Consider the following 57,671-nt stretch of genomic DNA (forward strand, 5'->3'; position numbering starts at 1 on the left):
CAGCGTGCATGGCGGGTGGTCCGGCACACCGACATCGTGCAGAGCGGGATGTCGTCCGCGGCGCCGGACAGCGAGCGCGTGACGCTGCTGGGCCAGGGCTCGGCGAACGCCATCCATGTGATCAGCCACGACGGCGTGTATCTGGGATCCCAGTCCACGCAGCGGATCGACCTCACCGAAAAGAATGCCATCTCGGAGGGCGCGCCGATCACGCAGACGTTCAAGTCGACGGTCGAGCGGCTGCCTAACTCGCGCTAAGCGCGCCGGCGGCCCGGCCGGTTCCAGTTAGGCGGATCCCGTGCCTACCGCGAGCGCGGCTGCAGGCCGGGCGGATCGGACCGGCGCACGGGAAACACCTCCAGCGACGGGTCGAGCCCGTGGCGCGAACCGACGCGCTGCCCCGCGCGCCCCGTCAACCGCCGATACAGCAACAACCCGCCGCCCGCGGCCGCACCCACCACCGCCGCGCCCGCCACGAGCGTCAATCCGAAGGCGAGCAACACGCCGCCCGCCACGAGCGCCGCGACGCCCAACGCTGCCGCCGCGGCGCGACTCCTAACGGTAATGTGTACGATGCGAGGCTGGGGCATGATTCTCCACTCGACGCGGGATGCGAGTCTCGTACGGTCAGCATAGGACGAGCACCACGAGGAGACAAGTGTGGCGCGTTCGATCCTAGAGCGCCGCACCCGGTTGGGCCTCCACCACGACGGCTGTGCCATAACAGAGCACTTCGGTCACTCCGTTCATGACCTCAGTCGCATCGTATCGCACGCCGATCACGGCGTTCGCGCCAACCTCCGATGCGTGCGTCAACATGAGCTGAAAGGCGTCCTCGCGCGTGCGTTCGCACAAGTCCGTGAGCAACGAAATGTTGCCGCCCACCAGTGTCTGCAACGCTGCACCCAGATTGCCGACGATCGATCGCGACCGCACGACAATGCCCCGGATGATTCCGAGATTCTGCACCACGCGGTAGCCATCGAGCGACATGGTGGTGGTCGTCATCTTGTGAAGTAGCGGCACGGGAGCTCCCAGCGGAGGAAGCGGCGGCTGGCGCCGCCTTGGAGAAGCGCTGACGCCTTGGAAAGCGCTGCGCCCCTGAGAATCGATTGGGTATACGCGTGTACGCTGCTGCGAGGATCGCGCAGAGGCAAGTCACCTCCGCTGACCGAGGCGCCGTCAGGCGCCCGTCGTCCGAATCACCACGCGTCCCGATTCCATTCTCAATCAGTTCGTCCCGTTACCGTTCGTGCGAGCGCCGAGCCCGTCGACGAGCTCGCGGAGCCTCATGGCGCCACGGTGCAGCGTCGCGGCGGTCGCGCTCATCTGCTCGCATGCGGCGCTCTGCTCTTCGCTCGACGCCGTCACTTCTTCAGCCGCCGAGGCGTGCGATTCCGCAACGCGCGCGATGGCGGCGATGCCCGTCGCCGCCTGCTCCACCGCGCGCAGATTCTCTTCGGCGGCCAAACCCACGCCGGATGCCGCGGTGCGCGTCCGTTCCGACGCCGATGCAATTCCCGACAACGCGTCGTCCATGCCGCGCGCGGCTCGCTCGATCTCGGCAACATGCGTCACGCCGTCCTGCATCGCTTCCGTCGTGCGGGCCATGCGCTCGGTGATCGACCGCGTCATCTGCACCACCGTCGCCGATGCGGACCGGGCCTGCTCGGCGAGCTTGCGCACTTCGGCGGCAACTACCGCAAAGCCACGACCGGCGTCGCCCGCGCGCGCCGCTTCGATCGCCGCGTTGAGCGCCAGCAGATTCGTTTGGTCGGCGATGCCCCGCACGGTATCCGCGAACGTGGTGATCGTCGCGGTCGTGTCGTTCAGCGACTGCACCTCGGTCGCCGCGGTTTCGACCGTAGTTTTGATTTGGAGGAGCAGGTCGAGGGCGCGCTCGAGCTCCGGTCGTTTCGCCGCCGACGATTCCGCAATCTCGTGTGCCAGTCCAGTCACATCGTGTACGCCGCCGCGCACGGTGTCCGCGCGCTGGCGAATCACCTGCAGCGCGCCGTCGATATCGCGGAGCTGCTGCACCTGGTTCGACGCGCCGGACGTCACATCGGACATGGCCGATGCGACCTGGCTCGCGGCGTCTGAGATCTGCGTCGACGCCTCGGCCAGTTCGGTAGCCGAGCCGGCGACCTGCTGCGCGGTTCCGGACGTGACGGACACCACCTTCGACAGCGAGTCGCCCGCGTGATTCATTGCCTCGGCCAGGCGCTGGAATTCTTCGGGCATGGGGTCGGTGGTACGCGCCGTGAGATCGCCGCCGCTCAACTGGCGCGCGTGTCCGACCAGCGCGCGCAGCGGACGATCGATGGACCGGACGGTGCGGATGGTGATCGTCGCCGCGACGCCTAACGCAACGGCCACGACGGCGAGGAGCAGGAGCGAGCGGCGGTCGGTGTCGTCGCGCAGCTGCGCCGAGGCCACCACCAGCTTGTTCGCCTTGAACCTGCCTAGCCGATCGATCTGGCTCAGCAGCGTGTCGACCACCGGGCGCGCGGCGGCGGCCTGGAGCTGCGCGGCCGGCCCGCGGCCCAGATCGAGCAGGCGGTGCGCGAGGTTGTAGCGCACTTCGACGTCGCTCAACCGCGTGTCGATGTCCGCGATCAGCGCGATCTCATCGGCCGATTGACGCGGCAGCGCGTTCATCTGACGCTGGACGTCGTGCGCGTCCCAGCTGAACCGCCGGAACGCTTCTCCGGTCGCCGAGTCGCGCGTCGCGAGGTAGGCGTTCGCCGCGCCTAACCCGCGGGCAATGTCGGCGGTGAATTCCGCGGCGAGCCGGTTCTCGCGCTGAATGTCTTCCAGCACGTGATCCACGGTGTTGGCCGTGGCGCTCATCGACAGACGTGCCAGCACCCCGGCGGTGATCAGGAGCAGAACGAGCGCGCCGAAGCCGAGGAGGAGACGCGCGCGAATCGTCGTCGTTCGCCGGAGCGGCGTGAAGGTCGCCTCGCTCATCGGCTGCTCCCGGCGCCGGGCGTCACGAGCTCGAACGCGCCATGGCGCACGCGGGTCACACGATACGATGACATGACCGGATCGCCGCCCGGGCCGAAGCGCAACACGCCGGTGATACCATGGTACGCGGTTTCGTCGGTGAGCGACGCCAGATATGCGCGGATCGCCGCGCGGTCGGGACCGGCCTCCTGCACCGCTCGCGCCATCATCCGTGCCGCGTCGTAGCCTAACGCAGCGTACGCGTCGGGGACTTCATGGTAGCGCGCGCGGAAATCGGATACGAAGCGCTGCACCTCGGGGCGAGGATCCTCGACGGTGAACGCGGTGCCGACGTACGTCCCCTCGGCCATCGCCGTGTCGGCGACGATGCCGGTCCAGCCGTCGCCCCCCAGAAAATCGCTCGAAAACTTCTCGCGTTTCGCTTCGCGCAGCACCACGAGCCCCGAGTTCTGCGTGCCGACCACGAACACCACGTCGGGGGATCGCGTCTTGTAGTACGCGATGTACGGTTCGGCGTTCGTGATGTCGGCGGAAATCGGATCGATGCTCACGATGTCCCCGTTGAAGGCGCGCCGGAAACTCGAGGCGAGCCCGCGTCCATACGCATCGTTCTCGTACAGCACCGCCGCTCGCTTGCGACCCAGCGCCTCGGCGAAGTGCGCGATCGTGATGCCGTTGCTCGAGTCGCTGGAGATCACGCGGAACACCCACGGCGACATTCCGGTCAACTCCGGTGTGGTCGCCGACGTTGCAATCGCCGGGAGCCGCCCGCCGTCGTAGACTTTCGCGGCGGCGACCATCGCGCCCGACGTGACGTGCCCGATAACGCCGACGACGGCCTGGTTTGCGACGAAGTCCTGCGCGATGCCGGCCGCCTTCGCGCCGTCAGCGCCGTCGTCGCGTTCCTCGAGCTCGAGATGCTTCCCGCGGACGCCACCCGAGTCGTTGACCTCGGCGATGGCCATCTCGATGCCTTTCTTGGTCATGTCGCCGAACGGCTGGGCGAAAGGACCGGCGACGCCAAGCTGAATGGTTGGTGAACCGCCGGAGCAAGCGCCGGCGATGACGCAGAGCAGCGAAGCAATGAGAGGACGCGTGCTCACGGCGAGTATGGGAGGCGGTGTGGGTCTAGCGGTGCGCCAAAGCGCTCACGCGCCGTTGGCAGCGCCCACTGAATGAGATGACTTCCACGGAGATGGCTTCGGTGGCGCAGAGCGTACTCTCGGGACGAAGCGCTGACCGACGTGTAACAGAGCGCTCCAATGATCGGGCGCCTGACCGAAGATCTTTGTCGTCCGCGACTTCGCTCCGTGGGCAGCGGCGCGCTTGGGCACCGGCTATGTCAGGCTTGGGGTGCGGCCGAACCGCCCTGTCGGCCTATTCGTGCAGGATCAGCACGTATGGCCGTACGCATCACGGTCGCAAGACCGTTTTGGCACCGTCCTCAATGCCATGCGCGCTGCGTTATTGGCAGGATCTCAGGGACAGCAGATGCTGTCAGGAGTGGCCCACCTTGGCGGCGCTCCTCTCGACCGAGTCCCGGCCGGCGTGTGCGATCGCCGACGGTTGAAGCGCTGTGCTCCGCAATCGCGACGCGGCTCGCTGCGCCAGCCCGACCATGTCCGGCGCGGAAACGGTGAAGAGCCGGATGACTCTCCCCGATGACGCTTCACGGACGCTGATGTCGAGCATGTACAGCGTATCGCCGTGCACCAAACCGCCATCCACGATCCAGGTAGCGCCCAGGCGCTCTCCCAAATCGTGAATCGCTTCGTCGGATACAGTCCCTGCGCTGTTTTCGGCGTTCAGGACGCGCTCCGGCGGCACTACCGTGAGCGAGCTGGAGTCGGCCAGGTCGGCGGCGAGGAGCTGCGCGATGCCGTCGCCGATCCACGCGCTCGATGCGCTCGCATCCAAGACCCGCACCGGCGCGATGGCGACGACGGGTGCCATGGCCAGCTTGGTGACCGCCGGGCGACTGCTCGGCGCCGCAAGTAGCACTGTGATCGCGATGCTTCCGGCTACCGTGAGCCAACGCGATGCGCGGCGGATGCGTCTGGCCGACGCTTGGTGATCAGGTACGTCCTCCGCGGGCGCGGCGCTCGCCGGGGCATCGGCCGGCATCGCTGGTGTCGGCGGCGTCGCCCGGAGGGAAGCCGCGATGTCTGTGGCCAGCGCCGAGACTCGCGGATCCGGCGCCAGGTCATACTCGTCGCGCAACCGGCGGACGAGCCGATCGTACGCAACGAGCGCTCGGGCGAGCGCATCGCGCGTCATCGGCGCCTTGAGCGCATTGAGACGATAGAGCGCCGCGTCCACGGACAGCGGCGCCATGGCGAGCCACCGGGAGGCGAGCGTCGCGCACTCGTCCCAGTCGCGGGCCCGTGCAAGCGCGAAGCACCGAGCGTCGCACGCCGCGAGGAACACTCGCTCGAGGCGCTCACGCTCGCGCGTGGCCCACTGCTCGAACGTGCACGAGCAGGGCACGCATACGCCGTCCATGAATGGGCCCCCATACAGTTGCACGACGCGCGCAGCATCGCGCGCCGTCGACGCAGCGGTGAGCTCGAGCGCGTCGACGCTCAGTCGGCAATCGGGAGCGATCCACACGTCGGTCTGCCGGGACGCGATCGCGTCGCGGCCCAGCACCCGGCGCAGGTGGGACAGGGCGTCGCTCAGCGAGTGCCGGGCGCGCTCTTCGTGCTGGTCGCCCCAGAACGTTTCGGCGAGGACGGAGCGCGACAGCGGGCGGCCCGCAGTCGCGAGGACGGCGAGCAGCGCGAGCTTTCGCCGGCGCGTGGCAAGCGACGCATCCTCGGACCCGTCGGAAGCGATCAGTGCCAGTTGGCCCAGCGTGATGAGTCGAAAGGTTTGGTCGCTCAACGTGTTGAGGCTGTTGAAGTCGGCGTGCCGGGCTGATTACCTATGGCGTCGAGGGACAGAGCCGGAGCCGGTACAGGCGTCGGCGCATCGTTCGCCATGCGGATGAAACGTCTGGTTGGGCGTGATTTTCTCGCTCGGCCGGCGGCGTGCGTCTCGGATGCCGGCCGCGCCCAGTTGGCGGACTGGGCAGTTGCGAGCGGGCGGGGTAGCGGGCGCGCCGTGGCAGATCGCGGGGTGCGTGCCAGTTGTTCCCTGGCGTAGTATCTTCGTCCGCACGGGTCGTGTGGGGTGATGCGGAGCGGTGTCGATGGCGGTTAGGCGGAACCTTCGGTGGAGTCGAGACTCATGCGTCACGTGACGGCAGTGCTCGGACTGGCGTGTGCGGCGTTCGTCGGCGCGGGCGCGCCGGCGGCGGGCCAGAGCATCTTCAGCAAGTTAGGCAGCAAGGCAAAGCAGGTCGCCAACGACAAGGCCAATCAGGCCATGGACAGCGCGGTCAACAAGGCGGCGCAGGCGGTCGTCTGTGCGGTGACCGACATCGCCTGCATCTCCAAGGCAAAGGCGAGCGGAAAGCCCATCAAGGTGACCGACGCCGGCGGAAAGCCGGTGTCGAGCGCCGACTCCGCGGCGGCGATCAGCGCCGCGGTGTCGCAGGCCGCGGCGGCCGCGCAGCCGGTGCTCGACAGCGCGAGCGCGACGGGCGCCGATGCGACGGCGGCCGCTCCAATGTCTAACACAGTGTTAGTCAACTACGATTTCGTGCCGGGCGACCGCGTGCTCTTCGCCGAGGATTTCGCCGGAGACAACATCGGCGACTTCCCGAAGCGGCTCGATCTCGTGTCGGGCAATTTCGAAGTCGCCGAGTCGAATGGCGCCCGCTTCCTCCGGGCGACCGGGCTGGGCCAGGTCAAGATTCCTCTTCCCGAGATGCTGCCGCAGCGCTTCACCGTCGAGTTCGACTTCGACGGCGATCGCACCCAGGGATGGGTCAATGCAATCCAGTTCGCCGATCCGGCGGTCGCGACGGCGGGAATGTCCAAGATCGAGTTTCGACCGGACTATGGGGGAGTCGCCGGCCCGGTGACCGCCGAGGTGCACCTCGACGCCAATGCGATTCAACACCCGACGCACGTCGCGGTCATGGCCGATGGCGCCTACGTGAAGGCGTACCTGAACGGCGTACGCGTCGCGAACGTCCCCAAGGCCCAACTCGGGCGCACGAAGGGAATCTGGATTTTGGTGAACGGGAACCAGGCGGACCCGGCATCCATCAGCAATATCCGAGTCGCCGAAGGCGGCAAGCCATTGTACGACGCGCTGGCGGCGAAGGGTCGGGTGGCCACCCACGGCATACTGTTCGACGTGGGCTCCAACCAGATCCGCGCCGAAAGCACCCCGACGCTCAAAAGCATCAGCGACATGTTGACGGCACACCCCGACCTCAAGCTGATGATCGAAGGGCACACGGACAACGTGGGCAGCGCCGAGAGCAATCAGTCGTTGTCGGAGCGGCGCGCGGCGGCGGTGAAGCAGTATCTGGTGACGACGGCGCACATTGATGCGGCACGTCTGTCGACGAAGGGCTACGGTTCGAGCAAGCCGATCGCGTCGAACACGACGGCCGAGGGACGCCAGGAGAATCGTCGGGTCGAGTTGGTGAAGATGTAGCGCACTAAAGTTTTGGAGGTTGGGGCAGGTGCCGGCAGGGTGCCGGCGTGCTCGTGGACGGCAAGGCTCGGCGCGGCCCGGTGTCGCGCTAAGCCTTTGGCCGGGCGCCCATTGGGGGTGCTGAGCCGGCCGGGTAGAGTGCGCGCGCTGTTCACCGGAATCTGCAGGAACTGCACAATCGTGGCGCCGCGTGGCAAGCTTTGGCTGGAAATTGGCCGGTCTGCGGTGTAGTTTGTGCAGGTAGAGCAAAATTCATGGTGCACTGGCACCTCTTGAATCTCTTGCTCCAGGCCACATCGCCACCCGCCAACCAGGTCGACCGATGCCATCAACCATCACTCGCAAGGCGATCCTCAGGGACATCACGGACCGTCCCGTGCACGACGGCGCCCGCACGAACGGCAGCACGCCGCCGGCACATCCCCCGACATCCGAATATTTCGGCGTCAACACGTTTGGCGTTAGGCAGATGCGCGCCAAGTTGCCGCGCGACGTGTACGCCAAGCTCCTGTCCTCGATCCGCCACGGAAAGAAGCTGGACCAGGACATCGCGCCGACCGTCGCCCAGGTGATCAAGGAATGGGCGATCTCGCGCGGCGTCACGCATTTCACGCACTGGTTCCAGCCGCAAACCGGCCTAACGGCAGAGAAGCACGACGCCTTCCTGTCGTTCGACGATGACCGCCAGCCCATGGAATCGTTCACCGGCGAGCAGCTCATCCAGAGCGAGCCGGATGCGTCGAGCTTCCCGTCGGGCGGCCTCCGCGCGACCTGGGAAGCGCGCGGCTATACGGCGTGGAACCCGGCCAGTCCCATCTTCATCGTCGAATCCGGCAACACGCGCACGCTGTGCATTCCGTCCGTGTTCATCGGCTACAACGGCGAAGCGCTGGACGAGATGACGCCGCTGCTGCGCAGCTCGGACGTGTTGTCGCAGAAAGCCATCGGCCTGCTCGAACTGTTAGGCGACCGCGGCGTGTACCGCGTGTACACCACGCTCGGACCGGAACAGGAATACTTCCTCATCGACCGCGCACATTTCGCGATGCGGCCCGATCTCGTGATGGCCGGCCGCACGCTGTTGGGCGCGGCGCCGCCGCGCGGCCAGCAGCTCGAAGACCATTACTTCGGCGGCATTCCCGAGCGCGTGCAGGCGTGCATCGCCGAGGTCGAGCACGAGCTGTACAAGTTAGGCGTACCGATCGTCACCCGGCACAACGAAGTGGCGCCGAGCCAGTTCGAGATGGCGCCGATGTTCGAGGAGACGGATGTCGCGGTCGACCACAACCAGCTGGTGATGGCGACGCTGCGCAAGGTCGCGCTGCGCCACGGACTGCAGGCCGTGCTGCACGAGAAGCCGTTCGCCGGCATCAACGGGTCGGGCAAGCACTGCAACTGGTCGATGGCGATCGCGTCGGACAACGAGCTCGACGGCGTGAACCTGCTCAAGCCCGGCAAGACGCCGCACCAGAACCTCCGCTTCCTCATCTTCCTCGCCGCCGTCCTCAAGGCGGTGCACAAGCACGCGGCCGTGCTGCGCGCCGGTGTCGCGACATCGGGCAACGAGCACCGGTTAGGCGCCAACGAAGCGCCGCCGGCCATCATCTCGGTGTTCATGGGCGACATGCTGACGCGCGTCATCGACGACATCGCCAACGCCAAGACCTCGCCGAGCAACGCCGAGCAGGCGATGATCAAGTTGGGCGTGGCGAAGCTGCCGGAGATCCAGAAGGACAACACCGACCGGAACCGCACGTCGCCGTTCGCCTTCACCGGCGCCAAGTTCGAATTCCGCGCCGTGGGCGGCTCGCAGACCATCGCATTCCCCGTGATGGTGCTCAACGCGACGGTCGCCGAAGCGATCGGCGAATTGACCGAGCAGCTCAAGGCCGCGCTCCAGAGCACGAAATCGGTGGACGACGCCGTGCTCAAGGTGGTGCGTAAGGCGTTCAAGGAGACCGCCGATGTCCGCTTCGAGGGCAACAACTACTCGGACGACTGGGTCAAGGAAGCGGCGAAGCGGCGGCTGCCTAACTTGCGCCGGACGCCGGAGGCGCTCGAGGAGCTGATCACCAAGCCCGCCCGCGCGCTGTTCGACCGGCTGGGCATCCTGACGCGCGAGGAGCTCGAGTCGCGGTTCCACGTGCACATGGAGCGCTACACCAAGGACATGCTCATCGAGCTGCACACGGTGCGGCAGATAGTGGACACGATGGTGCTGCCGGCGGCCTTCGCCTACCACGGCGCGCTGATCGACACCGCCGCCAAAGCCAAGGACCTTGGCCTAACGGTCATTCCGGAGCTCGAGACGGCGAAGGAGGTCGGCACCGTGGCGCAGCAGATCCAGAAGCGCCGGACGGCGCTGGCCAAGGTGATCGATCAGGCCGATCACCTCCACGCCGACCCCCTCACGCAGGCCAAGCTGCTCACCTCCGAAGGCGCCGATCGCATGGCCGAGCTGCGCGCGAGCTGCGACGCCATGGAGTTGCTCGTGCCCGATGACCAGTGGCCGCTGCCCAAGTATCGCGAGATGCTGTTCCCGGTCTAACGCGACACGCGCAGTGGACGGGCACGCGGGGGCGGCGCACGATGCGTCGCCCCCGCGGTGCATCGGCGCGCACCCGTGCACCGACGCCGAGCACGCAAAGTATCGGCGCCCAATGTGTTGACATCGTTGATGCCGAAACGACAGAGAGACCATAGCTTGGCGCACCCACCAGTCGCCGGATCACACCATGTGGAGGAGCGCCATGCGTGCACCGACAGCATCTCTGAGATCCTGGGCGCGACGCGCGCTCCTGGTCGTGACGACAGCAGCGTTCGCGGCATGGATGCCCGCCACCGCGCACGCGCAGTTCGGCAAACTCGTGAAGAAGGCCGTCGACAAGGCCTCGCCGGGTTCGGCCAAGGCGGCAGGTCCGGCCCCCGTGTACGACGAAACCACCATAGAGCTCGGCGGCGCGCAGGTGGATCAGATGATCGCCGGCCTAACGGCGGAGCGCAGCATTCTCGTCGGCTCCGGGCAGAACGGCCTGCAAGCGATGATCAAACGGCGTCAGGCCGCGTCCGACCAGCGCTCCAAGATCGCCGACGCGCACGACAAGGATGAACAGGCGTACGAGAGCAGCTCGTCCAAGATCGATGGGTGCCGCAGCCAGACCCTCGACGCGCTGCAGCAGACGCACACCAAGGAAGCCCAGGCGAAAGCGATGAGCGATCCGGCTTTCCAGCAGCGATACATGCAAGCGGCACAGGCCATGGCACAGGCGAACGCCCGCGGCGATACGGCAGGCGTGCGCAAAATACAGATGCAGCTCATGCAGGCGGCGTATCCGAATGCCAAGGAAGACACGGCCGCGGCGGACGCGAAGTGCGGGAAGCCGGTGCCGGAGCCGGCGTGGCGCGTCCAGCGCAATGCGCTCTCGAAACTGGAAGACGCGCTCAGCGACTCGATTCGCGCCACCCAGGACACGGCCGAAGTAACCGGCGCGAGGAAGAGCGGCCTGACGGCTCCGCAGTTCGGCACCGCGCGCGAACGCATCCTGACGTTCCTCGCGAATCAGAATCGGAGCGGGGGCATTCCGGGCTACAGCCAAAAGGAAGTCGATGCGTTAGGCGCGAAGGCTGCCCAGCTGCACCAGTTGATCGAGGACATCGAAAAGGCGAGCCAGACCTGATGGTCGGACGACGCCTGGCGGGCGCAGCGGCCTTCGCGCTCTGTGCGTCGGTCGCTGCGCCCGCAACGCCGCCGCACCGCGTGTCCGGGCTGCCCTCGAGCGCGCTCGCAGTCGAGGGCAGCCACGGGATGCGCACGTGGTGGCGCTCGGACCGTGCGCCCGCGCGGTGGACGGCGCCGCTACCGGAGATCGCGCACGCGTTGGCATGGCAGCCGGTGGCGGCAGGAATCGAATGGGCATCGATGCGCCTGGGCGGGCGCGGTGAAGCGTGGCGCATTCGTGTGATGGTCGTGCGCATCGACCCGCGCCTCACGACCCTCCGGCTGGACACCGCATTCGCCGGCAACGGCGTGGCCGCCGCCTGGAGCATCGCGCGCGCGCCTAACGATGCACGAGTCGCGCTCAACGCCGGGCAGTTCGTCGGTTCCATGCCGTGGGGATGGGTCGTGTTGCACGGGCGGCAGTTTTTATCGCCGGGACACGGGCCGCTGTCCACAGCGGTCGTCATCGACACGGCCGGCCGCGTGCATTGGATATCGGGCGACAGCATCGCACGCTCGGTTTCCGGCGTCGAGGCGGCGTTCCAGTCCTACCCCACGCTGCTCGAGGGAGATGGCGACGTACCGGCCGCCCTGCAAGCGCCAGCCTCGGGTGCGGCCGCCATCGACCTCGCGCACCGCGATGCGCGGCTCGCGTTAGGCGAGTTGCGCGACCGCCGGCTCGTGGTGGTGCTGACGCGATTCGATGCGCTCGACGGCGCGATGGATTTTGTCCCGTTCGGTCTCACGACGCCCGAAATGGCCGCGCTCATGGGCGCCATCGGCTGCCGGCACGCGGTCGCCCTCGACGGCGGCATCTCGAGTCAGTTGCTGATTCGCGACGCACGCGGACACACGTTCGCGTGGCGTGCCTTGCGCAAAGTCCCGCTGGGGCTGGTCGTCGTGCCGCAAGCGACCGCGGAACACTGACCGACCTTCCGCGAAAAGGGGCGGTTCTCACGGTCGCAGCCGGGAACAATCGCTCGGTCGCCAAACCTTGTCGATGAGTGGTACTTTCCGACACGGTGATCCACGCGACCGCCCAACCTGCGAGCGCCTTTATGAATTCTGCAGTGACGACACTCCGCATCCTCGTGCGGCTCTCCGGCCTCATCCTCATCATCCTCGGGATCATTTTCTGGACCGGACATGCGCTCGGCCTCATTCCGGTGCACATGGTCGTTGGTCTCCTGCTCGCGGTGTGTCTGTGGCTGCTCGCCATCTTTGGCGTAAAGGCGCACGTGAGCGGCGGCTTTGTCGCGCTCGTTGCGGTGTGGGCGCTCGTCATGGTGATCTTTGGTGCTGTGCAGACCCGATTGATGGTCGGCAGCGCGCACTGGGTCATCCAGGTGTTGCACCTGCTCGTCGGCCTCGCAGCGCTCGGGCTGGGCGACCAGTTGGGCATGCGATTGTCACGCGCGGCGTACCAGGCGCGATAGCACGCGTTGCGCGCCACGGCGAGAGCGGAGCAGGGAACTTCGGCGGCGACTCGTCCTAACATAAGAGAGAGGATCTTCGACTCACTGCCCGCCACCACGCGTCAGTCGTGACTCACGCCCGCATTTCGTCCGGCATCGCCTTCGTGGTCGCGCTGGCGAGTTGCTCGCATCAGGGCGCGTCAGTTGCGCCGTCGCCTGCTCCCGTGCCCGCGTCGCTTGACGTTGCCGTGACGGACGCAACGGATTCGATAGCCGGGTGGCTGAGCGGTGCGTACCAACTGTCGGCTCGGTCGGGTGACACGGTGCGCCTGGAGCCGCTGGGTACCAACGCGGGACCGGCGCTGATTGTGCATCGGGTGGCGGCGCGCGATGCGCGCGATGCGATCGACGCCGGCGTGGATGCGCTGCTCACCGATGATCCCGACGCCATCGCGTATGCGGCAACGCGCGCGGACCTCACCTCGGTGCCATCAGGCTGGAATCGCGCCTACGGGCTTCTCGTGCGCGCGGGAGACCAGTCGACCGATGGCGAACCAGCGTCGGCCCTCGACATCTTGCGGACAGAGCTCGCAATAGGCGCCGTCCGCGTCGAGGCACGTCCGGCACGCATGGCGAGCGACGGCGCTTGCACCGATTCGGGCGGCGCGACGACGGCGACAACCGCCGGCGCTGCAGCCGGCCCGCGCATCGTGTATTCGCGCACCGACGATGTCGCGCGCGCGCTCGCCGCCCGCCTGGTTGCGTTAGGCGCATCGCGGCGCGAGCTCCTGGCCGCGCTTTCCCCGTCCCTCGTGCGCGCCGGTAGTTCGTTGCGGGCGGAAGGCGTCGATGCGGGTGAGGCCGCCCGCCGGGTAGCGCGCGGGAGCGCTCTCGCCGCGGTGGTTGCCGTCCCGCGTGTGCCGGACTGCAGCGCCGGCGCCGTGCCGGGAATGGATCCGGGGCTGACGCGCCTGATTCCGTTGATCGAGACGCGCGAGCGGCTCATCGCCAAGCGCCGCCTAACGGGCGGTGCGCTCGCCGCACTGGCTCGTGCGATCGGCGATTCCGCGCAGGCAGCGCCGTGACGTTTCGCACGCGCCTCATGATCGCCTTCGGCGTGGTCGCGCTGGCGCCGCTCGTGGTGATCGCCGTCGGCGTGCGCCGACAGATGGATCGGCGTCTCACGGCGCAGGACGAACGGCGCGCCGCGGCGCTCGCCGCCGTCGCATCGGCAGACCTGGCGCAGCGCGGCGTGTCGATCGGCGACCGGCTGTCGTCGCTCGCCGCCGCGCTGGACGACGACAACCGCTTCCGCCTCGCCGTTCTTCAGGGCGATGCCGCCGGCCGCGCGTACGTGCTCGATCTCGCCGGCCGGGAGATGCGCCTCACCGGGCTCTCGATGCTGCAGATCCAGGATTCGTCCGGGCGGATTCTGAGCTCGGGCCACTTTCGCAACGAATACGACCGCCTCGAGCCGGATCTGCCGATGCTGCTCGCGTCCGTGCGCCGCGCCGCGCTCGTGCACGCGCGGACGCCGGACGGACCGATGCTGGTGCTGGCTCGAGTCGATTCCGTTAGGCTCGCGGGCCGCCGCTTCGCCGTCGTGGGCGGAGTGCAGGTCGACTCGGCGTTTCTCGGGCGTCTCGCGCCCGGCGTGGATTTCTCGACGGCGCTGTCGCTGGCCGGCGGCGACAGCATCCGGTCGGGCGACGTGCAAGGCGCATCGCACGCGACGGTCGTATCGCGCATCGAGATTCCGTACATCACGGCCGGCGCCGGCGGCGCGCGCGGCGTAGCGACCGCGTCGCTCGCGCTCTCGCGTTCCACGGCGGCGCTCGACGCGCTGGAGCACAGTGTAGACCTCTGGTTTTTTGCGGCCATGGCGGTGACGGCTGCCGGTGCGCTCCTCGCGTCCACGTGGCTCGCCGCCCGCGTGAGCCGTCCACTTCGCGAGCTGGCCGAACAAACGTCGCGCGTCGACCTGGACCGGCTGGATGTCGACTTCAGCGCCGGGCGCGACGACGAGATCGGCGCGTTGTCGCGCCTGTTAGGCGCGATGACACGCCGGCTGCGCGCGAGCGCCGCCCGCGAGCGCGACGCGGAGCGTCGCGCGGCGGTCGGCGATCTCGCGCGCCAGGTCAACCACGATGTCAAGAATGGATTGGCGCCCATCCGACACGTCCTGCGTCACCTCGCGCAGGTCGAGCGCGACGAGCCGAACCGCCTCGCAACCGTCTTCGCCGAACGCCGGCCGACGCTCGATGCGAGCGTCGACTATCTGGACACGCTGGCGCGCAATTACGCGCGCCTGTCGCCCCGCCTGGACGTCGCGCCGTGCGATGCCAACGAGATTGCGCGCGCGGTCGCCGCGGGCGCGTCGGCGCCGCGATCCGCGACCATCGCACTTGCGCTGGCCGACGGCCTACCGAAGGTTCGTGCGGACGCGCTCGTGCTGCGCCGGATCCTCGAGAATCTCGTGACCAACGCGTGCGATGCACTCAACGGCCGCGGCGGCACCGTCACCATCGGAACGGCGGCAGCGGCCGGCGGCGTCGAACTCTCCGTGACCGATACGGGCAGCGGCATGACTCGCGAGCAATTGAACCGCGCGTTCCATGACTTCTATACGACCAAGCCCGCGGGCACCGGACTCGGCCTGTCGATCGTGAGACGGCTCGTGGCCGATCTGGGAGGCGCGCTGCGCGTCGACACCGAGCCCGGATCGGGCACTCGTGTGCTGGTCACGCTGCCGCCAAACGACATCCGAGGCGAGCCGGCGGGCCCGGTCTCACACCCATGACGACGATCCTGTTGTGCGACGACAATGCGCCGCTCGCGGAGCAGTACGCCTACGACCTGCGGCGCCTGGGCGGGTACGACGTGCTGACGGCGTCGTCGGGAGCGCAAGCGCTCGAGGTCCTGAACACCGAGGCGATCGATTGCCTCGTTCTCGACCTCGAGATGCCGGTGATGGACGGATTTGGCGTCCTGCGCGCGCTGCGCGACCGCGCCGTGGACACGCCGGTCATCGTCTATACCGGCACCGGCAACTTCGATCGATGCGTCCAGGCGGTCAAAGCCGGCGCCTACGCGTTCATCGACAAGGCGGAGCCGGTGGAACGCGTAGTTCGCGAGATCGAGAACGCGATCGAACGCCGGCGTATTCTCGATGAAGTGACAGTGCTCCGTCGCTACGCCGACGACGAGAGCGCGCTGTTAGGCGGCAGCCCGGCGATGGGCGCGCTCAAGGACGCGATCGCGCGCGTGGCACCGGTGCCGAGCGCGGTGCTCATCATCGGCGAGAGCGGATCCGGCAAGGAGCTGGTCGCACGCGACGTGCATCGGCTGGGCGCCGGCGCGCGCGAGCCGTTCGTGGCGGTGAACTGCGCGGCGCTGCCCGAGCAGCTGGTGGAGAGCGAGTTGTTCGGGCACGAGCGCGGCGCGTTCACCGGCGCGGTGTCCTCGCGGAAAGGGGCGTTCGAGTCTGCAGGACGCGGGACGCTGTTCCTGGACGAGATCGGCGAGCTTCCCGCTCCGGCGCAGGCGAAGCTCCTGCGCGTGCTCGAGGAGCGCGCGGTGACTCGGTTAGGCAGCAACCGGCCGGTGCCGGTCCCGGCGCGCGTCATCGCGGCGACGAATCGCGATCTGGAGCAGGAGGTGCGCGACGGCCGGTTCCGACGCGACCTCTTGTTCCGCATCAACGTGCACTTGCTGCGCGTGCCGCCGCTGCGCGAGCGGCTATCGGATGTGCCCGACCTCTTGGCGCATCTCGTGGCGCGCACGTGCGAGCGCTTCGGGCTCCGCGCCAAGCGCGTGTCTCCAGACGCGCTCGAAATCTTGATGGCTTACGACTGGCGGCTCAACAACGTTCGCGAGCTGCGAAACGCGGTCGAGCGCATGATCATCGCCGCCGACGGCGCTGTGATCGGCGCCGAGCACGTCCCGGCGGACGTACGGGACGACGCCCAGCCGCATCCGCCTAATGCAGGCGATGCGCGCGGTTTCGTGCAGCTCAAGGCCGAAGCCGAGCGGCAGATCATCGTGTCGGCGCTCGAGCGCCACGACTGGCACATCACCCGCACCGCCCGCGACCTCGGCCTCGCGGATCACGCGAGTCTGCTCAAGATCATGCGCCGGCACCGCATCTCGCGTGACTAACGCCTGAGCATCGGCCGGTCCCGCGGCTTCGGCGCCGCCGCGGATGCCGCCACCGATTCGCCCACCTGTCCGGTCAGGCGTTCCATCAGGCTCTTGAGTTTCTCTCGGTGCTTGGCCGCAGATCGCACGAGAAACGTGCGCGCGACGCCGAAGACCCCGGCAAACGTGGTGAGCCCGGCTGCCACAGCCACTACAGGATGATGCGGAAATATCGCCATCAGCACTCCGGCCCCGGAGTAGATGCTGATGAGTGTCAGCGCGATGCGCCGCCGCCGGATCGATGCCCCGAAGTTTTCCACCGCGCGCACCGTCGTCTTCCCGTGGCGCGATTGCACCGACACGTGCACGATGCGAGCCGCATCCATCGACGCCCACGAGAGCGAGCGCTCCGTCGCGTTCACAGCGCCGGCATGTTCCATCAATCGCCGAATCGTGTCAACCAGCATGTCGAAATCGCTCTCGAGCATCTCGCCGGGCACGACCGCTTCGAACTCCAGCCCCGGCGGCGTGCCAAATGCGATCGACGACTTCTGGGTCAGATCGATGATCTGCACCGTGACTGGAGCCTCGTGGCCTAACGACCGTACGAGTCCGTGCTCGGCCATTGCGTGTTCGACGTACTGCTCCGGGATGCCCGCCTCCATCGCGGCCTCGCGCACGGATTTGACATCGTAGCCCGATGTGCGACTCGCATCCGCCGTCGTGTCGCGTGCCATGGGCACGGGCACCGGACGCGATTCGAGGCCCGTCTTCGCTTGCAGCTCGGCGGCGCGAGTCCATATCGCGTGCGCTTCGTCTTCCGAGATTCGCGATGGGGCCTCGGGTACCGCCGCCGCTCTGACCGCATCGCGCGCCACCTCACGCTCGACTTGATCGAGCGCGTCGGCCAGCTCTCCGCCAGACTGAAATCGTGCCGCCGGATCCTTTGCCAGGCATCGATCGATGATCTCGGCCAGTGCGCGGGGCGCCGCGGGGTCAACGGTGAGCACCGGAGGCGCGAGCTTCGTCACCTGTGCGACGATCACCGCCGACGCCAGCTCCGCCTCGAACGGAAAGCGTCCGGTGAGTGCGAAATAGCCCACCACGCCAAGTGAATACAGATCCGTGCGTCCATCGAGACGCTCGCCCGTTACCTGCTCGGGGCTCATGTAGTAGACGGTGCCGAGCACCTGGCCCGTCGCGGTCAAAGGCGCGGCTTCGGCGAGCCGCGCGATACCGAAGTCGGTGACCATCGCGCTTCCCGAGCCGCGAGCGACGAGAATGTTTTCGGCTTTGACGTCGCGATGGATAACGCCGTGCGCGTGGGCATAGTCGAGCGCTCGCGCGACGTCGCGCAGCTCGCGCAGCACTACCCGAGGATCGAGCCGTTGCGCAGTTCGTACCTGCTCCGCCAGCGATTCGCCATCCACGTAGCCCATGGCAAAGAACACGTGCCCATCGATCTCGTCGGCGCGATAAATGGGCACGATGTTCGGGTGCGACAGCGCCGCCGCGGTTCGCGCCTCGCGCAGAAATCGCTCCCGAATGCTCGAGTCGTTCGACAGGTGCGGAGGCAGCGTCTTGATCGCAACCGCGCGGTCGAGCTTGAGGTCGCGGGCGAGGTACACCACGCCCATGCCGCCCTGGCCGATTTCGCGTTCCAGGGCATACTGACCGTCCAACACGCGGGCAAACGTCTCGAAGTCGGCTGTCGGCATCCTCGATGGCAGCGGCGGACGGGTCCGCGCGTCGGGGCGGCGCGCAAACGAATTTCGCCCGGAAAGATGTCTCGCGAAGCGACGGGCCGCGAGGGGAACTGGCCGTGTGTCCCTCGGGACACGAGCGGGTCTTCGATTCCGTGTCCGGCCGGACACGATGGGCCGGGCCGGCGGACGCCCCCCTGGCGCCTAACTGAATACGCCGCGCCGACTTCGCTGCTCGTTGGGCACGGCTCGTGGAGCGGGCCGCGCGCTTGCCATTCCATGGGGCCGGAGACGTCAACCCGGTCCGGCGCCACGCGCCGATTCACTCATGGAGGTTTGCCATGCTTCGCCCGCGGATCCACCCCATCCTTGCCGCTGCAGCCGCTCTAGCCCTCGCCGCCTGCGGCGGGTCAAAGGAGCACGCTCCCGTCCAGCAGCAGCCGGTGGCCAGCGCCGCTCCCACTCCTGTCACGCCCGTGCCCGACACGACGACGGCCAACTCGGTTCCGCCTAACGTATCGTACGCGACCGCCGACTCGGCGTTCCGCGCGCGGCAGTACGCAGCGGCCACCGACATGTTCGACGCCTACACGAAGCGGCGTCCCAGGAACGCCTGGGGCTTCTACATGCTCGGGCTGTCGGCGTGGAAGAGCGGCCAGCTCGACCGCGCTGATTCCGCTTTCCAATCCGCGATCGCGCTCGATGGCAAGAACGTGAAGAGCTACATCAACTCGAGCCGCGTCCTGCTCGACCAGCACCGCCTCGGCGACGCGCGCGGCCAGATCGGGCGCGCGCTGGCTCTCGATTCCGGCAGCGCGGAGGCCTGGCGCGTCCTCGGCCGCGTCGAAACCGCCGCCGGCCGCGCGGATGATGCGTTAGGCGCGTACCACACCGCGCTGGCCATCGATCCCCAGGATGCGTGGTCGATGAACAACATGGGCGTGCTGCTGATCGGCGCCGGCCGCTACGGCGAAGCGCTCGGTCCGCTGGCGCGCGCCGTGCAGATCGATGACAGCGTGCCGTCGTTCGAGAACAACCTCGGATTGGCGCTCGAGCGCACGGGCCACATCACGCTCGCCGGACAGGCGTACAACGCGGCGCTGGCGATCGACTCGACGTACGAGAAAGCGAAGGTGAGCCTGGCGCGTCTGCAGGGGCACAGCGACCAGCCGGGTCTCGACTCGGTGAGCGTCGCGTCGCTTGGCGATGCGTTCGCCGGCGAGATAGACGGCTGGCGCGCGACGCGGAAAGTGGCGGTGACCGAGCCGGCGCCCGATTCCACAAAGCGTCCGTGATCGTTAGGCGCCGACAGCGGCCGGGCCGTCCCCGTCGGGGCGGCCCGGCCTGCATCGCGGTGCGCTCAGTATTTCTCGAGGTAGTTCTCGAGCTCCCACGCGCTCACCTGCGTGATGTAGTCGCGCCATTCCTGGCGCTTGGCGTCGAGAAAGTGCTCGGTAATGTGGCTGCCTAACGCTTCGCCGATCACTTTGTCCTTCTCGAGCTCGTCGCAGGCCTCGTTGAGGTCGTGCGGTAGGTCGTCGATGCGCAGCCGGCGCTTTTCGCGGAACGACATCTCCCAGATGTTGACGTCCACCGGCTCCCGATAATCGGCCGCCGTCTCGACGCCATCGAGGCCGGCGGCCAGCATCACCGTCAACGCAAGATACGGATTCGCCGACGGATCGGGCATGCGCAGCTCCACCCGCGTGCCCGCACCGCGCCGGTCCGGAATGCGGATGAGCGGCGACCGGTTGCGCATCGACCACGCCACGTTCACCGGCGCCTCGTAACCCGGCACCAGCCGCTTGTACGAATTGACTAACGGATTGGTGATCGCGCTGAACCCGCGCGCGTGCCTGAGCAGTCCGCCGATGTAGTGCAGCGCGATCGGACTCAGCTCCCACTGCGCCTTCTTGTCCCAGAAGGCGTTTTCGCTGCCCTTGAACAGCGATTGGTGCGTGTGCATTCCGCTGCCGTTCTGGCCGAAGATCGGCTTCGGCATGAACGACGCGACCAGACCCACCTGATGCGCCACGTACTTCACGACGAAACGGAACGTCGCGATGTTGTCCGCCGTCGTGAGCGCATCCGCATATCGAAAATCGATCTCGTGCTGGCCGTGCGCCACCTCGTGGTGCGCCGCCTCTACCTCGAAGCCCATCTTCTCGAGCAGATCGACGATCATTCGCCGCGCATCTTCGCCCAAGTCCACCGGCGCGAGATCGAAGTAGCCGCCCACGTCGTGCGTTTCCGTCGTCGGTCCACCGGCCGATGGTTGCTTGAACATGAAGAACTCCGCTTCCATCCCGGCGTTCATCGTGTACCCCAACGCGCGTGCGCGCTCGATCTGGTGCTTGAGCACGGCGCGCGGGTCGCCGGCGAACGGTGTTCCGTCAGGCAGCGTGATGTCGCAGATGAGACGCGCCACCCGATTGTGCTCGTCGCCCCACGGGAACACGCGAAACGTGCTCAGGTCAGGTGCGAGCAGCATGTCAGATTCCTCGATCCGCACAAACCCTTCGATCGATGAGCCGTCGAACATGATGTTGGCATCGAGCGCTTTCTCGAATTGGGACGCCGGCACCTCGACGTTCTTGTTCACGCCGAGGATGTCGGTGAACTGCAGACGGAGAAATCGCACCTCGTGCGTTCGCGTCAGCTCGAGGATGTCCTTTTTGGTGGCCCCTGCCGTGTCGGGAACGATCGATCGATTCTTCGTCGGCACGTCACGTCCTCATGTCGTGGAATGGGCGCTGCGCAGATCTCGTCTCGCGGCGCAGCCATGAATGTCGGCGCAGCCGCATGGGCGGTGCAAGGCTCGGCGCCTCGACGCTGGGAATTGCGAGCGCAGTGCCGTCGTGCCACGGCTGCGGCTACATTCCCATCGAACCATTGATTCAGACGCAGCGATGCCCGCCACTTCTACAACCACACCTGGTACCTGTCCGAGCTGTGCCGCTCCGGCCAGCGGGCGATTTTGCGCCAATTGTGGCGCGCCGCTCGCCGGTGCGACGTGCGGCTCCTGCCGCGCGCCGCTCACGCCGGGCGCCAAGTTCTGTCACCGCTGCGGAGCGGAGGCTGGTGCCGCACCGACGAACACGCCTCCCACGAGCGAGCACGGCGGGTTCAATGCGGCGCTTCCCTGGGCCGTTGCCGGTATCGCGCTGCTTGCGCTCATCGCTCTGGTCGCGGGCCAGCGGTTCGGCCGGCGCCCGGCACCCGCGGCCGCCTCACAGGAGGTCGCACAGGCTCCGCCCGACGATGGCGCCGGCCCGACCCCGGTGCGGGGCCCTGACATCTCGTCGATGTCGCCGCGCGAGCGCGCCGATCGATTGTACGATCGCATCATGCGGCTGGACTCCGAGGGCAAGAAAGACAGCGCGGCCTTCTTCGCGCAAATGGGGATCTCGGCGTACATGATGTTGCCGCGGCAGGACGCCGACTCGCGATACGACATGGGCCGCATCGCCGAAGTCGCCGGTGCGGCGCCCGTCGCGCAAGCGCAGGCGGATACGATTCTGGCCCAGGACTCCACTCATCTTCTGGGACTCATCCTGGCCATTTCCACCGCGCGCGACGCGGGCGACACCGCCACCGCCCAACGGATGCAGGAGCGGCTCGTCGCAGCGCAAGCGTCCGAGTTGGCGACGAACAAGCCTGAATATCAGCGGCACCAAACCGAGATCGCGGCGGCTATCGACCAGGCAAAGAAGGCCGTCCGGTAAGGCCAAACCGCGCGCCGACCACTACAGACTCGCATCCAATCATGCCTGTCCGAACCATTCGCGTTGCCCACAGCCCCGATTCCGACGACGCGTTCATGTTCTACGCGCTGGCCGCCGGTAAAATCGACACCGGCGACCTTCGCTATGTGCACGAGCTGCAGGACATCGAGACGCTCAACCAACGTGCGCTGCGCGCCGAGCTCGAGGTGACTGCCGTTTCGATTCACGCCTATGCACACATTGCCGACCGCTACGCGCTCCTTCCCCACGGCGCGTCCATGGGCGACCGCTACGGCCCACGCTTGGTGGCGCGCGCGCCGATCACGCGCTCGGGTGTGCGCGGTCTGCGCATCGCGATTCCCGGCCCGCTCACGAGCGCATACCTCGCGCTCCGACTCTACGAGAAAGAGTTCGAGGCCGTCTTCACACGATTCGATGAGATCGAGGACGCCGTCGTCGACGGCACGGTCGACGCCGGTCTGCTCATCCACGAAGGGCAGCTCACGTTCGGCGACCGCGGCCTGCACCTCATCGTGGACCTCGGCGAATGGTGGTACGGTGAGACCGGCCTGCCGCTCCCGTTAGGCGGCAACGTCGTGCGCAAGGATCTCGGTCCGGCGCTCACCAAGCGCATCTCGCACGATCTGCGCGCCAGCATCTCCTATGGTCTCGAGCACCGCACGGGCGCGCTCGATCACGCCATGCAGTTTGCACGCGGCCTCGACCGCTCGCGTGCCGACACCTTCGTCGGCATGTACGTGAACGACTGGACGCTCGACTACGGTGACGCGGGTCGCAGGGCGGTGCGCGAGCTGTTGTCGCGCGGCGCGCGCGCCGGAGTGATCGATCACGATGTCGCGGTGGAGTTCGTGGCCGAGTGAGAGATCACTAATTCGGAAGGGTTGCTCGCCTTCCTGGCGATCGTCTCCCACCGAGCATCCCCGTTGTTATCGTTCGAGTCGTGTCCTCCGATGCCTCGTTCGGGCCCGCCTGCTCCGACTCACGCGTCCACCCGCCGCCGATGCCTAACTCGAGTGCGAATCCGGCGACCGTCGCGCGCTTCCGCCAGTGGTGGCTGAAGTGATGCGTCTCGCGTCGCCGTATCCCCCGCTCGACAACGGCATCGAGGCCGCGCCGAACGTCGGCGATGCGCCCGATCTCGCGAAGCGTCTGCTCGTCGTCGACGACGAGGACTCGATTCGCAACGCGCTCACGCGCTTCCTGAGCACGCGCGGGTTCGAGGTCGAGAACGCGTCGTCGGGGGCCGCTGCGCTCCGCATCCTCGGACGCGAGCGGTTCACGCTCATGCTGTGCGACGTCCGCATGCCGGGCATGACGGGTCTCGACGTCCTGCACAAGGCGCTCGAGGATGATCCCGATCTGGCCGTCGTCATGCTCACGGCAGTGAACGACGCGGTTACTGCCACCGAAGCGCTCTCGGGCGGTGCCTTCGACTATCTCGTCAAGCCCGTGGAACTCGATAAGCTCGAGGGCGCGCTGGACCGCGCACTCCACAAGCGCACGCTCGTCGTCGAGCAGCGACGCGTCGAGCAGTTGATCCGTGACGAAGTCGCGAGCCGCACCAAGGAGCTCGAGCACGAGCAAGCTGCGCTGCGCTCGCTGACGGTGAGCGTCGCCGAAACGCTCATCAACGCGATGGAAGCCAAGAGCATCTACCTGCGCGGACACTCGCAGCGCGTGGCCGAGCTCGCGGCGTCGATCGCCGATGGCTTGTCGCTCGACGCCGACACGATCGAAGCCATCCGCATGGCCGGTCACCTGCACGACGTCGGCAAAATCGGCATTCGCGAGGAGATCCTGAACAAGCCTGGCAAGCTGACGGCCGAGGAGTTCGCGCACGTGAAGGACCATGTGCGAATCGGGATGGAAATTCTCGCTCCGCTCCAGCACCTCGGCGTCGTTCTAGACTATATCCACGATCATCACGAGCACGTGGATGGCAGCGGCTACCCGCGCGGTTTGTCGGGCGATGCGATTTCGCTTGGCGGTCGGATTTTGTGCGCCGCCGACACGTTCGATGCGCTCACCTCGCGCCGTGCGTACCGTGACCCCATGACACCGCGCGCCACCGTCGAGTATCTCGCCGATAGCGTCGGCCAGCTCCTCGATGCGAACGTGTACGACGTGCTGCGGCGCGTCGTCCTCCGCCGCAAGACGCTCGTCTTCATCGACGATACGCCCGCCTAAGGCGGGACGCCACAGCGACCTCAGCATTGACTCCGGCTCCCGGTTGCTACCAACACGGGAGTGCCGCTGTACGTAGTTTGTGTTGTGAATCCTTCGATATTCGTCGCCCGGCAGCGCGCGCGTGCCTGCGCCGCCGCTGTCGGCGCGTGTTTCGTGGTCGCCGCATGCGTGCATACGCCGTCCGTCGATGGCGTTGCAGGCGCTGCGCCATCGCCCGCGCAGAACTGGACGCCGCCCGCGCACATGAAACGCGACACGACCAGTTCGCACGGCAATGTCGAGATCCCGGCCGACATCGAGCAGCGTTTGCAAACGCTGACGCTCGCCGACATCGTCGATCTCGCACTGCGCAACAACCCGGCCACCCAGATTTCGTGGGCTAACGCGCGCGCCGCCGCGGCGGCGTACGGATCGAAACGCGGCGACTATCTGCCGACCATCGACGGCGACGTCACGGGCACCACGCTCAAGACGGTTGCCACGCAGGGTCGCGCTGCGGTCCAGCAGAAAACGCTCGAGCCAAGCGTCTCGATCTCATACCTCGTGTTCGATTTCGGCGGACGATCGGGCGGCATTGAAGCGGCCAAGCAAGCGCTCTTCGCGGCGGATTGGACGCATAACCTCACCATCCAGAACACGGTGCTCCAAGTCGAGACCGCGTACTTCAATTACATGGCTGCGAAGGCGTTGGTGACGGCGCAGGAAAGCACGCTCAAGGATGCGCAGGCGAATCTCCAGGCGGCGCAGGAGCGGCACAAGGTGGGACTCGCCACCGTTGCCGACGAGCTGCAGGCCAGGACGGCCGTGTCCCAGGCGGAGCTCGATCTGGAAACGACGCAGGGGCAGCTGGCCACGACCCGCGGCACGCTCGCGCTTGCGTTAGGCTTGCCGGCCAACACCCCGTACGATCTCCAGCCGCCTAGCGTACCGGCCACCGTGCCGGTCATCGCCGACAGCGTCGACACGCTCATCGCGATGGCCTTGCGCGACCGGCCCGACCTCGCGGCGGCCGAAGCGGACTACGAGCAGGCGAAAGCGAACATCAGCGTCGTCCGCGCGACCCGCCTGCCGTCGCTCACGCTCAACGGCACCGGCGCGCGAACGTACTCGAAGGCGCTCTCGAATGGCGCCGACAGCTACACGCTCTCGCTCGGCCTCAGCATTCCCATCTTTGCCGGCTTCAGCCGTGCGTACAACCAACTCGCTGCTGAAGCGGAGCGCGACGCGGCTGGCGCGCGGCTCGACCAGACGCGGCAGCAAGTCGTCTTCGACGTGTTCAGCTCGTACCAAACGCTGCAGACATCGACGAAGCGCGTCTCCTCCGCCGATGACCTGCTCGCCAGCGCCCAGGAGTCGGAAGACGTGGCGCTCGGCCGATACAAGCAAGGCGTCGGAAGCGTCCTGGACTTGCTCACCGCACAAGCGGCGCTCGCGAGCGCACGGGCGCAGCAAGTTCAGGCGCGTTGGACGTGGGAAACATCGTTGGTGCAGTTGGCGCACGACGCGGGTATCCTCGACGTGCATGGCGGCAACCCGATCCACCTCACGCCGGATACCACACAATCGAAGCCCCCACAATGATCGATATTGCAGTCCCGCGGAACGCCTGGCAGTGGGTGACGAAGCGGCGAAATCTCATCGCCGCCGCAGGCGCCGTGCTGTTGCTGGTTGCGTGCAAGGACCCGAAGAAACCGAAGTCGGCAGCGGTGCCCGTGGCAGTCGCGCACGTCGAAAAACGCGATGTGCCTTATGAGATCGACGCCACCGGCACGATCGAGCCGATGCAGACCGTTTCCGTCTCGGCGCAAGTCGGCGGCATCCTCACGCACATCGACTTCAAGGAAGGCGATGACGTAAAGCAGGGGCAGGTACTTTTCCAGATCGATCCGCGACCGTTCGAAGCAGCGTTGCAGCAAGTCCGCGCCGGGCTCGCCAAGGACAGCGCCCAGCTCACGACCGCTCTGCAGGACGAACAGCGCTTCGCCCAACTGGTGCAGAAGGATTACGTCACGCAGCAGCAGTACGACCAGGCGAAAGCCAATGCGTTGTCGAGCAAAGCCACGGTCAACGCGGACGAGGCGCTCGTCGAGACCGCGAAGCTCAATCTCGAGTACGCCACGATTCGTTCGCCGATCGCCGGACGCGCCGGCGCCATCCTGCTCAAGGAAGGCAACCTCGTGCACGCGGGCGGCACCCCGCTCGTGGTGATCAATCAGATTCGCCCGATCATGGCGCGCTTTGCGGTGTCGGCCATACACCTTCCGCGCATCCGGAAGTACCAGAGCGATACGTTGAGTGTTGTCGCCCAACCGGCGAGCGGCCTAGGCGCACCCAGCCGGGGTACGCTGTCGTTCCTCGATAACGCGGTGGACACGACGACAGGAACGATCATGATGAAAGCCAGATTCCCCAATACGGATGCGGTGCTCTGGCCCGGCGAGTTCGTGAACGTGGCGCTCGAGCTCTACGTCGAGAAGGGCGCTGTCGTGGTTCCGACGACTGCGGTCGTGCAGGGCCAGTCCGGAACAGCGGTGTTCACGGTGAACGACAGCGGCGTCGCCGAACAACGGGCCGTACAGGTGGAACGCACGGCAGGGGACATGTCGATCATCGAGAAAGGGCTCACTCCGGGCCAGACGGTGGTGACGGATGGACAACTCCGCATTACCGATGGCACGAAGGTGCAGATCCAAGGCGCGACTAACGGCGATCAGCCGAGGCCCTGATGAATATCGCGGGAATATGGATTCGACGGCCCGTCATGACGACGCTCGTCATGATGGGCATTCTGATCTTCGGGATCGTGGCGTACCGCCAACTCGCCGTCAGCGACCTGCCGACGGTGGACTACCCGACGATCAACGTCAGCGCATCCCTCCCCGGCGCGAGCCCGGAAACGATGGCATCCGCGGTCGCAACGCCGCTCGAGAAACAGTTCTCGACCATCGCCGGCATCGACGTGATGACGTCGAGCAGCAGTCAGGGCTCGACGAACATCGTGTTGCAGTTCACGCTGGACCGGAACATCGACGCCGCCGCGCAGGATGTGCAGGCCGCAATCTCGAAGACGCTGCGTCAGCTGCCGCAGAACATCATCCCGCCCTCGTACCAGAAGGTCGACCCATCGGCGTCAGCCATTCTGTATTTGGCGCTCACCTCGAAGACGCTGGAGCTCTCGCAGCTCGACGAATACGCCGAGACGTATCTCGCCCAACGATTGTCCACGGTGTCGGGCGTGGCGCAGGTGCAAGTGTACGGCTCGATGAAATACGCGGTGCGCGTGCAGCTGGATCCACAGGCGATGGCCATCCGCAAGATCGGCATCGACGAAGTGGTCAACGCGATCGATAACGCGAATGTGAATCTGCCGACGGGCGTGCTGTGGGGCGCGAACAAAGCGTACACCGTGCAGGCGGACGGACAGCTGCAGGACGCGAAAGCATTCCGGCCGATGATCGTCGCCTACCGCAACGGCGCGCCCGTGCGACTGCAGGACATCGGCAACATCGTGGACGGCGTGCAGGACTCCCATCAGGCGAGTTGGTACAACGGCGCGCGGGCCATCGTGCTCGCCATTCAACGCCAGCCGGGCACCAACACAGTGCAGGTGGCGACCGGCGTCAGGCAGGCGCTCAAGCAGATGGAGGAAGAGTTCCCGCCCTCTGTCCGCGTCGACGTGCTGCACGACCACTCCGAGTCCATCGCGGCGTCCGTGAAAGATGTGAAGTTCACGCTCTTCATCACGCTGTGCCTGGTCGTGCTCGTGATCTTCCTGTTCCTCAGGAACGTCTCGGCAACCGTGATTCCGAGCCTTGCGCTGCCGATGTCATTAGTCGGCACGTTCGCCGTGATGTATCTGCTGCACTACAGTCTCGACAACCTGTCCCTGATGGCGCTCACGCTTTCAGTCGGCTTCGTCGTCGATGACGCCATCGTCATGCTCGAGAACATCGTTAGGCACATCGAGATGGGCGAACCGGTGTTCCAGGCCGCTCTCGATGGGTCGCGTGAGATCGGCTTCACCATCTTGTCGATGACGATGTCGCTCGTGGCGGTATTCATCCCGATTCTGTTCATGGGCGGTCTCATCGGCCGCCTGTTCCACGAATTCGCGGTAACGATCGGCGTCGCCATCCTGGTGTCGGGCTTCGTCTCGCTCACCCTCACGCCGATGCTGTGCAGCCGGTTCCTCAAGTCGCATCACGGCGAGGAACACGGCCGGTTCTTCAATGCCACCGAGCGGATCTACGATCGGGTGCTCGCGGCGTACGAGCGCACCCTGCGCACCGCGATGGATCACCGCCGCAAGGTGCTCGTGTTTGCAGGCCTGATTTTGCTCGGCACGGGATTGCTCGCAGTCGTAACGCCCAAAGGATTCCTGCCCAGCGAGGACCAGAGCTTCCTGTTCGGAACGACTGAGGCGGCGGAAGGCACCTCGTTCGACGCCATGGTCGCGCATTCGGAGCAGGTCTCGAAGATCATCCAAGCAGATCCGAACGTCTCCGACTACATGGTCTCGGTAGGCACCGGCGGGCCGAACAACACGATCAACGACGGTCGGGTTCTGCTTCACCTCAAGCCCCTCGACCAGCGAAAGCTGTCGGCAGATCAGATCCTGCAGGAGGAGGAGCAGAAATTCGCATCGCTCACCGGCATGCGGGTCTATCTGCAGAATCCTCCGGCGATCAACATCGGCGGACACTCCACCAAGAGCCAGTACCAGTTCACGCTCCAGAGCGCCGACATTCAAGCGATGTACTCGGCGTCCAACAAATTGCTGGCGCGCATGGAGAACATTCCCGGTCTGCAGGATGTCACCACCGACTTGCAGATCAAGAATCCGCAGGTGAACGTCGCGATCGATCGTGACCGTGCGTCGTCGTTGGGCGTGACCGCATCGCAGATCGAGAATGCCCTGTACGACGCGTACGGTCAGGCACAAGTGTCGACGATCTACACGTCGAACAACCAGTACTGGGTGGTGATGGAGCTCGAGGACCAGTACCAACGCGACCTGTCGGCATTGAACCTCCTGTACGTGAAGTCGAGCTCCGGAGATCTCGTGCCGCTGTCGGCGGTAGCGCACCTGTCGCCCGACATCGGTCCTCTCACGGTGAATCACTCGGGACAACTGCCGTCGGTGACGTTGTCGTTCAACCTCGCGCCGGGCGTGTCCTTGGGCGACGCAGTTTCACGCGTGCAGCAGGCAGCCAGCGAGATCCTTCCATCGAGCGTCTCGACAGCATTCTCGGGAACAGCGCAGGCTTTCCAGCAGGCGCAGGCCGGATTGTTGGGCCTACTCGTCCTCGCGGTCGTCGTCATCTACATCGTGCTGGGCATCCTGTACGAGAGCTTCGTCCATCCGCTCACAATCTTGTCCGGGTTGCCGTTCGCCGGATTCGGCGCGCTGCTGTCGTTGTTCATCTTTCACACCGATCTGAGCATCTACGCGTTCGTCGGCATCATCATGTTGATCGGATTGGTCAAAAAGAACGCGATCATGATGATCGACTTCGCCATCGAAGCCGAGCGCGGCCAGGGCAAGTCGGCGCACGATGCCATCCTCGAGGCCTGCTCCGTTCGCTTCCGTCCAATCATGATGACCACGATGGCGGCGTTGATGGGCACGCTGCCCATCGCGCTGGGCACGGGCGCCGGCGCCGAGTCGCGCCGTCCGCTCGGCATCGCGGTGTGCGGCGGCCTCGCGTTCTCGCAGCTCGTGACGTTGTACGTAACGCCCGTGATCTACACATATCTCGATTCGTTGCAGCGGCGCTTGCACGCGTTCGAGCCCCAGGCCGAGGGCGCCGCGCTGCCCGCAACCGGAGATTGACCAACGGACTCGAGACGCGCACCTTGCGCGCTTCCCGGGTCACGCGGGTGATGCCCGAAGCCGCACGTGGCGCTCCGCGTTGGCCCTCGTCTTGACGGATTGAAGGATGTGTTGTATTGGGAGCTTCGGGCGGGAGGCTGCATGAGGGTACGCCACGAGCTCCACCTATGACACGTTCAACGAGCACATACCCGCAGCACCACGTGCTACGCGACAACACGACAGGAGGCAATCATGCCGCGCGGTGACGAGTACAACGAGAAGCTCCACCTCTCCGAGCACGATGACGACGAGGATGATCTCGGATACGGTGGCGGCGGCTCGTCGTATGACGATGAGGAGGAGGAAGAGACGAGCGGCTGGGGCATGAAAACCCATAGCGACGATCTGTGGGATAGCACAGACGAGGACGAGGAAGACGAAGAAGGCGCGACCGAAGACGACGGTGGTGAAATCGAGGAAGAAATAACCATCGTCAGCACGCCGGCCACGCCATCCGCGGGTGGGATGGGCTCTGTTTCTCGTCCTCCTGCAAGGAAAGGCGCGGCTCCGGCCAAAGCGCCCCCGCCGAGGTCAGCACCGGCGGCAAAGAAGGCTGCTTCCAAACCTGCAGCCAAGAAAGCCGGCAAGAAAAAGGCGGCGAAGAAAGCCCCCCGCCATGCGGCGGCCAAGAAAAAGTCGGCCGGGAAAAAGGCCGCGCGCAAGAAGACGTCGGCAAAGCACTCGAGCGGTAAGGCCGGCGCACGTAAGAGAAAGTAAGATCTCGTCCCAGGCAGTAATCGGCGGCGAGGCGCCCTGCGCCTCGCCGCTCGTCGTTTCCACATCTGCCGAGGGCGCTCCTGTCGCGTAACTGGCGCGTCCGTTATTCTTTGCCCCATGGTTGATTCACCGGTCCCGCTACTCCGAGCGCACGGTCGCCACGCGCCGTGGAACGCTCGCGGACTGGCTGGTCATGCGACGTCGCTAGTCAATGCCGCAGCAATGCGACCCACCAACGCCGCGGCTCGCGCCGAGCCGAGTGCGCGCGCCGTGCGCTACTACGTAGCAAGTGGTCTGCTCGACCGGCCCGAAGGAACGGGCACATCCGCAACGTACGGATATCGCCACCTGCTGCAGCTGCTGTTCGTGAAAATCCGCCAGCGGGAAGGCCAGCCGCTCGAGAAAATTCGCGACGAGATGCGCGAGCTCACGGGCGATGCGCTCGAGCGGCGCGTTGCGGCATCGCTCGCACCAGCGCTCACTATGGGTACGGATACCGTCGTCGCCCAGGAGACGGCCACGGAAGGCGTGTGGCATCGCATCACGGTCGCCAACGGCATCGAGCTGCACGTGCGCGATGACTCGCCCGCGTCGCGCGACGATGCGGTGCTCGCGATGCGCGACGCCGTGCGCGCGACCCTCGGCCGCGACGACATCCGCTGACCCACCGCGTTAGGCGGCGCTCGCCCGTCGCTCAGCGCGCCAGCGGCTCGAACTCGAACCCGCGTGGAACGCGGCGGTAGCCCGCCGCAGTGAACGCGCCCGCCCAACGGCTGACCCCCGCGGCCGCACCGTCGATCCGTTCCACCGTGCACCGGCGCCGCGTTAAGCCAAGGGACGACCGCCGGCGGTCCACGTACTCGGCCAGCACGCGCGCCGCGGCCGTCACGTCGTCCTCCTCGGCATCCGGACGCACAACCACGCGCCGGCCCGCCGATTCCGCCGAGAGAATCACCACCCCGCCGCGCACCACGAGCACCGCGCCGCGACCGCGCGGATGCTCCAATGGATTCGTCGCCCGAGACGGGAGCCGCACGTTCAAGATGTTGGCCGGGTCCGACGCAGCAATCGCAACCATCGGCGCTGCCCGCCCCGTTGTTTCCTCGCGAACTCCGCGGAGCAGCTCGACCGCGGCCGGCAACGCGAACTGCGCTCCTGCCATACCCTCGACGAAGTATCCACGACGCACTTCGCCGCGCTCCTCCAAACGCTTGAGCTCGCGATAGATCGATCGCCACGGGACGGGCGGCCGCTCTCTCCGCCACCAGTCGCTCGTGACCACGCCGTATCGGTCGAGCCAGCGTCGCGCCACTATTTCGGCGTGCTCGTCTTCCGGCGGGCGGTCGGCATCGTCGATCCTGATCAGCGACCAGCGACCTAACCAGCCGCTCCGCGGACCGGGCACATCCGGCCGACGCCACTTGGGCAAGCGATACGCAGACACCCGGCGCTGCACGATTGGCGACCGACCGGTGATCTCGCTCGGCCACCGCGACACTTCCGCCGGCGATTCGCGGTTCGGCAGCGCTCGCATACGAACGATCTCCCGCATCGCCTCGATCGTGTCGTTCGTCGCCGCGCCCGCGGCGACCAGCTCGCGCAACCCGTCGCGAAGCGCAGCCGGTCCCAGGCCGGTCGCGGAAACCAGATCGGCGAAGAACGAGGCGCCGCGTTGGGCGAGCGCGTCGCGCACGCGTTGGGCATCAGCCGAGAGCGCCTGCGACGGCGTCGAAAGCCAGATGACTTCCTCGCCGCGCGGGAAAAAACGAATGGCCGCCAGGGTTGCAGCGCCGGCGTCGGACCGGTGTGCGCTGCCGGCCCATTCGAGCTCGCCCGACGTCGCGAGCTGCGACAGCCACGCGGAGTCGTATCGATCGAGGCGCGAGGGCAGGGTATCGCGTTCCCATCGATCTGCCGGCTGGGGCAATCCCGACAGCTGATGCACGGCGGCCTCGAGGCCCGTCGAGCCCGTTAGGCGGTCGCGAGAATCGACGTGCTGCCACCGTCGCAGAAACGCGCCGAACGTGCCGAGGTCAACGGCCCGGATCTGGCGGCGCAGCTGAGCCAGTGCGCGTCGTCGTGCGCGATCGACGACTCCCGTGGTGCACCATTCGGCATCATGCACCCCACGCCGGAAGCGACCGCGCACGAGCCGTCCCGCGCGATCCCAATCTGTCAACGCCGCCGCCACCCATTCCTCGGGCCAGCCGTATCGCTTCGTGATGTCCGCAACCGTCACGGGACCGGCGAGCGAGACGAACTTGGCGAGAATCTCTCGACGCGCCGCGCGCGGCTCGAGCGACGGATGCCGAAACGCGCGGGGCACAACGACGTCGGCGGCTGTGTCGGCGAGGAGCGGTCCCGCGCGAAGCCGCGCGAGCGCGTCTTCGCCGAACGCCGCGGCGTATCGCGGGAACGTTTCCACGAGGATGGCGCGCCAGCGAAGCGCCTCATCGCCGGCCGGAAACGGGATCAGGACCACGCGACCGCTCTCGAGGAGCGCTTCGACCGGATCCCGTTGGGCCGTCCACGCGTCGCGCGCCGCGGTGCGGGCGCGCAGCTCGTCGATCGTGAGATCGCCGGCACGGTCGAGCAGGTACGCGAGCTCGTCGGCCGAGCGTGCCCGGCGCCGTTCGGATGTGCCGCGCCGATCGGCCACCACGTCGTCGAGCGCCCGTCGCGCGTCCTCGTCGGCGTCGGCGCCTAACAGACCATCCGTGAGCACGTCGCCCAACAAGGCCCGGTCCACGGACAGAAGCGCCGCCTGTCGCTCGGCGCGGGGTGAATCATCGGCGTACAGCCAGTCCATCACGAATCCGAGCTGCAGCCCGGCCGCGAACGGCGAGGGCCCGTCGGTATCGACCAGGCGGACGGTGATGCGGCCGGCGCCGATCGCCTCCAGGACGGTGCGAAGCGACGGCAGATCGAACGCATCGTCGAGCACTTCGCGATACGTCTCGACGAGGAGCGGGAAGGTGGGCCTGCCGCGCACGGCGTCGAGCAGATCGAGTGCGCGCATGCGTTGGAGCCAGAGCGGCATGCGGCGCCCCGGCGCGCCGCGCGCCAGCACCAGCGCCCGCGCGGCGTTCATGCGGAATCGGGCGCCGAACAGCGAGGTATTGCCGATTTCGTCGACGAGCCGTTGCTCGGCATCGCCCGGGCTCAGGCGGAGCATGGCGGCGAGGTCGAGCGCGGCGCCGGTTTCGGGGACGCGGAGCATGATGCCGTCGTCGCTCGTCTGCACGTGGCACTCGCCGCTGCCTAACGCATCGCGGACGCGTTGGGCGAGCGCCATGCCCCACGGCGCGTTGACGCGGCCGCCGAACACGGAATGGATCACGATGCGGACCGCGCCCATCTCGTCGTGGAATCGCTCCACGACCACGGTGCGCTCGTCGGGGATCGTGCCCGTGGCCGCGCGCTGCTCGGCTACGTAGTCCCGCAGCTCGCGCGTCGATGCCTCGTCGGCGCCTAACCGAGCCGCGAGCGCCGCCGCCGCGGCCTCGTCGTCCGCCGGGAGCGCCGCCAGCTCGCGGCGCAGCGCGCCCACGCGGCGGCCGATGGAGGCGGCGCGCGACGCGTACTCCCCGTGCCAGAACGGCATCCGCGCCGGCGCCCCGGGCGCCGGCGTCACGATCACCCGATCGTGCTCGATTGCCCCGATCCGCCAGGTGGCCGAGCCTAACTGAAAGACGTCGCCCACCCGCGACTCGTGCACGAACTCCTCGTCCAACTCGCCTAACCGCGTCCGGTCCGGCAGCACCGCCGTGTACAGACCGCGGTCGGGGATCGTGCCGCCGGACACCACCGCCACCAGCCGGCTCGATCGCGTCCCGCGGATCTGGTCGGCGACGCGATCCCACACGAGCCGCGGCTGCATGTCGGCCGTCACCTCCGCCGGGTACGCCCCCGACAGCATCGACAGCACGGCGTCGAACGCCGCCCGCCCGAGCTTGTGATACGGGTACGCCCGCCGCACCAGCGCGAACGCATCACCCGTCGACCAGTCGTCCACCGACGCCATCGCCACCAGAATCTGCGCCAGCACATCGAGCGCATTCTGCGGCACCCGCGTCGGCTCCACGTCGCCCTCACGCATCGCCTCGACGATGGCCGCCATCTCGACCAGATCGTCGCGAAACGTCGGCACGAACACGCCCCGACTCGACTCGCCTAACGAATGGCCGGCGCGTCCCACCCGCTGCAACCCGGCCGACACCCGCTTGGGACTCTGTAGCTGCAGCACCAGATCCACCGAGCCGATGTCGATGCCCAGCTCCAACGAGCTCGTCGTCACCAGCGCGCGCAGCTCGCCCGCCTTGAGCGACCGCTCCAACCCCAGGCGCCGCTCCCGCGACAACGAGCCGTGATACGGACGCGCCAGCTCCTCGCCCGCGAGTGTGTTGATCCGCGCCGCCATCCGCTCCGCCTGCCCGCGGTTGTTGACGAACACCAGCGTCGTCCGCGCCCCGCGAATGCGCGCCACCGCCAGCTCGGCGACCCGCGGCCACACACCGCCCGGCGCCATCGCCCCCTCCGGCGCCGGCGACGCGATCTCGAGCGCCATCCGCTTCACCAACCCGCAATCGATGACCGTCACCGGCCGGAACGCCGGCGCATCGCCCTCGCCGCGCGGTCCGCAGCCGCCGAGATACCGCGCGATTTCGTCTAACGGACGCTGCGTGGCCGACAGACCGATCCGCTGCGGCGGCGACTCGCACAACGCATCGAGACGCTCGAGCGACAACGCCAGATGCGCCCCCCGCTTCGTCCCCGCCACCGCGTGGATCTCGTCGACGATCACCGCGCGCACCATCGAGAACATCCCGCGACCCTTCACCGTCGTCAGCATGATGTGCAGCGATTCGGGCGTCGTGATCAGGATGTGCGGCGCGCGACGCAGCATGCGGGCACGCGCACCGGCGCTCGTGTCGCCCGTCCGCACCGCGACGCGAATCTCGGGGAACGGCAGCCCCGCCTCCTCAAATCGCAGCCGCAGCTCCGTGAGCGGCACCTCGAGGTTGCGATGGATGTCGTTGCTCAGCGCCTTGAGCGGCGAGATGTAGAGGATCTGTACTGCGTTAGGCAGCGGCGCGTCGAGGCCGCGCTCGATGAGGCGGTTGATCTCCCACAGAAATGCCGACAGCGTCTTGCCCGTCCCGGTCGGCGCCAGAATCAGCGTGTGCGCCGCGCTCGCAATCGCCGGCCACCCCAACCGCTGTGGATCGCTCGCCCGTCCGAAGGCGTCGCGAAACCACTCCCGCACGATCCGGTGGAACGGGCGCATGAGCCCAGCATCGCCGCGAGAGGCCATCCCCAAACCTACGCGTCACGATGGAATGCTGGGAGGAACAGCCTTGCCACATCGCGGCAACTGCCCCATGCTCTCGCAATGCGCAACCGTATCGCGGTGGTGACCGGCATCGGCCGCAAAGGACAAACCGGCGAAATCATCGCACGGACCCTCGCCGAAGCCGGCATGCAAATCATCGCCGTCGCACGCCACGCCGACGAAGCCCAGGCGCGCGTCGATGACCTGCGCAGCGCCGGTCACGATGCACAGCCGTTCGCGTGCGATCTCTCCGATGAAGCACAGGTCGCCACGCTGGCGCGCGATGTCGCGACTGCAGCCGGATCGCCGCGAGTCGATGTCCTCGTCAACATCGCCGGCGGATTCGCCATGAGCGGATCAGTCGCCGAAAGCACGCTCGCCACCTGGAAGAGCCAGGTGTCGATCAACCTCCTCACCGCGTATCTCGCCACTCGAGCATTTCTTCCGCTGCTGCGCGCGGCACGCGGGTCCATCGTCTACTTCGCGTCGGCGGCGGCGCTTCCCGGCGCCGGCGTCGCCAACATGTGGGCCTACGCCGCATCCAAGAGCAGCGTCGTCGCGCTCATGCGCGCTGTCGCCGCCGAAGAGCGTGCGAATGGCGTTCGGGCCAACGCACTCGCGCCGACCGCCATTCGCACAGACGCCAATCTCGAGAGCATGGGCGACAAGACCCGATACGTCGAACGCGAAGACGTAGCCGCCGCCGTTGCCTGGCTCTGTTCGGACGCCTCGCGCGCCGTGAGCGGGCAAGTCATTCGACTCGGATGACAGGCGACTCGTCGGACTCATCTGGCCCGCGATGCCAGCTTACCCGTACCTTAGAGCATGAGCCTCGCGGCGCGACGACGAATCACGACCCGCATCATCGCGCTCGACCGTTCGCTCGAAGCGTTGCCGCTATTCCGACTCAGCGACTCGGCCGACGATACTGCTTTAGCCTATGCACCGCCGTCGGGCGGTCGGTGGCGCGTCCTCCCGCGTCCCGGCGACAGACTGCCGGGCACGTTCGATCAGGACGTATACATCGAGCTCTGGCATCGCTATCACGACCTGGGCGCGCCGGCCGATGGAGTCGTGCGCTTCACTCTGCACGCGTTTCTCCGATCGATCGGACGTCGCGTAGATGGTCGAACGTACGAGCAGCTGCGCTCCGCGCTCGCGCGGCTCAATCACACCACGCTCGAGTCACAGGGCGCGTACTACGACGCGACGACGCGGTCGCCGGTCGAAAGCCGCTTCAATGTGCTGAGCGCGGTATTCATCGAGCGCCGACGAGTATTGGACAGGGACCAGTTGACGCTCTTCCCTTCCATCGCTGCGGCAGAGCCCGGCGAAGCCGTGGTTACGTTAGCCGCGAGCCTTCGCGCCAACATTGCTGCGGGACACGTCGTATCGCTCTCGGCGCCGCACTATCAGTCGCTGTCATCGCCTGTTGCTCGCCGCCTGTACCGATTGATGGAGGTGGCGCGTGAGGAGGGCAATTTGACCTGGCGTGTGGGTCTTGCAGAGCTTGCCGAGCGGATTCCGCTCGCCCAACGGTACCCATCGCACCTGCAGCGAGTGCTCCAACCGGCCCACGAGATGCTGTTGGCTGCGGGTCTGGTCCGCGATGTCGCGGTACGCCAGCACCGACGCGAATGGTTTGTCGATTATGTTTTGTCGGCGCGGGCGACCTGATGCACGGCCGTGAAGGACGTCACCACTCGTTTCCATCCTGACTTCCACGGAGAGCAACACATGGCGACCAAGCTGGAGAAAACGCTCAAGCGTGAGATCGAGATCGAGGGACAAGCGTACATGGTCGCGATCTCCCCCGAAGGCGTGAAAATCACCCAGAAGGGCTTTCGCAAAGGACCGGAGCTCACGTGGAAGCAGTTGCTCACCACCGGGAACGAAGCCGGCGGAAACGGAGGGGGAGGGGGAGGGGGAGGGGGAGCGCCGTTCGGCGCGGCATGACCGGTGCGGAACGGAGGGAGGGGCGCGAGGAACACTTCGCGCCCCTGAGTCGTATCCTTTAGAGCAGATGCGTCGGATGTCCGACGTGTCTTTCCCTCCACCGGGATGGTCCAATGACTCGTCGACTCCGGGCGACCGTCGTCGCCGGCGCCCTGCTCCTCCCCGTCGCCATTGGCGGGTTCTCCATTCGGGAGCGCGCGGCGCATGACGGCGCACGCGTGTTCGACCAAGTCATGTCGCTCGTCTCGGATCGATTCGTCGACACGGTCGACGCATCCGCGCTCTACGAGAAAGCAGCACGTGGCTTGGTGACGCAGCTCCACGATCCGTACTCCGAGCTTTTCTCACCCACCGAGCTGAAACGATTCTCGACGCAGTCCACCGGCCGCTACGGCGGCATCGGAATGCAGATCGAGAATCAAGACGGGCAAATCGTCGTCGTTCACGTGTTCTCGCACAGTCCCGCACAGTCAGCCGGTGTTCAGGACGGCGATCACATCATCGGCATTGACACCGCGTCCACGCGCGGATGGTCGTCGCAGCAAGTGTCCGACGTGTTGATCGGCACCGTGGGCACGCAAGTCAAAGTGCGCTTCTCGCGGCCCGGCGTGAGCGAGCCAATCGACTATACGTTCACGCGCGCCGAGATTCACGTCCCCGCTGTGCCTTACGCGCTGATGCTCGACGACAAGATCGCGTACATCCCGCTGCAGACGTTCAACGAAGACGCGGCCGACGAGCTCCAGAGCGCGGTCAATAATCTCGTCAAGCAAGGCGCGAAGTCGATTGTGCTCGACCTCCGCAACAACCCGGGCGGCATCCTCGATCAAGGTTTGCAGGTCGCCGATCTCTTCCTCAAGAGCGGACAACAGATCGCAAGCGTTCGCATGCGCCAGGGTCCGCCGCAGGTTTACACCGCGCACGACGACGAGCACATTCAAAACGTACCCCTCGTAGTCATGGTAGACGGTTACTCTGCGTCGGCTGCTGAGATTGTGACCGGAGCGCTCCAGGACCATGACCGCGCGCTGGTGGTCGGCACGACGTCATTCGGCAAAGGGCTTGTCCAGACTGTCTTCCCGATCGACGGCGGCTGGGCGCTCAAGCTCACCACCGGCAAGTGGTATACGCCGAGCGGCCGCTCGATCCAGAAGAACCGGAAGCCCGCAAACCCGGATGATCTCCAAGCAAACGCGAGCGAGGCTCCGCCAGACTCGCTCGAGAAGGAGTCGGTGAAGCAGAATCGCCCCGCATACCGCAGCGACGCAGGTCGCATTGTGTACGGCGGCGGCGGCATCACACCGGACGTCATCGTGGCGGACGACACGATCACGACGCCTGAGCAGACGTTCTTCAAGGCGATCGCGCCCAAGTATCCGGCGGTGCGCGGCGTCTTGTACAGCTATGCGCTGCAGCTCAAAGGGCAGGTTTCGCCGAAGTTCACGGTGAAGCCCGAATGGCGTGATGAGTTCTACCGCCGGCTTCAGGCGGCCAAGATCACGGTCGATCGCGCGCAATACGATTCTGCGGCACCGTTGATCAATCGGTGGATCGGCAATCAGGTCGCCGAGCTCGCGTTTGGCGATTCGACTGAGTTCCGCCGCGAGATTCCGGACGACAAGCAGTTGCAGCGCGCGATGGAGCTCCTGCGCAAGGGCAGCACGCAGAAGGACCTGTTCTCTCTGGCCCAGGGAGCGAGCCCGCCAGTAAAGCAGTAAGTTTGGGGGCATGAGAGCCCCGTACAGCATCGCCGCGGCCACGCTCGTGGCCGCGGTTGCATGTGGGCACCCCGCGCCCAACGCCAACGTGGCGCCGTCAGCGCCGGTCGCGAACGAGCTGCGATTGACGGACATCCGCCAGCTCACGCATGGCGGCGCGAACGCAGAAGCGTATTTCAGCCACGACGGAAAGCAGCTGATCTTCCAGTCCACACGCGACGGGCGGAGCTGCGACCAGCAGTACATCATGAACGTCGACGGCTCCGACGTGCACCGCGTGTCGAATGGCACCGGCAAAACAACGTGCGGGTATTTCTTCGCCTACGACAAGCGCATTTTCTTCGCGTCGACGCACGCGGCCGACACCGCCTGCCCGCCCAAGCCGGATCCGTCCAAAGGCTACGTGTGGGGCCTCGATCCGTTCGACATCTACACCGCCAACGCCGACGGCTCCAATCTCCAGCGCCTAACGAACTACGGCGTCTACACCGCCGAAGGCACGTTGTCGCCCGACGGCCGGACCATCGTGTTCACGTCGCTCAAGGATGGCGACCTGGATCTCTATGCGATGGACGTCGACGGCACGCACGTGCGGCGTCTCACCGACACGCCGGGCTATGACGGCGGCGCGTTCTTCTCGCCCGACGGAACGAAAATCGTCTATCGCGCCAACCACCCGACCGATTCGACCGAGCTGGCCGAATATCGGGCGCTGCTCGCCCAACGCATCGTCAGACCGAACAAGATGGAGCTCTGGGTGATGAACGCCGATGGCTCAGATCAGCATCAAATCACCCACTTGGGCGGCGCCAATTTCGCGCCATATTTCACACCCGACGGGCGGCGGATCATCTTCTCGTCCAACTACAAGAATCCGCACAGCGGCAATTTCGACTTGTATCTCGTCAACATCGACGGGTCGGGGCTGGAGCAAATCACCACCGATCCGGGTTTTGATGGTTTCCCGCAGTTCAGCCCGGATGGACGCTTTCTGGTGTGGGCGTCGAGCCGCAACGCGCCGGACCCGCACGAAACGAACATCTTCATCGCACGCTGGGCTGACGCGAACGCCGCCCGCTGAGCATTCTCGCTCGCCATTTCTCGACCGGAGTCTTCGATGACTGCCATCGTGATCGCCCTTATCGTCGTGATCGCGCTCTACGCCGCCACCCGCATCTTCCGCGTGGTGGGGCAGGCGGAGGTGATGGTGATCGAGCGGTTAGGCCGCTTCAATCGCATCGCGCGCTCCGGCCTCAACATCCTGCTGCCGTTCGTCGAGCGCCCGCGCGCGATCGACGTGCGCTACGCCATGAGCGACCCGAGCGGCGCCAAGCGACTCATTTCGGGATCCACCACCCGCATCGATCTGCGCGAGCAAGTGCTCAATTTCCCGAGCCAACCGGTGATCACGAAGGACAACGTGACCATCGACATCGATGCCGTCCTGTACTACCGGATCGCCGATCCGCAGAAAGCCACGTACGCGGTCCAGAATCTGCCGTTTGCGCTCGAGACGCTGACGCGGACGACGCTGCGCAACATCGTCGGTGAGATGGAGCTCGACAGCACCCTCGCCAGCCGCGACCAGATCAACAAGCGCATGCGCGAGATCATCGAGGAAGCATCGATCGGCTGGGGCGTCGACGTCACGCGCGTCGAGCTCCAGGCCATCGAGCCGCCGCGCGATATTCAGCAGTCCATGGAGCTGCAGATGCGCGCCGAGCGCGAGCGGCGCGCGGCAGTCACTAACGCTGAAGCATCGAAGCGCGCCGCGATCCTCGAAGCCGAAGGCGTGCAACAGTCGCAGGTGAGCCGCGCCCAAGGCGAAATGGAAGCAGCAGTACTCCGCGCGAAAGGTCAGGCGCAAGCACGGCTAGCCATGGCCGACGCGGAAGCGCAGGCCATCCAGCGCATCAGCGCGGCGATGCCCGCCGCGGACGTCGCGCTTTACCTGCTCGGGCTCAAGTATCTCGATGCGCTGCCCGCCCTCACGCAAGGCAAAGGGTCGACCATCTTCTTGCCCGCCGAAGCCGCGGGCGTCATGGGCGCGTTGGGCGGACTGCGGGAGCTCATGGCGCGCACCGGTGTCGGCGAACGCGGATCGTCGGCGCCCGACTCGACACCGGCCGCGCCTACGCCGTCGCGCCCGGCAATCGCGCCGACCGTCGCTCCTCCGCAATCGCCGCCGCCACCGAAGGAGTAGCGCTTGGCAAAAATCTCACGCGATCGCGCCGAGCGAATCGCCAGAGCGCACGCCTGTGAGAATTGCGGCGAGTACAGCTACAAGAAGCTCACGGTCAAACCGGCCCCTGCCGCCATGCGCGACGAGCTCGGCGAAGCCTGGCACGCGGTGAAAATCTGCGGCGTCTGCGGTATGCAGCAAGAGCTCGGCATTGATGATGAGGGCGAGATCGTCTACGTGAGCTGAGAGATCGAGCGGCGTGGTACGGTTCAGTTTGGAGCGCCGTTCCCTCATGGCTTGCATCTACGTTCATGAAGATGCACGCAGGACACAACGGACAAAGCACTGACAAAAGATCACCGGTTGGTGTTGCTCGTGTCGTGTCCGTCGTGTCCTGCTTTGTCCGCGTCTTCATGAGCGTAGTACTCTGCCCCTCCGGCCTGCAACGAGTCTCATCGGGGTACCGGACCAAACTGTAGCTCTACTAGCGGCGTGTAACCGGCTAATTTGTCGAGAGCCGGATATGTTTACAGGGTCGAGTCGGCGCGTCGGAACTTCTCGGCTTCGACACGGTAGGATCGATAGGCTGCGCGCATTGGCGATTCCCAATGGCGCGCGCCCAGGTTGCCCCTCCTGCAGTCCGGTGGCGCGACAACGTTCTCGCGCCGAAGAGCGTTTCTACTAAGTGAGACGAGGAGGTGAACGGGTTGCCCCGCAACCCGTGCTCGATCGGCGTCCGCCTTGGCCGACGGACACCGCTGTGTGTCACTCTGGAGGACTCAATGCGCAAGCCACGACCGGCCACGTACAACCCCGCCCAGGCTCTTCAGCTCATCTCGCACGATCGAAACGGAATGCCGCTCAGTTGCCCCTCTTGCTCTGGGGACATCGTGCGTGACCCGGATTCCACTCCTCCTCCGCCGCGCTCCCACGTGACGCTGCGATGTGCCAACTGCGGTCGAATCGCGCGATACATCGCCGGCGCCGCCTAAGCTCGCTCGCACGATTCGTTCGGCATTATTCGCTGCGTCGCTACCGTCGGGGACGCAGAGACTTCTCGACCTATCTCGCGCTGCATCGCCGTCACGAGTGGCCCGATTCATGAAGTATTGGGCCCTAGCCGCCGTGGCATCCGAAAAACCGGATGTTTAAATTGCGGCTCGTCCTACGATCACGTTGGGCAGGCGCTTGGAATCATTCGCTGATTCCAGTCTCTCGAGCGGGATCTCGCATCACAGTTTCACCCCTTGAGGGGGAGAGGTAAGGTACCATGTCTCGCATTACGGGCACCGTGAAGTGGTTCAACGACGCAAAAGGGTACGGCTTCATCTCACGTGAAGGCGGCCCCGATGTGTTCGTCCATTTCAGCGCGATCCAGGGCAACGGCTTCAAGTCGCTGGCTGAAGGCGACCAGGTCGAGTTCGAAATCGTGCAAGGCCAGAAGGGCCCCCAGGCAGCTGAGGTGCAGAAGCTCTGATCCCGCTCTCACGCACCCCATTCGAAAAAGCTCCGGCTGCGCTGCCGGAGCTTTTTTGTGTGCAGCGTTAGCACATCTTGTGCATTGCAACGCGTGATGCTACGCATGGCCGTGCACACCGCTTCACTGCCGGAGTCCGCATGCCTGCTCGCCGTTCCCGCACGGTTCGAACGCGCGTCCCGACGCGTCGACTGCCTCGACGATCGGCGCCCAACGCGGACATCATCTCCGCGCTCGAGCGCATAGAAAAAGCCGGCGGCGCCGCGGTAGTGGAAGCAGCCGCACACAAGTCCATCGAGGTTTCGCACCTCGACAAAGTGTTCTTCCCGGATGCGGGGGTGACCAAGGGCGACGTGATGCGGTACTACGTTCGCGTCGCCAAGTACATCCTGCCCGCGATTGCCGACCGTCCACTCGTCCTCAAACGAACACCCGATGGCGTGAACGGCGAATTGTTCTTCCAGCAGAACGCGCCGGACGATGCGCCGGAGGCCGTTCGGGTCGACAACGTCGCGGCTCAAGGCGAACCGCAATGCCGCTTTGTCGGCGGCGATCTGCCGACGCTCCTGCACCTCGTGCAGCTCGGCTGCATCTCGCTCGACCCCTGGATGTCGCGCATTGGCAGCCTGGATCACCCCGACTACGCGATCATCGATCTCGACCCGGGACCGGGGGCTTCGTTCAAGGTGGTCGTACGCGTCGCGCTGTGGGTTCGCGAGGTGCTCGATGAGCTTGGTCTCCGCGCCGTCCCGAAGACCTCGGGATCGCGCGGCATCCATATCGCGATCCCGCTGCCGCGTTCGACGTCGTACCAGGATTCGATCGCGACCGCGAAAGCAGCAGCTGCGCGCGTCGTGGATCTGCACCCGCGTCAGGCAACCGTGGAGCGGGCTCTCGAGAACCGGCCGCACGGTACGGTGTATGTGGACTGTTTACAGAACTCACGCGGGAAGAGCGTGGCGGCGGCGTACTCGGTGCGCGCGAAACCGGATGCCACGGTGTCGGCGCCGCTTACCTGGGACGAAGTCGTGGAATCGCTCGACCCGCACGAGTTCACCTCGCGCACGATGCCGGCGCGTGTCGAGCAGCACGGCGATCTCTGGCGCGAGGGACTCAAGCATGGGAACTCTGCGAGCGTCGTTCGCGCTATTGCGACACCGGGCGGCAAGCCGCGCGCCCCGGCCGGGAAAAAGTAAAGCGTTAGGCAGTCGCGCTGCCGGCGCAGAACGAGCCCTTCGATGATCGAATGCCGTGTTTCTCTATTTGCGTGAGCTGCCGGGCGGCGGCGTGGTGACGATCGAGGCCACGAGCGGCGATGGGTCGTCCGTCTCGTGCCGCCTCGCCGTGGAACGGCGCAGCGACTCGCGCCGCCGCGAGGGACATGCGCCCCCCGTCATCGCGGAAATCAGCGCCCCGACCCAGTCGGCGGCGTTTCGAACCTTGTACGAAATCGCGGCAGACAACGTCGCCGTCGCGCGCGGACTCCTCGTGTGGCAGGCGCGGCGAGCCAAACGCGGTGCCGCACCGGACACGGCCCATTGATGCGACGCGTGGCGGCCCCGAGCCCTGGACCGCCACTCTCCGGCTGGACGGGCAGAGTGCTACGCTCACGAAGACGCGGACAAAGCAGGACACAACAGACAAAGCACCGACAAAAAATCAAAGCCCTGGTTTTGCTCGTGTCGTGTCCGCTGTGTCCGTGCTGTGTCCGCGTCTTCATAAACGTAGATACAAGACGTGAGCGACCGGATTCCCAGCCACTCGGCGGGCGGCAACCACGCGCCCGTCGCTTTGTCACGTCATCGTTCGGTCACGAGCACTTCAACCGCCGAGCGACCCGCTCACACCTTCGAACCGCACCCCGCGCCGGCTCCCGCGCCGCCTGCGAGGCGCATATCGGAAAAGTTGCGCCGGACGCCCGCGACCCTCGCTGCGCCACTCGTCGGTTGGCTCGACCAACCACGACGTGTGGAGCGCTCGCCGGAAGCTCGCCTTGTGCAACCGGCGGCCCAACAGCAGCTCGTAAATCTCCTGCAGTTGGCTCAACGTGAACGTCGACGGAAGCAGTCGGAAGGCGATCGGAGACTGATCGAGACGCGCGCGAATCGCCTGCATTGCGGCTTCCACAATCGAACGCTGCCTCGGCGCGATCGCCGGCATCTCATCCACCGGGTACCAAGCCGCCTGGTCTCCAGCCGGCCCGCCGCTCCCGCTCGCGACCAGCGCGACATACCCGATCGAGACAAGCGCGTTCGACGGATGCCGCCGCCGATCCCCGAACGCAGCGATCTGCTCGAGCAGTCCGGGCTGCGCGCCGAGCGCCGCGCGCTCGATCCGCACCGCAGCCTCGTCGATGGTCTCGTCGCGCCGTGGCGCATCGTGCGGCAGCGACCACCGTTCCTTCTCCCGCGGATCGTCGGCGCGCACGAGCAGCGCGGTCAGACGCCGCCCATGCGGCGTCAACGACACGATGTCTACGGACAGAGCCGGCCGGCGCGTCGAGGCCCGGCCAGACGAAGCGGCACGTTCAGGCATGACGCAACGAATTAGTCACAAGTTGCGACTAATGTCAAGCCCGTTATTTTTCGCTAGAAAGAACTAATTCGCGAGTACGCGAGACGAACCGCTTGTCGAACTTACGGCGCAGTCGCCGATGTCGTTGCAGTAACAATCCCTCGGGCCAAACCGGCGCCGACGGATGCGAGTGGCGGAATGCTGATCGGAAGTCGACCGCTGATCGGCGCCGCTCCTATCAATGCCCGCGCGGCAGCCCGCTGCGACACTGGCGCGCCACTCCACGCGATGAGATACGCCGGTACCTCGCTCACTTGCTGCAACAAATACGGGTTGCCAAGCGCTACCACTACAGGATGCGCACCGCGCTGCACCAGCTCGTTCACGAACTGCACGAATCCCTGCGGCGCCGAAAGGTCCGACACCGTGGACCCCGCCGCCAGATACGAGCTCACGACCACCACATCCGCCGAATCCGCCACCGACAGCAGATGCCAGTAATCCGGGGACGCCTCGTCCGCATTCACGTACTCGGTCCGCAGCGACGGAAATGTCCTCCGCAGCTCCGCGTCGAACGTGACGCCGGCGCCCAGATCGCTGCGATGCGCGTACGTGATCGACAACACGCGGGCGCCGCGCGAGAGCCTGCCTAACGGCACCTGGCCAAGGGAATCCTTCACCAGCGTGATCGACCGCTCGGCGATCTGCGCCGCCAGCGCCTGGTGGGCCGAGTCGCCGACGACCGCGCGGGCGCTGTCCAGATTCACCAGTCGAGCGCGCTCGAGCCCGAGGCGCCACTTGAGCGCCAGAATCCGCCGTGCCGATTCCGTAATCCGCGCCGCCGTGTATCGGCCGCTCTCCACGCCCTGCACGACCGCATCGATCGCATGCGGCACGTCAGCCGGCATGAGCAGCACGTCGGCGCCCGCCGCCACCGCACGCTGCATCGCCTCCGGCGCTCCGAACAAGTCCAGCACACCGCGCATGTCCATCGCGTCGGTCACGATCAGTCCCTTGAAGTGGAGCTGGTCGCGAAGCAACCCAGTGAGCACGAGCGGCGACAGCGTCCCAGGTACGCCGCTGGCGTCGAGCGACGGCATCGCGCCGTGGAACGTCATGATCGCGCCCACACCGGCGTCGATCGCCGCGCGAAACGGCACCAACTCGACCGTGTCGAGCCGCGCGCGCGACGCGTTCACGACCGGCAGCGCAAGATGTGAGTTGACCCCGGTGTCGCCGTGTCCGGGAAAGTGCTTGCCGGTCGGAATCATCCCGCCGGCCTCGATGCCGTGCATGTACGCGACGCCCATCGCCGCCACGGATTCCGGCACTTCGCCGAACGAGCGTGTGTTGATGACCGGGTTCGCCGGATTGTTGTTCACGTCGAGCACCGGCGAGAAATCGATTGTGATGCCGATCGCGCGCCCTTCCGTGGCGGTCGCGCGGCCTTGCTCGCGCGCCAGCGTCGTGTCGCCGGTCGCGCCCAACGCCATCTCCGGAGGAAACCAGACCGCGCCGCCCAGATCGATTGCGTTAGGCAGGAAATAGCCGCCCCGCGCCCGGAAGCCGGCGCCAGCCTCGAGGTCCGCGCTCACCAGCAGCGGCAGATCGCTCATCGATTGCAGGGCATTGAGCTTGGCGGCAATCTCGAGCGGCGAGCCGATCGACATGATCAGGCCGCCCACGTGCTGCTCGCGCACCAAGCTGCTCAGCCGTCGCCAGGCAGGCGCGTCGCCCGCCACGTAGTCGCCATACAACTGCGGCCACACCATCTGCGCGACCTGGTCGCGCAGCGTCATGTGCGCGAGCGCGCAGGTCACCCACGCGTCTGATGTGTGTTGGGAGCTGCACGCCCGGGCGACCGATTGGCGCGGCGCGAGCGTGCCCGGCGCGGGCTTGGCCGTAGCGCAAGCGGCGCACGCGAAAGCGATCACCGCCCACGCCGCCCGCCCGCGCCGCGCGATCACCAAGCGATCGTTCCTTGCTTGCTCGTGTCCACGGACTGCTGCGCGCCGCTTTTGAACAGAAAACCTTCCATGTTGCGCGTCAGGAAGGTGCGAGCCTGCGGATCCATGAGATTCAATCCGTAGTGGTTGATCAGCATGGTCTGCTGCTTCAGCCATTGCGCCCAACATTCGGTGCAGATCTCAGCCTGAATGCGCGTGCCGATGGCGCCCGGGAACGGCGGACGCTCGAAACCGCCCCCCGCGCGCGTGCTGCCACAGCGGGTGCACGTGATGTCCATTGATCAGTGCCTCGAGAGAGTCTTGGGAAAGATAGCCGATTCTTGTCGGCGACGTGCCCTCTCGAGGAACGCTCGCTCCAGCGACGTGCCGTCCGGGACCGCTAGGTGCGCGCGTACGTGACTTTCGCCAGCCGCAGCGCCTGGAGCACGCGAATATATGCCCAGCCCACGTCGAACTCGTACCACCGCGCCTTGAACTTCGCCGAATGCGGATCCGCGTGGTGGTTGTTGTGCAGCTCTTCGCCGCCCAACCAGATGGCGATCGGCGAGATGTTTCGGCTCTCGTCCTTCACGTTGAAGTTGCGATAGCCCAACGCGTGACCGACGCCATTGATGATGCCTGCCGCCCAGAACGGAATCCACAGCATCTGGACGCCCCACACCAACGGTCCAATGAAGAATCCGAACAGATAGATATCGATGCCGAGCATCAACACGATGCCCAACCACGGGAGCCGCGCGAGCACGTGCCGCTCGAGCCAGTCGTTGGTCGTGCCCTTGCCGTACTTCTCGAGCATCCCGGGCTGTTTGACGGCCGTCCGATAGTAAAAGGCGCCCTTGATGATGATATTGCGCAGTCCTTCGAGCAGCGGACTGTGGGGATCGCCTTCGCGATCGGCGAATGCGTGGTGCTTGCGATGGCAAGCGACCCACTCCTTCGTCACGATCGACGTCGAAAGCCACAGCCAGATTCGCATGGGCACTTCAGCGACCTTGCTGAACGTCACGCCGCGATGCGTCTGCGAACGGTGCAGAAAGAGAGTCACACACACGTTCGTGATGTGACCCGCGAGGATGATAAAGAGAACGGGCTTCCACCAATGGGAAGCCAAAGCCGCGAACCCTGGCATGCTTCTCGGCACTCCGGCTGAGGAGTTGTGACGATGTCGCTTCGTGCGACAGACGGGACGGCGTCGATCCGGCCCGCGTGGAAACCGGCGGAGGCCGGAACTCCTTGGGGAATGTAAGCGCTGCGGCGCTGACTGCCAATATTCGAACCAGCTGACTCCGGCCGCCATCACTCGACTCGTGAGCGCACCTCCCGTAACGCCTCCGGCCTTCTTGCCGCCATGCCCGACACAGCGTAGCGTCGAACTGTGACCAAAAGCCCGCGCCGACCGGCGCCTTCGCGCCCGCCGGGCGCTGCCATCGCGGGGCGCGCGACCGCAGCCGGCACGTCGCGATTCGCCGAACGTCACACAGCGCGGTTCGCGGCCGACTACTTCCGCCCGTTCACCGCCGCCCAACTCCGCGTCTCCTCCATCGGGCTCGGCACCTACCTCGGCGACTGCACCGCAGACGACGATCGCGACTACGCCGAATCGGCGCACGTCGCCATCGCGTCCGGCGTGTCGCTCATCGACACGGCCATCAACTACCGCTGCCAGCGATCCGAGCGCGCCGTGAGTCGCGCGCTTTCGCGTGCTGTTCGGGAAGACACTACTGCGCGCGACGAAATCGTCGTGTGCACCAAGGGCGGCTACATTCCGCTGGACGACGTGCCCCCGCCCAGCCGCGAGGAATATCAGGCGTACGTCGAGCGCGAGTACTTCGCCACCGGCCTGGCGCGCCCCGAAGATGTCGTCGGCGGCGCCCACTGCATCGCGCCGACGTTTCTCGCCGCACAGATCGAGCGCAGCCGCACGAACCTCGGCGTCGACACGATCGATCTGTACTACGTGCACAATCCGGAACAGCAGCTCGACGCAATCACCGCCGCCGAACTGGCGACGCGTCTTCGTGCGGCGTTCGAGATGCTTGAACAGCAGTGCGACGCGGGCGCGATCGGCGCCTATGGCTGCGCCACCTGGAACGGCCTGCGTGCGGCGCCCGGTTCGCGCGGACACCTCAATCTCGCCGACCTCGTGTCCATCGCCCGCGACATCTGCGGCGACCGCCACCACTTCGCCGCCGTCCAGCTTCCGCTCAACCTCGCGCTCACCGAAGCGGTGCGGCTGCCGACGCAACAGTTAGGCGCGCATACCGTGCCGGTATTGGAGGCGGCCGCGGAGTTGGGCGTGGCCGTCATCGCCAGCGCGTCGCTCCTGCAGGGCAAGCTCGCGCACCATTTGCCGGCTACGGTGCACGAGGCGCTGCCCGGATTTTCGACCGACGCCCAGCGAGCCATCGGGTTCGTGCGCTCGCTGCCCATGGTCACGGCAGCGCTCGTCGGGACGAAGTCGGTTCGTCACCTGCACGAGAATCTCGCTGCCGCACGACGTGGCTGACGCGTCGCCCGGACGCGTGCCGTCGGACCCATCGCCGCACGTTGCGCCCGACGGCCGCTTCAGAAATCCGTGGGCTAACGCAGAGCCGCCCACCTTCCGCGACGTGCTGCGGTGGCGGCGCACGCGCGGCACGGGACCGCGGCCGGCGCCGGTGCTGCCGAGCCGGGTGCCGCCGGCCATCGACGCGCCGCGCGGCGCGCCGGACACGCTCGCCGCGACCTGGATCGGCCATTCCACCGTACTGCTCCAGGTCGGGACCCTCAACGTGCTCACCGACCCGATGTGGAGCCGGCGCGCGTCGCCGGTGCGCTGGGCCGGCCCGGCGCGCCTAACAGAACCGGGACTGCCGCTCGACGCGCTGCCGCCGATCGACATCGTCCTCGTCTCGCACAACCACTACGACCACCTCGACGCCGCCTCGGTGCGCGCCCTCGTGCGCCGCCACCCCGCCGCCCGCTGGTTCGTGCCCCTCGGCGTCGCGCGATACGTTAGGCGCTGGGGGGCGCGCGCGGTCGCCGAGCTGGACTGGTGGCACGCCGTCGATGACGCCGGCGTGCGCATCGCGTGCGTGCCCGCGCAGCACGGCAGCGGACGGACGCCGTTCAATCGCATGCAATCGCTGTGGTGTGGCTTCACGCTCCGGGCCGGCGCGCATTCGATCTACTTTGCCGGCGACACCGCGTACCATCCGGAGTTCGGCGAGATCGCGCGGCGCGAAGGGCCCTTCGACCTGTGCGTCCTGCCGATCGGGGCGTACGAGCCTCGCTGGTTCATGCGGCCCGTGCACGTGAACCCGGAAGAAGCCGTTCGCGCGCACGCCGACATTGCAGCGGTGCATCCGGACCGCCCGCCGCCCGTCGCGCTCGCCGTGCACTGGGGCGCCTTCACGCTCGCCGATGAACCAGTCGACGAACCGCCCCGGCGCGCGCAAGCGGCCTGGGGCGGTTCGGGATTCGATGCTGCACGCCTCTGGATCCTGTCGTTAGGCGAGACCAGGCGCGTCCCGGCTCGCGGCGCGTGAGCGGCCCCGCCGCCCACGCACCCCTCGCCGCCTACCGTTCGATCGTCACCGGCGACACCAGCACGTGCAAGTTGTGGTTGATCCGCAAGCCTGCGATGCCCTCGGTGGGCAGTTTGCTGCGTGGGATCGCATCCACCAGCTTGTCGTTCACCAAGAAGTGTGCGGTGTCTTTCGCGAAGTGCACCTTGAGGGTGTAAGTCGCCTTCCCTGACGCATCTTCCTTGGGGACGTTCGGATTGGAGGTCCAGTCCACTACCGACGTCGTCTTCGCACCATCTCGGCGCTTGATCAGGAACTGACCCGTCCCGCGCACCAGGAAATACCCGTACGTCTGTTGGGCGCGGTCATCCAGATGCTGGCCGCCGAAGAAAATGCCGTAGGCCTCCGGGTGCTTGGGCTTCTCGAGCTGCTGAATCGTCCCGGTCACCGCGTAGATGCCCGAGCCGGTGTCCTTGGCAGCGTAGAGGATGTGCGCGGGTCCGGTCTGCACTTCCCACTTGTCCCCGTTCGCCGTGTACTTCGCGTTGGACATGCTGGCATCCGCATGATCCGTCATCGCCTGGAATCCAGCCGGAACACCGGAGCCCGGCGCCGCCTTGTCCGAATCCGCCATACCGGACATGCCCGCCTTTGAGGTATCGGCCGCAGCGCTTGCCGCGGGCGTGCTCGTGGAATCGCCGGCCTTGCTGGCATCGCTCGACTTCGCGCACGCCGTCGCCAGAAACGCGAGCGCGATCAGTGACAAAGTCATGGTGCGCACATCTCCTCGCTTGCTGAAGTGAACGGTCGAGCGGCTAATATATCGGACGCACCGGCCGCGGTCACGGCGTTGATATGGCCGCGCCGGAGCCGCATCCTCCGCACATGGCCGACGTATCACAGCCCGCGCGACACGTGCGCATGCCCGACGGCGCGCTCTGGACGGTCGAGTTTCAACACGAGCGCGCCCAACTGATGCGGCGCGGAAGCGAGCGCGAGCGCAGGCTCTTCGCGTTTTTTCGCGACGACCGCGGGCACCTCCGCCGCGCCGTCGTCGCCGAAGATCTGAAATCGGCGGCAACCGATGCGGACCTTCGCCTGGCCTGGGAGAGCGCCGAGCGACTCGACGCCAGCCAGTGATTTTGCGTTAGGACCGCAGCTCCGCGCTGGACCCTGCGCGCAGATACCCGGCCATCCACGACGTCACCAGCTCGCCGACGCGCCCGCGGGCGTAATCGACGGTGATCACGTGGCCGCTGCCGGTCACCCACTCCAGGCGCTTTACCGGAGCGCCGATCGCGGCGAAGGTGGCCTCGGCCGCGGCCTGCGTTAGGCGATTGTCCTCGCGCGATTGGACGTAGAGCGTCGGCGCCCGCAGCCGGCCCAGCGCGCCGCGCGCTTCCGTCGCCAGCGCCTCGAGCTCGGCCAGCAGCCGGGGCGTGGACGCGCCGTAGCCTAACGAATGCGCGCGCTCGTCCGGATCGCGAATCGACCGCGGGTTGCTCACGCCGCGGCCCACGTAGGGCATCACCACACCGGCCGCCGCCGCCCCGCGCGCGAACCATCGGAGGCTGCGCGGCGGGATGATGTACGGCGCGAGCAGCGCCACGGCCCCCACCTGCGGCTGGTCCGCCACGACGAGCACCGCGAGCGCGCCGCCCATGGAGAGCCCCACGACGCCGATCCGCTCGTACCGCGACGCGACGTTCGCATACGCGTCGCGGGCCGCGTTCAGCCAGGATCCACCGGCCGAGGTTCTGAACGCTTCCAGCGTGCGGCCGTGTCCCGGGAGGAGCGGCGCATACACCGGGAACCCGCGGGCGTGGAGATCGGCGGCGAGAAAGCGCAGCGTGTCCGGCGAATCGCCGAAGCCGTGAATGAGGAGCACCGCGTCGCGCGCACCGGGCACCGGCAGGTCGATCGGGCCCGCGCCGGGAATGATTCCGCCAGCGCCTAACGGAAGCCGCGCGGCCACCGCGCGCTCGACACGCCGCCGCGACGCAGCGCGCGCAAGGGCGGCCAGGATCACGATCGCGAGCAGGACGTACGGGATCACTCCCTGATGTCCGCCCCGCTGGCTGCGCGTTCATCGTAGAGCGCGATCGTCGAACGGACGGCGCCCTGCCGCGACATCCGGCCCACGAGCCCGTCCAGATCGGCGATCACCAGACCGTTCCCCGCCCGCTGGATGAGCCCTTCAGACGACAGCCTGCCTAACACCAGCGAGATCGATTCGCGCGTCGCGCCGACCAGCTCGCCCAACAGACGCCGCGACACGACGATGCTCTCCTGCGCGATCGCGTCCACCGGCGTGTCGCGGCTCTGTGCCATACGCACCAGCGCGGCAACCAGACGCTGCTCCACCGTCAGCGTCGCATACTGGCCGAATTTGTCGAGGATCTCGGTGCGCTCGGCCATCAACTGTCGCACCAGAGCTAACGCATGCACCGGCTGCTCGCGCATGAGCGCGCTGAACCGCGCGGTGCTCAGGTGCAACGTCTCCGTCTCGTCTTCCGCACGCGCTTGACTCGCGTAGTGCGCGTCCGACTCCAACCCTTCGCCACCGAACGTCTCGCCCGGTGTCGCCACCCACGGCACGAAGCTCCGACCAGACGCCACCGGATTTCTGAGCGCAACCTGGCCGCGCACGACGATGAATACGCCGTCCGCCAACGCCCCCTGCTCGTAGATCGCGAACCCAGCGGGCCAAAACGTGCGAGCGCCGTACTTGGCGATCGCTTCCCGTTGCTCACGCGACAAACGTGTGATTTCTTTCATGTGTACAGCCGCCACGTCGCTCACAGCTCTGATCTGGTAGTCACGCTCCGCCCACGCCAATGCTACTGCAGCATCGGCGCAACGCGCCGTGACGTCCCGAGTCCGCAATGAACGGGCCGTGGCTTGGCGCAGCGAACTGAACGAGCGAATATTAGACACACCTAATTTCTCGCAGACCATTCAACCAATGTCGCGCCGCCAAGCCTCCGAAGCCAGCCCCGCATCGGTTGTGATCCTCGGCGCCGACGCCGTGCTCGCGGCGCTGCCGGCGACATCGGTCCAGTTAGCACACGCCTGCCGCGCGTTAGGCTACGACCTGGCCTTTCCGGCCACCTGGGGCGACGAGCTGGTGGCCGAGGGCTGCCTCAGGTTCCTCGAAGCGCACAAGCTCGATGCCGCCATCCTGTCGTCGTGCCCGCACGTGGTCGATCGCCTAACGCGCGCCGGATCGGAGCTCCTCCCGCACATGATCGCGCTGGCCGCGCCGCCGGTCGCCGCGGCACGATATCTCCGCGCGGCGTTCGCCCATCGCGACCTCCGCATCACGTACGTCGGCGCGTGTCCCGCCGCCGATGATCCGAGCATCGACGCGCGCCTCGAGCCATCCGAGTTCCTCGACGCGTTAGGCGAGCGCGGCATCGTGCTCGCCGACTTGCCGGAGTTCTTCGACGCCGTCCTTCCGCCCGATCGACGGCGCTACTGGTCGCTGCCCGGCGGCGCGCCGTCGGCCGACCGCCTCGCCGCGCAGGACCCGCGCCGCGCGCTCGTCGAGCTCGATGGCGAGGAGTTTCTCGTCGATCTCGCGCAGCGTCTCCTGACGCGCCAGCACGCACTCATCGACGTGTCGCTCGCGGCCGGCTGTGCCTGCGCGGGTTTGGTGCGCGGCGCGCGCGCCACGCTCATCGCGCTCGAGCCGCCGCGCGCTGCCGGGCCGGTGCTCGACCCGGGCATCACAGTCGATCTCCGGCCTCCGGACACCACCCCGCAGGTGATCGAAGCCGGGCGTGCGGAGGTCGAGCCGCCGGAACACTCCGCGATGCCTAACGCAGCACGCGCCGCCACCGTCGCGGCACCGCCCGCGATTCGTGACGCCGGCGCCCGCGCGATTCCGCGGGCTTTCGCCGCGCACCGCGCGCTCGCCAAACGCCGCGAGCGAGCGCCGCTCGTCTATCCGCCGACTACCTACTCCACGCGGCCGCGGCCCAGGACGCCGACCGGGCCCGTCATCCCGCTCTCGACCGACCGGCCTGGGTTTGCGCCCCCGCCGCTCGTGCCCGCACCGCCGCCACTTCCCGGCAAGATGCGGACGGCGCCGCCGGATCACTCACCCGCGTCACCCACCGTCTGCTGAAGCGCCGCCCGCCCGCCAGCGCGCCAGTTCCTAACGCTTGGCGCGGCCGCTGACCGCGGCGGCCGCATCGTCGATCGCATGCGTCGCGGCATCGAACCGCGTCACCAGATCCGCGAGCTCCCGCGCCGCGAGGTCATGATCCCCGGCGCGAATCGCTTCGTTCACCGATGGGAACACCATGTTGGCGTAGCCATTGTCCTCGTCCGCCGCGTAGATCAGGTTGCGGAACCACGGACGCGTGCGCAAACCCGATGGACGCGTGAACGCACGCTCGACGCGCATCAACGCCGCGTTCGTGCGCACATCCACGTCGCGCGACGGCGCGCCGTGCGCGAGCACCGAATCGCGCGCACCATTGAACGCGGTCGCCGCCTGCTCCATTCGGCTGATCGCCGCCGAGAGCGCGCTCGTGTCCAGCGTCCAACCGCTCGCCTTCGCCGCTGAGTCGACGCGCGGAACATAGGCACGCATCGTTCGCGCATACTCGACGTAGTCGTACGGCAGGATGTCCGCGTCCGCGAAGCGCTCCACCATTGCCGCGCCTACCCGCGCCGCCGCGGCGTGGTAGCCGAACGTCGGATCACCAAATTTCGACATCCAGTGGTACGAGTCGTAGAGCGAGTGATAGACGCCGCCCGCACCGCCGAATCCCCATTCGGCAATCGGGATTCCAAAGTGATTGTAGAATCCGGCGAAATCGCTGCCGCCGCCAGGATCGCTCATGCGCGGTTGGGCCGTGTCCGGCGTGTTCGTGCGCTTCCGCCACACGTCGTAGATCGAGCCGGCGCCGCTCGGATCCGGGATGTGACTCACCACATCGCGCAGCGTCGAACGAATCGACGGAGAGCCGCCGCCGCCGAATGCAGATCCCTGTGCCGCAACGTCCTGATTGAAGTACGCGACCCCGCCGTGCAACAGTCGCAGCGAGTCGTCCTCGACGTATTCCGTCGAGCCTAACAGACCCCATTCTTCCGCATCCCACGTCGCGAACACGATCGTGCGCTTCGGCTTGTAGCCTGCACGCACTGCCTCGGCCACCGCGCGCGCCGCCTCCATCACACTCACGGTTCCGCTGACGTTGTCCGCGGCGCCCGGCCCCCACGCGTCGCGGTGGCCGCCGATCATCACGATTTCATCGGGAAACTCGCTGCCGCGCACGATGCCGAACGTGTCCCAAATCGTTTTGATCGCCGCCGTCGCCGTGTCGCTGCGCACGATGAGACGCGCGGCCACCGGCCCCGGTCCAGCGTGATAGCGGAACGGCAACCCTCCTTGCCAGCCCTGCGGGATCTCGTGGCCGCGCAGTCCCTCGAGCAGCTTGGCCGCGTTGCCGTACGACATCGGAATGACCGGAATGTGCGAGATCTCGATCGAGTCGAGGGGGACACGGTGCACGCCCGGTTTGCTCGCGTATCCCGGCGTGGTCGGATCACCATCTGGATTCAGAATGCTCCCCCGCTGCACCCCGTTGGGATTCCGCATCGGGCCCAACGGATAGACGTCCCCGCGCGCGTAGCCGTCGTCCGCAGGATCGCTGTAGATGATCAGTCCGATCGCGCCATGCTTCTCCGCCTCGCGCGCCTTGATGCCGCGGTACGAGCGGCCGTAGCGCGCGATGGCGATCTTGCCCTTCACCGACACGCCTAACGAATCGAGCTGCGCGTAGTCCTCGATCAACCCGTAGTTCACGTACACCACCTGGGCCGAGACGTCGCCGGTCCCGCTGTAGCCGTTGGCGATCACCGGCTCCTTCACCGTCCACGACGTGGTGTCCTCAGGCACCGGCCCTTCCGCCAACCTCAGCGGCAGCGTATCCGGCGCGATGCGCCACGCTTCCATGAGCGTGGTGTGCGGCATCCAGACGTCGT

48 protein-coding genes (1 of these 48 running past the window's edge) are annotated in these 57,671 nt (G+C 66.8%); 32 read left to right on the forward strand and 16 right to left on the reverse strand.

Annotated elements, in window-relative coordinates; translation table 11 throughout:
- On the forward strand, positions 1 to 258 hold a 258-nt coding region (locus VFW04_16995), incomplete at its 5' end, for a hypothetical protein (GenBank protein HEX5181031.1).
- 44 nt (positions 259 to 302) lie between these two features.
- Here VFW04_16995 and VFW04_17000 read toward each other — a convergent pair.
- From VFW04_17000 to VFW04_17020, 5 genes are all read right to left on the reverse strand, one after another.
- Positions 303 to 590 (reverse strand): hypothetical protein, encoded by a 288-nt coding sequence (locus VFW04_17000; GenBank protein HEX5181032.1) that lies wholly within the window; start codon positions 588 to 590, stop codon positions 303 to 305.
- An 85-nt stretch (positions 591 to 675) separates the two neighbouring features.
- Complete coding sequence (locus VFW04_17005; GenBank protein HEX5181033.1) at positions 676 to 1,026, reverse strand: YbjQ family protein; 351 nt, start codon at positions 1,024 to 1,026, stop codon at positions 676 to 678.
- 204 nt (positions 1,027 to 1,230) lie between these two features.
- Positions 1,231 to 2,973, reverse strand: coding sequence for a methyl-accepting chemotaxis protein (locus VFW04_17010; GenBank protein HEX5181034.1), 1,743 nt, complete (start codon positions 2,971 to 2,973; stop codon positions 1,231 to 1,233).
- Entirely contained in the window at positions 2,970 to 4,076 is a 1,107-nt protein-coding gene (locus VFW04_17015; GenBank protein HEX5181035.1) for an ABC transporter substrate-binding protein, read from the reverse strand. Before VFW04_17015 ends, VFW04_17010 begins: the two co-directional genes overlap by 4 nt.
- 394 nt (positions 4,077 to 4,470) lie before the next feature.
- Positions 4,471 to 5,856 carry a BTAD domain-containing putative transcriptional regulator gene (locus tag VFW04_17020; GenBank protein HEX5181036.1) on the reverse strand — a complete coding sequence of 462 codons (1,386 nt, stop codon included), beginning with the start codon at positions 5,854 to 5,856 and terminating at the stop codon, positions 4,471 to 4,473.
- A 345-nt stretch (positions 5,857 to 6,201) separates the two neighbouring features.
- Here VFW04_17020 and VFW04_17025 point away from each other — a divergent pair, with 345 nt between their 5' ends.
- The 8 genes from VFW04_17025 to VFW04_17060 all read left to right on the forward strand — a co-directional run bounded on the left by VFW04_17025 (position 6,202) and on the right by VFW04_17060 (position 16,815).
- The gene (locus VFW04_17025) at positions 6,202 to 7,524 is read left to right on the forward strand and encodes an OmpA family protein (GenBank protein ID HEX5181037.1); all 1,323 of its coding nucleotides are present in this window, start codon (positions 6,202 to 6,204) and stop codon (positions 7,522 to 7,524) included.
- Between the two features lie 322 nt (positions 7,525 to 7,846).
- A complete protein-coding gene (locus tag VFW04_17030; protein ID HEX5181038.1) occupies positions 7,847 to 10,072 on the forward strand; it encodes a glutamine synthetase III in 2,226 nt (741 codons plus the stop codon).
- A gap of 256 nt (positions 10,073 to 10,328) precedes the next feature.
- Positions 10,329 to 11,201 carry a hypothetical protein gene (locus tag VFW04_17035; protein ID HEX5181039.1) on the forward strand — a complete coding sequence of 291 codons (873 nt, stop codon included), beginning with the start codon at positions 10,329 to 10,331 and terminating at the stop codon, positions 11,199 to 11,201.
- Positions 11,201 to 12,169, forward strand: coding sequence for a phosphodiester glycosidase family protein (locus VFW04_17040; GenBank protein HEX5181040.1), 969 nt, complete (start codon positions 11,201 to 11,203; stop codon positions 12,167 to 12,169). The genes VFW04_17035 and VFW04_17040 overlap by 1 nt, the downstream gene beginning before the upstream one ends.
- A 143-nt stretch (positions 12,170 to 12,312) precedes the next feature.
- A complete protein-coding gene (locus tag VFW04_17045; GenBank protein HEX5181041.1) occupies positions 12,313 to 12,678 on the forward strand; it encodes a hypothetical protein in 366 nt (121 codons plus the stop codon).
- Positions 12,679 to 12,881: 203 nt separating this feature from the next.
- Positions 12,882 to 13,742: a hypothetical protein gene (locus tag VFW04_17050; GenBank protein HEX5181042.1), complete on the forward strand. Its 861-nt coding sequence runs from the start codon at positions 12,882 to 12,884 to the stop codon at positions 13,740 to 13,742.
- Positions 13,739 to 15,457: a HAMP domain-containing sensor histidine kinase gene (locus VFW04_17055; GenBank protein HEX5181043.1), complete on the forward strand. Its 1,719-nt coding sequence runs from the start codon at positions 13,739 to 13,741 to the stop codon at positions 15,455 to 15,457. Before VFW04_17050 ends, VFW04_17055 begins: the two co-directional genes overlap by 4 nt.
- Entirely contained in the window at positions 15,454 to 16,815 is a 1,362-nt protein-coding gene (locus VFW04_17060; GenBank protein HEX5181044.1) for a sigma-54 dependent transcriptional regulator, read from the forward strand. Before VFW04_17055 ends, VFW04_17060 begins: the two co-directional genes overlap by 4 nt.
- On the opposite strand, the gene VFW04_17065 is transcribed toward VFW04_17060, so the two are convergent.
- Positions 16,812 to 18,512, reverse strand: a complete 1,701-nt coding sequence (locus tag VFW04_17065; protein HEX5181045.1) for a serine/threonine-protein kinase — start codon at positions 18,510 to 18,512, stop codon at positions 16,812 to 16,814. The two genes, VFW04_17060 and VFW04_17065, sit on opposite strands and share 4 nt — an antisense overlap.
- Before the next feature lie 326 nt (positions 18,513 to 18,838).
- Between VFW04_17065 and VFW04_17070 the strand changes: the two genes are divergently transcribed.
- Positions 18,839 to 19,792, forward strand: coding sequence for a tetratricopeptide repeat protein (locus tag VFW04_17070; GenBank protein ID HEX5181046.1), 954 nt, complete (start codon positions 18,839 to 18,841; stop codon positions 19,790 to 19,792).
- Between the two features lie 65 nt (positions 19,793 to 19,857).
- Here the strand turns inward: VFW04_17070 and glnA are convergent, their stop codons facing one another.
- Positions 19,858 to 21,222, reverse strand: a complete 1,365-nt coding sequence (gene glnA, locus VFW04_17075; protein HEX5181047.1) for a type I glutamate--ammonia ligase — start codon at positions 21,220 to 21,222, stop codon at positions 19,858 to 19,860.
- Positions 21,223 to 21,778: 556 nt separating this feature from the next.
- Here glnA and VFW04_17080 point away from each other — a divergent pair.
- The 8 genes from VFW04_17080 (at position 21,779) to VFW04_17115 (ending at position 31,685) form a co-directional block, all read left to right on the forward strand.
- Positions 21,779 to 22,222 (forward strand): hypothetical protein, encoded by a 444-nt coding sequence (locus tag VFW04_17080; GenBank protein HEX5181048.1) that lies wholly within the window; start codon positions 21,779 to 21,781, stop codon positions 22,220 to 22,222.
- Positions 22,223 to 22,263: 41 nt separating this feature from the next.
- Entirely contained in the window at positions 22,264 to 23,103 is an 840-nt protein-coding gene (locus VFW04_17085; protein HEX5181049.1) for an MqnA/MqnD/SBP family protein, read from the forward strand.
- A gap of 187 nt (positions 23,104 to 23,290) precedes the next feature.
- A complete protein-coding gene (locus tag VFW04_17090) occupies positions 23,291 to 24,430 on the forward strand; it encodes an HD domain-containing phosphohydrolase (GenBank protein ID HEX5181050.1) in 1,140 nt (379 codons plus the stop codon).
- Positions 24,431 to 24,583: 153 nt separating this feature from the next.
- On the forward strand, positions 24,584 to 26,011 hold the full coding sequence (locus tag VFW04_17095) for a TolC family protein (GenBank protein HEX5181051.1): 1,428 nt from the start codon (positions 24,584 to 24,586) through the stop codon (positions 26,009 to 26,011).
- A complete protein-coding gene (locus VFW04_17100; GenBank protein HEX5181052.1) occupies positions 26,008 to 27,156 on the forward strand; it encodes an efflux RND transporter periplasmic adaptor subunit in 1,149 nt (382 codons plus the stop codon). The genes VFW04_17095 and VFW04_17100 overlap by 4 nt, the downstream gene beginning before the upstream one ends.
- Complete coding sequence (locus VFW04_17105; protein HEX5181053.1) at positions 27,156 to 30,263, forward strand: efflux RND transporter permease subunit; 3,108 nt, start codon at positions 27,156 to 27,158, stop codon at positions 30,261 to 30,263. Before VFW04_17100 ends, VFW04_17105 begins: the two co-directional genes overlap by 1 nt.
- 234 nt (positions 30,264 to 30,497) lie before the next feature.
- Positions 30,498 to 31,022, forward strand: a complete 525-nt coding sequence (locus VFW04_17110) for a hypothetical protein (protein ID HEX5181054.1) — start codon at positions 30,498 to 30,500, stop codon at positions 31,020 to 31,022.
- A 222-nt stretch (positions 31,023 to 31,244) separates the two neighbouring features.
- Positions 31,245 to 31,685, forward strand: a complete 441-nt coding sequence (locus VFW04_17115) for a MerR family transcriptional regulator (protein HEX5181055.1) — start codon at positions 31,245 to 31,247, stop codon at positions 31,683 to 31,685.
- Positions 31,686 to 31,716: 31 nt separating this feature from the next.
- Here the strand turns inward: VFW04_17115 and VFW04_17120 are convergent, their stop codons facing one another.
- Positions 31,717 to 36,309: a DEAD/DEAH box helicase gene (locus VFW04_17120; GenBank protein ID HEX5181056.1), complete on the reverse strand. Its 4,593-nt coding sequence runs from the start codon at positions 36,307 to 36,309 to the stop codon at positions 31,717 to 31,719.
- Between the two features lie 105 nt (positions 36,310 to 36,414).
- On the opposite strand from VFW04_17120, the gene VFW04_17125 reads away from it, so the two are divergent.
- The 10 genes from VFW04_17125 to VFW04_17170 all read left to right on the forward strand — a co-directional run bounded on the left by VFW04_17125 (position 36,415) and on the right by VFW04_17170 (position 45,229).
- Positions 36,415 to 37,122 (forward strand): SDR family oxidoreductase, encoded by a 708-nt coding sequence (locus VFW04_17125; GenBank protein HEX5181057.1) that lies wholly within the window; start codon positions 36,415 to 36,417, stop codon positions 37,120 to 37,122.
- A 57-nt stretch (positions 37,123 to 37,179) separates the two neighbouring features.
- The gene (locus tag VFW04_17130; GenBank protein ID HEX5181058.1) at positions 37,180 to 38,031 is read left to right on the forward strand and encodes a replication initiator protein A; all 852 of its coding nucleotides are present in this window, start codon (positions 37,180 to 37,182) and stop codon (positions 38,029 to 38,031) included.
- Positions 38,032 to 38,091: 60 nt separating this feature from the next.
- Complete coding sequence (locus VFW04_17135; GenBank protein HEX5181059.1) at positions 38,092 to 38,310, forward strand: hypothetical protein; 219 nt, start codon at positions 38,092 to 38,094, stop codon at positions 38,308 to 38,310.
- 113 nt (positions 38,311 to 38,423) lie between these two features.
- On the forward strand, positions 38,424 to 40,028 hold the full coding sequence (locus tag VFW04_17140) for a S41 family peptidase (protein HEX5181060.1): 1,605 nt from the start codon (positions 38,424 to 38,426) through the stop codon (positions 40,026 to 40,028).
- A gap of 10 nt (positions 40,029 to 40,038) precedes the next feature.
- Entirely contained in the window at positions 40,039 to 41,109 is a 1,071-nt protein-coding gene (locus VFW04_17145) for a hypothetical protein (GenBank protein ID HEX5181061.1), read from the forward strand.
- Positions 41,110 to 41,145: 36 nt separating this feature from the next.
- Entirely contained in the window at positions 41,146 to 42,231 is a 1,086-nt protein-coding gene (locus VFW04_17150; GenBank protein HEX5181062.1) for a stomatin-like protein, read from the forward strand.
- A gap of 3 nt (positions 42,232 to 42,234) precedes the next feature.
- A complete protein-coding gene (locus VFW04_17155; GenBank protein HEX5181063.1) occupies positions 42,235 to 42,456 on the forward strand; it encodes a hypothetical protein in 222 nt (73 codons plus the stop codon).
- Between the two features lie 1,024 nt (positions 42,457 to 43,480).
- Positions 43,481 to 43,687, forward strand: coding sequence for a cold-shock protein (locus VFW04_17160; protein HEX5181064.1), 207 nt, complete (start codon positions 43,481 to 43,483; stop codon positions 43,685 to 43,687).
- 140 nt (positions 43,688 to 43,827) lie between these two features.
- Positions 43,828 to 44,883: a non-homologous end-joining DNA ligase gene (ligD, locus tag VFW04_17165; protein ID HEX5181065.1), complete on the forward strand. Its 1,056-nt coding sequence runs from the start codon at positions 43,828 to 43,830 to the stop codon at positions 44,881 to 44,883.
- A gap of 55 nt (positions 44,884 to 44,938) precedes the next feature.
- Positions 44,939 to 45,229, forward strand: coding sequence for a hypothetical protein (locus VFW04_17170; protein ID HEX5181066.1), 291 nt, complete (start codon positions 44,939 to 44,941; stop codon positions 45,227 to 45,229).
- A gap of 279 nt (positions 45,230 to 45,508) precedes the next feature.
- On the opposite strand, the gene VFW04_17175 is transcribed toward VFW04_17170, so the two are convergent.
- From VFW04_17175 to VFW04_17190, 4 genes are all read right to left on the reverse strand, one after another.
- On the reverse strand, positions 45,509 to 46,222 hold the full coding sequence (locus VFW04_17175) for an NUDIX domain-containing protein (GenBank protein ID HEX5181067.1): 714 nt from the start codon (positions 46,220 to 46,222) through the stop codon (positions 45,509 to 45,511).
- Between the two features lie 101 nt (positions 46,223 to 46,323).
- The gene (locus VFW04_17180) at positions 46,324 to 48,021 is read right to left on the reverse strand and encodes a glycoside hydrolase family 3 N-terminal domain-containing protein (protein ID HEX5181068.1); all 1,698 of its coding nucleotides are present in this window, start codon (positions 48,019 to 48,021) and stop codon (positions 46,324 to 46,326) included.
- Between the two features lie 143 nt (positions 48,022 to 48,164).
- The gene (locus VFW04_17185; protein ID HEX5181069.1) at positions 48,165 to 48,446 is read right to left on the reverse strand and encodes an oxidative damage protection protein; all 282 of its coding nucleotides are present in this window, start codon (positions 48,444 to 48,446) and stop codon (positions 48,165 to 48,167) included.
- Between the two features lie 101 nt (positions 48,447 to 48,547).
- Positions 48,548 to 49,213, reverse strand: coding sequence for a fatty acid desaturase (locus VFW04_17190; protein ID HEX5181070.1), 666 nt, complete (start codon positions 49,211 to 49,213; stop codon positions 48,548 to 48,550).
- A 330-nt stretch (positions 49,214 to 49,543) separates the two neighbouring features.
- On the opposite strand from VFW04_17190, the gene VFW04_17195 reads away from it, so the two are divergent.
- Together VFW04_17195 and VFW04_17200 are read left to right on the forward strand one after the other, a co-directional pair.
- Positions 49,544 to 50,674 (forward strand): aldo/keto reductase, encoded by a 1,131-nt coding sequence (locus tag VFW04_17195; GenBank protein ID HEX5181071.1) that lies wholly within the window; start codon positions 49,544 to 49,546, stop codon positions 50,672 to 50,674.
- Positions 50,667 to 51,695 carry an MBL fold metallo-hydrolase gene (locus VFW04_17200; GenBank protein HEX5181072.1) on the forward strand — a complete coding sequence of 343 codons (1,029 nt, stop codon included), beginning with the start codon at positions 50,667 to 50,669 and terminating at the stop codon, positions 51,693 to 51,695. The genes VFW04_17195 and VFW04_17200 overlap by 8 nt, the downstream gene beginning before the upstream one ends.
- Before the next feature lie 31 nt (positions 51,696 to 51,726).
- Here the strand turns inward: VFW04_17200 and VFW04_17205 are convergent, their stop codons facing one another.
- The gene (locus VFW04_17205) at positions 51,727 to 52,446 is read right to left on the reverse strand and encodes a hypothetical protein (protein HEX5181073.1); all 720 of its coding nucleotides are present in this window, start codon (positions 52,444 to 52,446) and stop codon (positions 51,727 to 51,729) included.
- Between the two features lie 113 nt (positions 52,447 to 52,559).
- Here VFW04_17205 and VFW04_17210 point away from each other — a divergent pair, with 113 nt between their 5' ends.
- Positions 52,560 to 52,814 carry a hypothetical protein gene (locus tag VFW04_17210; GenBank protein HEX5181074.1) on the forward strand — a complete coding sequence of 85 codons (255 nt, stop codon included), beginning with the start codon at positions 52,560 to 52,562 and terminating at the stop codon, positions 52,812 to 52,814.
- 7 nt (positions 52,815 to 52,821) lie between these two features.
- Here the strand turns inward: VFW04_17210 and VFW04_17215 are convergent, their stop codons facing one another.
- Entirely contained in the window at positions 52,822 to 53,730 is a 909-nt protein-coding gene (locus tag VFW04_17215; protein HEX5181075.1) for an alpha/beta fold hydrolase, read from the reverse strand.
- Positions 53,727 to 54,452: a Crp/Fnr family transcriptional regulator gene (locus tag VFW04_17220; protein HEX5181076.1), complete on the reverse strand. Its 726-nt coding sequence runs from the start codon at positions 54,450 to 54,452 to the stop codon at positions 53,727 to 53,729. The genes VFW04_17215 and VFW04_17220 overlap by 4 nt, the downstream gene beginning before the upstream one ends.
- 187 nt (positions 54,453 to 54,639) lie before the next feature.
- Here VFW04_17220 and VFW04_17225 point away from each other — a divergent pair, with 187 nt between their 5' ends.
- Positions 54,640 to 55,803 carry a [Fe-Fe] hydrogenase large subunit C-terminal domain-containing protein gene (locus tag VFW04_17225; protein HEX5181077.1) on the forward strand — a complete coding sequence of 388 codons (1,164 nt, stop codon included), beginning with the start codon at positions 54,640 to 54,642 and terminating at the stop codon, positions 55,801 to 55,803.
- A 30-nt stretch (positions 55,804 to 55,833) separates the two neighbouring features.
- On the opposite strand, the gene VFW04_17230 is transcribed toward VFW04_17225, so the two are convergent.
- On the reverse strand, positions 55,834 to 57,671 hold the 3' portion of the coding sequence (locus tag VFW04_17230; protein ID HEX5181078.1) for a M20/M25/M40 family metallo-hydrolase. 289 nt of this gene lie beyond the right edge of the window; 1,838 of the gene's 2,127 nt are visible here — the last part of the coding sequence; its start codon lies off the right edge, out of view; it ends in the stop codon at positions 55,834 to 55,836.

The sequence above is a fragment of the Gemmatimonadaceae bacterium genome (assembly GCA_036273715.1).
Classification (GTDB): domain Bacteria; phylum Gemmatimonadota; class Gemmatimonadetes; order Gemmatimonadales; family Gemmatimonadaceae; genus JADGGM01.

Excerpts from the sequence above, each read along its gene's own strand:
- VFW04_17000 (HEX5181032.1), bottom strand. The coding sequence starts at position 590 with ATGCCCCAGCCTCGCATCGTACACATTACCGTTAGGAGTCGCGCCGCG.
- VFW04_17010 (HEX5181034.1), bottom strand. The coding sequence starts at position 2,973 with ATGAGCGAGGCGACCTTCACGCCGCTCCGGCGAACGACGACGATTCGC.
- VFW04_17025 (HEX5181037.1), top strand. The coding sequence starts at position 6,202 with ATGCGTCACGTGACGGCAGTGCTCGGACTGGCGTGTGCGGCGTTCGTC.
- VFW04_17030 (HEX5181038.1), top strand. The coding sequence starts at position 7,847 with ATGCCATCAACCATCACTCGCAAGGCGATCCTCAGGGACATCACGGAC.
- VFW04_17040 (HEX5181040.1), top strand. The coding sequence starts at position 11,201 with ATGGTCGGACGACGCCTGGCGGGCGCAGCGGCCTTCGCGCTCTGTGCG.
- VFW04_17060 (HEX5181044.1), top strand. The coding sequence starts at position 15,454 with ATGACGACGATCCTGTTGTGCGACGACAATGCGCCGCTCGCGGAGCAG.
- VFW04_17065 (HEX5181045.1), bottom strand. The coding sequence starts at position 18,512 with ATGCCGACAGCCGACTTCGAGACGTTTGCCCGCGTGTTGGACGGTCAG.
- VFW04_17070 (HEX5181046.1), top strand. The coding sequence starts at position 18,839 with ATGCTTCGCCCGCGGATCCACCCCATCCTTGCCGCTGCAGCCGCTCTA.
- VFW04_17085 (HEX5181049.1), top strand. The coding sequence starts at position 22,264 with ATGCCTGTCCGAACCATTCGCGTTGCCCACAGCCCCGATTCCGACGAC.
- VFW04_17100 (HEX5181052.1), top strand. The coding sequence starts at position 26,008 with ATGATCGATATTGCAGTCCCGCGGAACGCCTGGCAGTGGGTGACGAAG.
- VFW04_17105 (HEX5181053.1), top strand. The coding sequence starts at position 27,156 with ATGAATATCGCGGGAATATGGATTCGACGGCCCGTCATGACGACGCTC.
- VFW04_17110 (HEX5181054.1), top strand. The coding sequence starts at position 30,498 with ATGCCGCGCGGTGACGAGTACAACGAGAAGCTCCACCTCTCCGAGCAC.
- VFW04_17115 (HEX5181055.1), top strand. The coding sequence starts at position 31,245 with ATGCGACCCACCAACGCCGCGGCTCGCGCCGAGCCGAGTGCGCGCGCC.
- VFW04_17120 (HEX5181056.1), bottom strand. The coding sequence starts at position 36,309 with ATGCGCCCGTTCCACCGGATCGTGCGGGAGTGGTTTCGCGACGCCTTC.
- VFW04_17125 (HEX5181057.1), top strand. The coding sequence starts at position 36,415 with ATGCGCAACCGTATCGCGGTGGTGACCGGCATCGGCCGCAAAGGACAA.
- VFW04_17130 (HEX5181058.1), top strand. The coding sequence starts at position 37,180 with ATGAGCCTCGCGGCGCGACGACGAATCACGACCCGCATCATCGCGCTC.
- VFW04_17135 (HEX5181059.1), top strand. The coding sequence starts at position 38,092 with ATGGCGACCAAGCTGGAGAAAACGCTCAAGCGTGAGATCGAGATCGAG.
- VFW04_17140 (HEX5181060.1), top strand. The coding sequence starts at position 38,424 with ATGACTCGTCGACTCCGGGCGACCGTCGTCGCCGGCGCCCTGCTCCTC.
- VFW04_17145 (HEX5181061.1), top strand. The coding sequence starts at position 40,039 with ATGAGAGCCCCGTACAGCATCGCCGCGGCCACGCTCGTGGCCGCGGTT.
- VFW04_17150 (HEX5181062.1), top strand. The coding sequence starts at position 41,146 with ATGACTGCCATCGTGATCGCCCTTATCGTCGTGATCGCGCTCTACGCC.
- VFW04_17160 (HEX5181064.1), top strand. The coding sequence starts at position 43,481 with ATGTCTCGCATTACGGGCACCGTGAAGTGGTTCAACGACGCAAAAGGG.
- ligD (HEX5181065.1), top strand. The coding sequence starts at position 43,828 with ATGCCTGCTCGCCGTTCCCGCACGGTTCGAACGCGCGTCCCGACGCGT.
- VFW04_17175 (HEX5181067.1), bottom strand. The coding sequence starts at position 46,222 with ATGCCTGAACGTGCCGCTTCGTCTGGCCGGGCCTCGACGCGCCGGCCG.
- VFW04_17185 (HEX5181069.1), bottom strand. The coding sequence starts at position 48,446 with ATGGACATCACGTGCACCCGCTGTGGCAGCACGCGCGCGGGGGGCGGT.
- VFW04_17205 (HEX5181073.1), bottom strand. The coding sequence starts at position 52,446 with ATGACTTTGTCACTGATCGCGCTCGCGTTTCTGGCGACGGCGTGCGCG.
- VFW04_17210 (HEX5181074.1), top strand. The coding sequence starts at position 52,560 with ATGGCCGACGTATCACAGCCCGCGCGACACGTGCGCATGCCCGACGGC.
- VFW04_17220 (HEX5181076.1), bottom strand. The coding sequence starts at position 54,452 with ATGAAAGAAATCACACGTTTGTCGCGTGAGCAACGGGAAGCGATCGCC.
- VFW04_17225 (HEX5181077.1), top strand. The coding sequence starts at position 54,640 with ATGTCGCGCCGCCAAGCCTCCGAAGCCAGCCCCGCATCGGTTGTGATC.